This window comes from Flavobacterium xizangense (assembly GCF_054075145.1).
In genome coordinates, this window is the sequence record NZ_JBSIPG010000001.1 from 893,851 (window position 1) to 951,521 (window position 57,671).

The 57,671-nt window shown below is 33.7% G+C and carries 49 protein-coding genes (2 of these 49 only partly in view); 17 read left to right on the top strand and 32 right to left on the bottom strand.

Translation table 11 applies throughout. The features are described from left to right. From ACWA1B_RS03760 to ACWA1B_RS03770, 3 genes are all read right to left on the bottom strand, one after another. On the bottom strand, positions 1 to 427 hold the 5' portion of the coding sequence (locus tag ACWA1B_RS03760; RefSeq protein ID WP_456904521.1) for a tRNA1(Val) (adenine(37)-N6)-methyltransferase. The gene continues 281 nt to the left of window position 1, outside the view; the window shows 427 of its 708 coding nt (coding positions 1-427); its start codon is at positions 425 to 427; its stop codon lies beyond the left edge, outside the window. 85 nt (positions 428 to 512) lie between these two features. Further along, positions 513 to 1,037, bottom strand: a complete 525-nt coding sequence (rimM, locus tag ACWA1B_RS03765) for a ribosome maturation factor RimM (protein WP_456904522.1) — start codon at positions 1,035 to 1,037, stop codon at positions 513 to 515. A 15-nt stretch (positions 1,038 to 1,052) separates the two neighbouring features. Next, positions 1,053 to 1,622, bottom strand: a complete 570-nt coding sequence (locus ACWA1B_RS03770) for a 30S ribosomal protein S16 (RefSeq protein ID WP_035646095.1) — start codon at positions 1,620 to 1,622, stop codon at positions 1,053 to 1,055. Between the two features lie 195 nt (positions 1,623 to 1,817). Between ACWA1B_RS03770 and ACWA1B_RS03775 the strand changes: the two genes are divergently transcribed. Then, positions 1,818 to 2,300: a DUF6252 domain-containing protein gene (locus ACWA1B_RS03775; RefSeq protein ID WP_456904523.1), complete on the top strand. Its 483-nt coding sequence runs from the start codon at positions 1,818 to 1,820 to the stop codon at positions 2,298 to 2,300. Between the two features lie 133 nt (positions 2,301 to 2,433). Continuing rightward, the gene (locus ACWA1B_RS03780) at positions 2,434 to 2,781 is read left to right on the top strand and encodes an RNA recognition motif domain-containing protein (RefSeq protein ID WP_456904524.1); all 348 of its coding nucleotides are present in this window, start codon (positions 2,434 to 2,436) and stop codon (positions 2,779 to 2,781) included. Positions 2,782 to 2,902: 121 nt separating this feature from the next. Here the strand turns inward: ACWA1B_RS03780 and leuB are convergent, their stop codons facing one another. The 6 genes from leuB to ACWA1B_RS03810 form a co-directional block, all read right to left on the bottom strand. Continuing rightward, a complete protein-coding gene (gene leuB, locus ACWA1B_RS03785) occupies positions 2,903 to 3,964 on the bottom strand; it encodes a 3-isopropylmalate dehydrogenase (RefSeq protein ID WP_456904525.1) in 1,062 nt (353 codons plus the stop codon). A gap of 153 nt (positions 3,965 to 4,117) precedes the next feature. Continuing rightward, on the bottom strand, positions 4,118 to 5,638 hold the full coding sequence (locus tag ACWA1B_RS03790) for an alpha-isopropylmalate synthase regulatory domain-containing protein (protein WP_456904526.1): 1,521 nt from the start codon (positions 5,636 to 5,638) through the stop codon (positions 4,118 to 4,120). A gap of 258 nt (positions 5,639 to 5,896) precedes the next feature. Next, the gene (leuD, locus tag ACWA1B_RS03795) at positions 5,897 to 6,493 is read right to left on the bottom strand and encodes a 3-isopropylmalate dehydratase small subunit (protein WP_456904527.1); all 597 of its coding nucleotides are present in this window, start codon (positions 6,491 to 6,493) and stop codon (positions 5,897 to 5,899) included. A 166-nt stretch (positions 6,494 to 6,659) separates the two neighbouring features. Beyond that, complete coding sequence (leuC, locus tag ACWA1B_RS03800; RefSeq protein WP_456904528.1) at positions 6,660 to 8,054, bottom strand: 3-isopropylmalate dehydratase large subunit; 1,395 nt, start codon at positions 8,052 to 8,054, stop codon at positions 6,660 to 6,662. 517 nt (positions 8,055 to 8,571) lie between these two features. Next, on the bottom strand, positions 8,572 to 9,492 hold the full coding sequence (locus ACWA1B_RS03805; RefSeq protein ID WP_456904529.1) for a helix-turn-helix domain-containing protein: 921 nt from the start codon (positions 9,490 to 9,492) through the stop codon (positions 8,572 to 8,574). Between the two features lie 73 nt (positions 9,493 to 9,565). Then, positions 9,566 to 10,369: an SDR family oxidoreductase gene (locus tag ACWA1B_RS03810; RefSeq protein ID WP_456904530.1), complete on the bottom strand. Its 804-nt coding sequence runs from the start codon at positions 10,367 to 10,369 to the stop codon at positions 9,566 to 9,568. Positions 10,370 to 10,702: 333 nt separating this feature from the next. Between ACWA1B_RS03810 and dnaE the strand changes: the two genes are divergently transcribed. Both dnaE and ACWA1B_RS03820 read left to right on the top strand, forming a co-directional pair. Continuing rightward, a complete protein-coding gene (dnaE, locus tag ACWA1B_RS03815) occupies positions 10,703 to 15,241 on the top strand; it encodes a DNA polymerase III subunit alpha (protein WP_456904531.1) in 4,539 nt (1,512 codons plus the stop codon). Between the two features lie 178 nt (positions 15,242 to 15,419). Beyond that, positions 15,420 to 16,352, top strand: a complete 933-nt coding sequence (locus ACWA1B_RS03820; RefSeq protein WP_456904532.1) for an outer membrane beta-barrel protein — start codon at positions 15,420 to 15,422, stop codon at positions 16,350 to 16,352. A 97-nt stretch (positions 16,353 to 16,449) separates the two neighbouring features. On the opposite strand, the gene ACWA1B_RS03825 is transcribed toward ACWA1B_RS03820, so the two are convergent. From ACWA1B_RS03825 to ACWA1B_RS03840, 4 genes are all read right to left on the bottom strand, one after another. Next, the gene (locus tag ACWA1B_RS03825; RefSeq protein ID WP_456904533.1) at positions 16,450 to 17,445 is read right to left on the bottom strand and encodes a Gfo/Idh/MocA family protein; all 996 of its coding nucleotides are present in this window, start codon (positions 17,443 to 17,445) and stop codon (positions 16,450 to 16,452) included. Positions 17,446 to 17,747: 302 nt separating this feature from the next. Continuing rightward, the gene (locus ACWA1B_RS03830) at positions 17,748 to 19,856 is read right to left on the bottom strand and encodes a prolyl oligopeptidase family serine peptidase (RefSeq protein ID WP_456904534.1); all 2,109 of its coding nucleotides are present in this window, start codon (positions 19,854 to 19,856) and stop codon (positions 17,748 to 17,750) included. Positions 19,857 to 20,014: 158 nt separating this feature from the next. Further along, entirely contained in the window at positions 20,015 to 22,222 is a 2,208-nt protein-coding gene (locus ACWA1B_RS03835; RefSeq protein ID WP_456904535.1) for a TonB-dependent receptor, read from the bottom strand. A 158-nt stretch (positions 22,223 to 22,380) separates the two neighbouring features. Next, positions 22,381 to 22,701, bottom strand: coding sequence for a hypothetical protein (locus tag ACWA1B_RS03840; protein WP_456904536.1), 321 nt, complete (start codon positions 22,699 to 22,701; stop codon positions 22,381 to 22,383). A gap of 226 nt (positions 22,702 to 22,927) precedes the next feature. Between ACWA1B_RS03840 and ACWA1B_RS03845 the strand changes: the two genes are divergently transcribed. Then, positions 22,928 to 23,662, top strand: coding sequence for a porin family protein (locus ACWA1B_RS03845; RefSeq protein WP_456904537.1), 735 nt, complete (start codon positions 22,928 to 22,930; stop codon positions 23,660 to 23,662). Here ACWA1B_RS03845 and ACWA1B_RS03850 read toward each other — a convergent pair. Next, on the bottom strand, positions 23,657 to 24,262 hold the full coding sequence (locus ACWA1B_RS03850) for a hypothetical protein (RefSeq protein ID WP_456904538.1): 606 nt from the start codon (positions 24,260 to 24,262) through the stop codon (positions 23,657 to 23,659). The two genes, ACWA1B_RS03845 and ACWA1B_RS03850, sit on opposite strands and share 6 nt — an antisense overlap. Before the next feature lie 244 nt (positions 24,263 to 24,506). Here ACWA1B_RS03850 and ACWA1B_RS03855 point away from each other — a divergent pair, with 244 nt between their 5' ends. The 3 genes from ACWA1B_RS03855 to ACWA1B_RS03865 all read left to right on the top strand — a co-directional run bounded on the left by ACWA1B_RS03855 (position 24,507) and on the right by ACWA1B_RS03865 (position 28,585). Then, positions 24,507 to 26,978, top strand: a complete 2,472-nt coding sequence (locus tag ACWA1B_RS03855) for a bifunctional UDP-N-acetylmuramoyl-tripeptide:D-alanyl-D-alanine ligase/alanine racemase (protein WP_456904539.1) — start codon at positions 24,507 to 24,509, stop codon at positions 26,976 to 26,978. Between the two features lie 67 nt (positions 26,979 to 27,045). Beyond that, a complete protein-coding gene (gene mscL, locus ACWA1B_RS03860) occupies positions 27,046 to 27,420 on the top strand; it encodes a large conductance mechanosensitive channel protein MscL (protein ID WP_035646047.1) in 375 nt (124 codons plus the stop codon). Positions 27,421 to 27,595: 175 nt separating this feature from the next. Further along, on the top strand, positions 27,596 to 28,585 hold the full coding sequence (locus tag ACWA1B_RS03865) for an aspartate-semialdehyde dehydrogenase (protein WP_456904540.1): 990 nt from the start codon (positions 27,596 to 27,598) through the stop codon (positions 28,583 to 28,585). A gap of 56 nt (positions 28,586 to 28,641) precedes the next feature. On the opposite strand, the gene ACWA1B_RS03870 is transcribed toward ACWA1B_RS03865, so the two are convergent. The 3 genes from ACWA1B_RS03870 to ACWA1B_RS03880 all read right to left on the bottom strand — a co-directional run bounded on the left by ACWA1B_RS03870 (position 28,642) and on the right by ACWA1B_RS03880 (position 30,923). After that, positions 28,642 to 29,655 (bottom strand): DUF6493 family protein, encoded by a 1,014-nt coding sequence (locus tag ACWA1B_RS03870; protein WP_456904541.1) that lies wholly within the window; start codon positions 29,653 to 29,655, stop codon positions 28,642 to 28,644. Between the two features lie 106 nt (positions 29,656 to 29,761). After that, complete coding sequence (locus tag ACWA1B_RS03875) at positions 29,762 to 30,301, bottom strand: hypothetical protein (RefSeq protein WP_456904542.1); 540 nt, start codon at positions 30,299 to 30,301, stop codon at positions 29,762 to 29,764. A gap of 79 nt (positions 30,302 to 30,380) precedes the next feature. Next, entirely contained in the window at positions 30,381 to 30,923 is a 543-nt protein-coding gene (locus ACWA1B_RS03880) for a hypothetical protein (RefSeq protein ID WP_456904543.1), read from the bottom strand. A 309-nt stretch (positions 30,924 to 31,232) separates the two neighbouring features. On the opposite strand from ACWA1B_RS03880, the gene ACWA1B_RS03885 reads away from it, so the two are divergent. Further along, a complete protein-coding gene (locus ACWA1B_RS03885; RefSeq protein ID WP_456904544.1) occupies positions 31,233 to 31,916 on the top strand; it encodes a DUF6058 family natural product biosynthesis protein in 684 nt (227 codons plus the stop codon). A gap of 117 nt (positions 31,917 to 32,033) precedes the next feature. Here ACWA1B_RS03885 and ACWA1B_RS03890 read toward each other — a convergent pair whose 3' ends face one another. The 7 genes from ACWA1B_RS03890 to ACWA1B_RS03920 all read right to left on the bottom strand — a co-directional run bounded on the left by ACWA1B_RS03890 (position 32,034) and on the right by ACWA1B_RS03920 (position 39,485). After that, positions 32,034 to 32,351 carry a 2Fe-2S iron-sulfur cluster-binding family protein gene (locus ACWA1B_RS03890; protein ID WP_035646041.1) on the bottom strand — a complete coding sequence of 106 codons (318 nt, stop codon included), beginning with the start codon at positions 32,349 to 32,351 and terminating at the stop codon, positions 32,034 to 32,036. A 56-nt stretch (positions 32,352 to 32,407) separates the two neighbouring features. Then, positions 32,408 to 32,890, bottom strand: coding sequence for a hypothetical protein (locus ACWA1B_RS03895; protein ID WP_456904545.1), 483 nt, complete (start codon positions 32,888 to 32,890; stop codon positions 32,408 to 32,410). 212 nt (positions 32,891 to 33,102) lie between these two features. Beyond that, positions 33,103 to 33,342 carry a NifU family protein gene (locus tag ACWA1B_RS03900; RefSeq protein WP_035646036.1) on the bottom strand — a complete coding sequence of 80 codons (240 nt, stop codon included), beginning with the start codon at positions 33,340 to 33,342 and terminating at the stop codon, positions 33,103 to 33,105. Positions 33,343 to 33,420: 78 nt separating this feature from the next. Further along, a complete protein-coding gene (locus ACWA1B_RS03905) occupies positions 33,421 to 34,551 on the bottom strand; it encodes an Mrp/NBP35 family ATP-binding protein (RefSeq protein WP_456904546.1) in 1,131 nt (376 codons plus the stop codon). A gap of 300 nt (positions 34,552 to 34,851) precedes the next feature. Next, positions 34,852 to 37,284: an ABC transporter permease gene (locus tag ACWA1B_RS03910; RefSeq protein ID WP_456904547.1), complete on the bottom strand. Its 2,433-nt coding sequence runs from the start codon at positions 37,282 to 37,284 to the stop codon at positions 34,852 to 34,854. A gap of 125 nt (positions 37,285 to 37,409) precedes the next feature. Continuing rightward, positions 37,410 to 38,117 (bottom strand): ABC transporter ATP-binding protein, encoded by a 708-nt coding sequence (locus ACWA1B_RS03915; protein ID WP_026727034.1) that lies wholly within the window; start codon positions 38,115 to 38,117, stop codon positions 37,410 to 37,412. Between the two features lie 123 nt (positions 38,118 to 38,240). Then, positions 38,241 to 39,485: an efflux RND transporter periplasmic adaptor subunit gene (locus ACWA1B_RS03920; RefSeq protein ID WP_456904548.1), complete on the bottom strand. Its 1,245-nt coding sequence runs from the start codon at positions 39,483 to 39,485 to the stop codon at positions 38,241 to 38,243. 158 nt (positions 39,486 to 39,643) lie between these two features. On the opposite strand from ACWA1B_RS03920, the gene ACWA1B_RS03925 reads away from it, so the two are divergent. Both ACWA1B_RS03925 and ACWA1B_RS03930 read left to right on the top strand, forming a co-directional pair. Beyond that, a complete protein-coding gene (locus ACWA1B_RS03925) occupies positions 39,644 to 40,987 on the top strand; it encodes a sigma-54-dependent transcriptional regulator (protein WP_456904549.1) in 1,344 nt (447 codons plus the stop codon). 229 nt (positions 40,988 to 41,216) lie between these two features. Continuing rightward, positions 41,217 to 42,542, top strand: a complete 1,326-nt coding sequence (locus ACWA1B_RS03930) for a sensor histidine kinase (RefSeq protein ID WP_456904550.1) — start codon at positions 41,217 to 41,219, stop codon at positions 42,540 to 42,542. A gap of 146 nt (positions 42,543 to 42,688) precedes the next feature. Here ACWA1B_RS03930 and ACWA1B_RS03935 read toward each other — a convergent pair whose 3' ends face one another. From ACWA1B_RS03935 to ACWA1B_RS03955, 5 genes are all read right to left on the bottom strand, one after another. Next, positions 42,689 to 43,015, bottom strand: coding sequence for an MGMT family protein (locus ACWA1B_RS03935; protein ID WP_456904551.1), 327 nt, complete (start codon positions 43,013 to 43,015; stop codon positions 42,689 to 42,691). 118 nt (positions 43,016 to 43,133) lie between these two features. Next, positions 43,134 to 43,772, bottom strand: coding sequence for a LysE family transporter (locus tag ACWA1B_RS03940; protein WP_456904552.1), 639 nt, complete (start codon positions 43,770 to 43,772; stop codon positions 43,134 to 43,136). A gap of 42 nt (positions 43,773 to 43,814) precedes the next feature. Then, positions 43,815 to 44,492 carry a tRNA (guanosine(46)-N7)-methyltransferase TrmB gene (trmB, locus tag ACWA1B_RS03945; protein WP_456904858.1) on the bottom strand — a complete coding sequence of 226 codons (678 nt, stop codon included), beginning with the start codon at positions 44,490 to 44,492 and terminating at the stop codon, positions 43,815 to 43,817. A gap of 141 nt (positions 44,493 to 44,633) precedes the next feature. Further along, entirely contained in the window at positions 44,634 to 46,016 is a 1,383-nt protein-coding gene (locus tag ACWA1B_RS03950; protein ID WP_456904553.1) for an ammonium transporter, read from the bottom strand. Between the two features lie 262 nt (positions 46,017 to 46,278). Beyond that, entirely contained in the window at positions 46,279 to 46,767 is a 489-nt protein-coding gene (locus ACWA1B_RS03955) for a nuclear transport factor 2 family protein (RefSeq protein ID WP_456904554.1), read from the bottom strand. Between the two features lie 175 nt (positions 46,768 to 46,942). Between ACWA1B_RS03955 and ACWA1B_RS03960 the strand changes: the two genes are divergently transcribed. Further along, positions 46,943 to 47,605, top strand: a complete 663-nt coding sequence (locus ACWA1B_RS03960) for a hypothetical protein (RefSeq protein ID WP_456904555.1) — start codon at positions 46,943 to 46,945, stop codon at positions 47,603 to 47,605. Between the two features lie 150 nt (positions 47,606 to 47,755). On the opposite strand, the gene ACWA1B_RS03965 is transcribed toward ACWA1B_RS03960, so the two are convergent. Continuing rightward, a complete protein-coding gene (locus ACWA1B_RS03965) occupies positions 47,756 to 48,070 on the bottom strand; it encodes an HPF/RaiA family ribosome-associated protein (RefSeq protein WP_035646011.1) in 315 nt (104 codons plus the stop codon). Positions 48,071 to 48,402: 332 nt separating this feature from the next. Beyond that, positions 48,403 to 48,675, bottom strand: coding sequence for a hypothetical protein (locus ACWA1B_RS03970; protein WP_456904556.1), 273 nt, complete (start codon positions 48,673 to 48,675; stop codon positions 48,403 to 48,405). Positions 48,676 to 48,755: 80 nt separating this feature from the next. Between ACWA1B_RS03970 and ACWA1B_RS03975 the strand changes: the two genes are divergently transcribed. Next, positions 48,756 to 48,962 (top strand): helix-turn-helix domain-containing protein, encoded by a 207-nt coding sequence (locus ACWA1B_RS03975; RefSeq protein WP_456904557.1) that lies wholly within the window; start codon positions 48,756 to 48,758, stop codon positions 48,960 to 48,962. Beyond that, complete coding sequence (locus ACWA1B_RS03980; RefSeq protein ID WP_456904558.1) at positions 48,955 to 50,934, top strand: DUF2075 domain-containing protein; 1,980 nt, start codon at positions 48,955 to 48,957, stop codon at positions 50,932 to 50,934. Before ACWA1B_RS03975 ends, ACWA1B_RS03980 begins: the two co-directional genes overlap by 8 nt. Before the next feature lie 14 nt (positions 50,935 to 50,948). Here the strand turns inward: ACWA1B_RS03980 and ACWA1B_RS03985 are convergent, their stop codons facing one another. Continuing rightward, positions 50,949 to 53,414, bottom strand: coding sequence for an AsmA family protein (locus ACWA1B_RS03985; RefSeq protein WP_456904559.1), 2,466 nt, complete (start codon positions 53,412 to 53,414; stop codon positions 50,949 to 50,951). A gap of 264 nt (positions 53,415 to 53,678) precedes the next feature. Between ACWA1B_RS03985 and trxA the strand changes: the two genes are divergently transcribed. The 3 genes from trxA to ACWA1B_RS04000 all read left to right on the top strand — a co-directional run. Next, positions 53,679 to 53,996, top strand: coding sequence for a thioredoxin (gene trxA / locus ACWA1B_RS03990; RefSeq protein WP_012023423.1), 318 nt, complete (start codon positions 53,679 to 53,681; stop codon positions 53,994 to 53,996). Positions 53,997 to 54,385: 389 nt separating this feature from the next. Next, positions 54,386 to 56,959, top strand: a complete 2,574-nt coding sequence (locus ACWA1B_RS03995; RefSeq protein ID WP_456904560.1) for a M1 family aminopeptidase — start codon at positions 54,386 to 54,388, stop codon at positions 56,957 to 56,959. Continuing rightward, positions 56,956 to 57,671, top strand: partial view of a DUF58 domain-containing protein gene (locus ACWA1B_RS04000; protein ID WP_456904561.1) — the 5' portion only. Its footprint extends 211 nt past the window's final position; only the first 716 of its 927 coding nucleotides appear in the window; its start codon is at positions 56,956 to 56,958; its stop codon lies off the right edge, out of view. Before ACWA1B_RS03995 ends, ACWA1B_RS04000 begins: the two co-directional genes overlap by 4 nt.

The following is a 57,671-nucleotide window of genomic DNA, read 5'->3' on the forward strand; positions in this document are numbered from 1 at the left end:
CTTCAACAATTTCTTCAAAAGGCATTGCATCTTGAAATCTTGCTAAATCACGTTGCTCGTTTTCGGTCTTATAATCTTCGGCATAAAACGGCGGATTGGAAACAATCAGGTCATATTCGTCTTCCGGCTCTTCGATAAATTCATCTAAACCAGCATGAAAACAAAATAAGCGATCACCCCAAGGAGAATTTTCGAAATTTTCAACGGCTTGTTCATATGCCTCTTCGTCAATTTCAAGAGCATCAATTTGTTCAGCATTGCATCTTTGCGCAAGCATCAAAGCAATAATTCCGGTTCCTGCACCAATATCTAAAACACTAAACGGATTATGATGAATTGGAGCCCAAGAACCTAATAAAACGCCATCAGTGCCAACTTTCATTGCACAACGATCTTGCTTAATAGAGAATTGTTTGAACTGAAACATTTGATTTATAATTTATAAAGAAAGATTTTAATATGAAAGTTCATTTTTCGATTAAATAATTTAACCGATTAAACAAATAAACTTTTTATAAATACATTTCCACAAGGCCTTCAGGAAGGTTCATGATAACTTTTTTGTTCTCACGATCGATTTTTACAAGGAAATGGTCAATCATTGGAACTAAAATTTCTACATCACCATTTAGAACTTCGAAAAGTGGTTGTGCAGATGAGTCATTTATAGAAGTTATTTTTCCGAAAACACCTAAGCGTTGGTCTTCGATTTCAAAACCGATAACTTCGTGAAAATAGAATTTGTTGCCAGAAAGTTTTGGCAACATAGTTAAAGGAAGATAAATAGCATTTCCAACTAAGGCATCTGCATCTTCTTCGGTATTTACATCTTCAAAACGAACTCTCAGAAAGTCGTTTTTGTGTAAAGAACTTGTTTCAATAAAAAAAGGAACCAAGTGTTTGTTGTGTTCAACAAACACTGATTCCAGATTTTCGTATAACTCAGGTTCGTCTGTATCTAAATAGATCAGAACTTCACCTTTGAAACTAAATTTTTTAGCGATTTTACCTAAATAAAAACATTCTTCTTTACGCATTATCGCTAAGTAAAATTATGCTTCAGTTGTTTCGTTATTCTCTTCAGCAGCCGGAGCTTCTTCAGTTGCAGCTTCAACTTCAGCAACTTCTTCAGTAGCCTCAGCAGCAGATGCAGCAGCGATAGCATCAGCTTCAGCCTGAGCTGCAGCAGCTAAACGCTTAGCGTTAACTTCTTTTTCTGCTTTTAAAGCTTTTGCTTTAGCATCAGCTTGTGCTTTTGATAAACCATCTTTTTTAGCATCAACTTTTCCTGCTTTAGCTTCTAACCAAGCTGCTAATTTAGCATCTGCTTGCTCTTGAGTTAAAGCTCCTTTACGGATACCTCCATCAAGGTGGTGTTTCAATAAAGCGCCTTTGTAAGAAAGGATAGCTCTTGCAGTATCAGTTGGTTGAGCACCATTGTGCAACCATTTAACTGCGCTGTCAAGGTTTAACTCAACAGTTGCTGGGTTAGTGTTTGGATTGTAAGTACCGATTTTTTCTAAGTATTTACCATCTCTTTTTGAGCGTGCATCTGCAGCTACAACCCAGTAAAAAGGTTTTCCTTTTTTACCGTGTCTTTGTAATCTAATTTTTACTGACATAATCTTATGATTAAATTTTGAGGTACTCGACCTCTGTTAATTAAGGGCGCAAAGATATAATTTTTTTATGAATTAAACATTTTAAAAGGCATTAATTCTTTTTAAGAAGAAATTCAGTCGTTTTTTTGTTGTTTTTAAGTTGAAATTTTAAATATTTATTTCAAATGCAATACTTTTGCATTAAATCCACGAAACATGAAAAAATATTTTTATTTTTTATCACTTCTTTTTGTTGTTACTTCTTGTACTGAAGATATAAAATTTAATAATCCCGCATTTCAAGGCTTAAAAGACAATATTTTTTGGAGAGCTGTCGCTCATAAAGCTTATTTTTCTACAAATGGTAACTTAATCATTGAAGGTTCCTTAGGTTACGAAAAAGTGACATTAGAAGTGCCTTCTAATTTAGAAAAAACGTATCTTTTAGGTATAAATGATGTTTCAAAAGCATCTTATGAAAATACTTTTCCAGAACGTTTAAGTAATTTTTCGACTGGAACAAAAAAGGGAAGTGGTCAAATTGTAATTACGGATTATGATGCTGAAAACAATACCGTTTCTGGTACATTTAAATTCACTGCGATAAACTCGAACACTACTGATATTGATAATCCGAAAGTTAATTTTACAGAGGGTGTTTTTTACAAAGTTCCAATTGGGCCAAGCGTATTGTTTTAAGTTTTCTGTTTAAAGTTCATTTGTTTTTGTTGCTACAGGTTTTTGAAATCTAAATAAAAACATAAATAAACTAATATATAGTAGATTAGAGAAAAATAAGACTACATTTGCTAGATATTATAAATAAGTACATATGAACATTTTTGTTGGAAGCCTTCCATTCAGTATTGAGGAAGCAGATTTAAGAGAGTCTTTCGAGGCTTATGGAGCAGTAGATTCAGTTAAAATTATCAGTGATAAATTTACTGGAAGAAGCAAAGGCTTTGGTTTCGTAGAGATGCCAAACGATGCGGAGGCTCAAAAAGCAATTGATGAATTGAACGGTGCTACTGTTCAAGGTCGTTCAATTGTTGTTAATAAATCTGAACCGAAACCTGAAGGTGAAAGAAGAAGCTTCAATAACAACCGTGGAGGTGATTCTCGCGGAGGTTACGGAAACAGCCGCGGTGGAAACGACCGTGGAAACAGAGGAGGATATTAATATTTTTTTTCTAAAATATAAAAGGGATCAACGGAAGTTGATCCCTTTTTTTTTGTTTCAAGTTTTATTAGTTTCAGGTTTCAAGTTCCAAAAACCTGAAACCTGAAACAAAAATAAACTATTATAAATTCGCTACAAGCCAGTCACCTACTTCGCTTGTTTTGTATGCTTTTGATCCTTTTGTAGCTAAATCTTCTGTAACAATGCCTTCAGCCAAAGATTTGTTTACAACCGCTCTAATTGCGTCAGCTTCATCTTTTAATCCGAAAGCATCTTCGAACATCATGGCTGCAGATAAAATTGTTGCTAATGGATTTGCAATATTTAATCCAGTTGCCTGAGGATAAGATCCGTGGATTGGTTCGTATAATGATGTATGTTCTCCAACAGAAGCAGAAGGCATTAATCCCATTGAACCTGAAATTACAGAAGCTTCATCCGTTAAAATATCTCCAAATAAATTCTCAGTAATTAATACATCATAAGAGTTTGGCCATTGAACTAAACGCATGGCAACAGCATCAACAAATTCATAAGAAACCGTAACTTCTGGATAATCTTTTTCCATTGCCTGAACTGTTTCTCTCCATAAACGTGAAGTTTCCAAAACGTTTGCTTTGTCTACGCAACATAATTTTTTGCTACGTGTCATCGCTAATTCAAAACCTTTTTTGGCTAAACGCTGAACTTCTGCTCTTGTGTAAACACAATTATCAAAAGCAGTTTCTCCGCCATCTTTTCTTCCTTTTTCACCAAAGTAAATTCCGCCTGTTAATTCTCTTAAGAAAACTAAATCAGTTCCTTCGATTCTTTCTCTTTTTAATGGAGAATTATCAATTAAAGAAGGGAAAGTAAATGTTGGACGTACGTTAGCAAATAAACCTAATTTTTTACGCATCAACAATAAACCTTGTTCTGGACGAACGGGTGCGCTTGGGTCGTTATCATATTTTGGGTGTCCGATTGCTCCAAATAAAACCGCATCAGCTTTCATACAAATTTCGTGCGTTTCATCTGGATAAGGAACTCCAACTGCGTCGATTGCGCAAGCTCCGGTCAGAGCAGGAGTCCAAGTTATTTCGTGATTGAATTTTTTTGCAATAGCATCAGATACTTTTACAGCTTCATTTATTACTTCTGGTCCGATTCCGTCTCCGGCTAAAAGGGCTATGTTTAATTTCATTCTATTTTTTTTAAGGTTCTGAGATTCTGAGATTCTAAGGTTCTAAGTTTTTTATTCTTAGTGCCTTATTTTTTATTTTAAAGGTTTGAGTTGCTAAGATTTTAAGTTGAAAGAAAAAATCTTAGAGCCTTAGAATCTTAGCAACTTAGAACCTTAAGTAATTACATTTAGCATTTTTTGTGCTGCGATAATCGCTGCAACGGTTTGATCCGAATCTAAACCGCGGGTTTTGAATTCTTTTCCGTTGTTGACCCATGTAATGATGGTTTCGCACAACGCATCAGAACTACTTCCTGGCGGGATTCTAACTGCGTAATCAATTAATTTTGGAAGTGTAAGCTTTTTGCTTTTGTAAATCTTGGTTAAGGCATTCATAAAAGCATCAAATTGACCATCGCCTTGTGCATTTTCTTCGATGATTTCATCTCCAAATTTTAAGCACAAAGTCGTAGACGGACGCATTCCTTTTGAGTGTACTAGTATATAGGACTCAATTTTTATTTTTTCTTCGTAAGTGTGACTGTCCAAAACATCTGAAATAATGTATGGAAGGTCTTCCTTCGTTACGGTTTCTTTTTTGTCGCCCAATTCGATAATTCTTTGGGTAACCAATTTTAAATCTTCCTGATTTAGCTTTAAACCTAATTCCTGAAGATTTTTTTCAATATTGGCTTTTCCTGAAGTTTTTCCTAAAGCGTATTTTCTTTTTCTTCCAAAACGTTCCGGAAGTAAATCATTAAAATATAAATTGTTTTTGTTATCTCCGTCAGCGTGGATTCCGGCTGTCTGCGTAAAAACATTATCGCCAACAATTGGTTTGTTGGCAGGAATTCTATATCCTGTAAATGTTTCTACTAATTTGCTGACAGTGTATAAAGAAGTTTCTTTGATGTTAATGCTTACTTCTGGTAAATAATCATTTATTACGGCAACAGTACTTTCAAGTGGTGCATTTCCGGCGCGTTCTCCCATTCCGTTTACCGTAACGTGAAGTCCGTTGATGCCAGCTTTTATAGCTTCCATGACATTGGCAACACTTAAATCATAATCGTTATGAGCATGAAAATCAAAATGAATATTTGGATATTTTGCTCTGATTTTTGAAATAAATTCAAAAGCCTGTGAAGGAATCAAAACCCCTAAAGTATCTGGAAGTAAAATCCTTTTTATTGGCTGTGTTGATAAGAAATCCAAAAATTGAAAAACATAATCAGGAGAATTTCGCATTCCGTTGCTCCAGTCTTCTAGGTAAACATTGGTTTCAATATTGTTTTCTTTTGCTAAAGTAATGATTTGTGTAATTTCAGAAAAATGCTGTTCTGGAGTTTTTTTCAATTGATGTGTTAAATGATTCATTGAACCTTTAGTCAATAAATTTTGCACTTTGGCCCCGGCTTTTTTCATCCAGTCAATTGAAACACCGCCATCAACAAAAGAAAGGACTTCAATTCGATCTATATAGCCACGTTCTTCAGCCCATGAAGTAATGCCTTTTACGGCTTGAAATTCTCCTTCGCTTACACGCGCCGAAGCAATTTCGATTCTATCAATATTTAGTTCTTCCAGTAACAATTGCGCAATGGTTAGTTTTTCTGCAGCAGAAAAAGATACTCCTGAGGTTTGTTCACCATCACGAAGTGTCGTATCCATTATTTCAATTTTTCTTTTTTCCATATTGATATTCTATATTTCTAAAGGGTTGGATATTATTGATTATCCTTTATTTTAGTTTGAACACTGATTTTTACTTATTCGCTTTGCGAAGACGTGGATTATCACGGATTTTTAATTTAGTTTTAAAAAAATCTGTTTTTTTAGCGCTTTTGCGAAAGCAAATTTGTTTTATCTGTGTTCTATATTTTCTATTTAATTTAGAAAGACCCGAGAGGTTTTTGAAGCCTTTCGGGTCTAATAGACTGAATGGTATTTCTATTAGTACGGAAGTTTATCGGCGAAAGCCTTAATATCTTCCTTCATGTCTTGTAGATAATCAATATCATCAAAACCATTAATCATATTGTTCTTTTTGTATCCGTTGATAGCAAAAGATTCTTGCTGACCAGTTGACAATAAAGTGATAGTTTGGTTTGGAAGATTGATTTCTAATTCTGTTTTAGGATCAGCTTCGATCGCTTTGAAAATATTTTCTAAAAACTCAGGACTGATTTGTACTGGTAAAACACCAATATTCAAACAGTTTCCCTTGAAAATATCGGCAAAGAAACTAGAAACTACGGCTCTAAAACCATAATCGTAAACTGCCCAAGCAGCGTGTTCTCTTGAAGATCCAGAACCGAAGTTTTTTCCTCCAACCAAAATTTTTCCTGAGTAAGTTGAATCGTTTAAAACGAAATCAGCTTTTGGAGTATCATCTCCATTATATCTCCAGTCTCTAAAAAGGTTATCTCCAAAGCCTTCGCGCTTTGTAGCTTTTAAGAAACGAGCCGGAATAATTTGATCTGTATCAACGTTTTCAATTGGCAGTGGCACTGCACTGCTGGTAAGTATAGTAAATTTATCGTATGCCATTTTAATTTTTGATTTTAGATTAACGATTTCTGATTTTAGATTTATTGTTAGAATGTAAAATTATAATCGTTAATTTTTTTTAATGTAATTGAAATTTTAGAAGATTTTTTTAATGAAGCGTATCGAAATCTGAAATCAAAAATCGTTAATCTTCATTCTTAAATCTTTAAAAAAGCTCTCTTGGATCTGTTAGTTTTCCTGTAACTGCAGCAGCAGCAGCCATAATTGGACTTGCTAATAATGTTCTTGAACCAGGACCTTGACGACCTTCAAAGTTTCTGTTTGAAGTACTTACTGCATATTTTCCAGCAGGAACTTTGTCATCGTTCATTGCTAAACAAGCTGAACAACCCGGCTGACGTAATACGAAACCAGCTTCAGTTAAAATATCTAAGATACCTTCTTCTTTAATCTGAGCTTCAACAACGTGAGAACCTGGAACTAACCAAGCCGTAACATTATCTGCTTTTTTTCTTCCTTTTACAATTTCAGCAAAAGCTCTAAAATCTTCAATACGTCCGTTTGTACAACTTCCTAAGAAAACATAATCGATTTGTTTTCCAATCATTACGTCGTCTTCGTGGAAGCCCATGTAAGCCAAAGATTTTTTGTAAGTTTCCTCACCGCCTTCAACTTCTTTTGCACTTGGGATATGTTTTGTGATACCAATTCCCATTCCTGGGTTTGTACCATAAGTAATCATTGGTTCGATATCTTCAGCTTTGATGTTTAATTCAGCATCAAATACAGCATCAGCATCAGTTTTTAAAGTTTTCCAGTATTCAACAGCTTTTGTCCAAGCTTCACCTTTTGGAGCGTATAATCTTCCTTCAAGGAAATCGAAAGTTGTTTGGTCAGGAGCAATCATTCCTCCACGAGCACCCATTTCGATACTTAAATTACAAACTGTCATACGACCTTCCATAGTCATGTTTTCAAAAACATCACCAGCATATTCAACAAAATAACCTGTTCCTCCAGAAGTAGTTAATTGAGCAATAATATAAAGTGCAACGTCTTTTGGACCAACGCCTTTACTTAATTGACCATTTACGTTAATACGCATTTTCTTTGGTTTAGGCTGCATAATACACTGAGTGGAAAGCACCATTTCAACCTCAGAAGTTCCGATACCAAAAGCAATAGCGCCAAAAGCACCGTGAGTAGACGTATGCGAATCTCCACATACAATAGTAGCACCTGGCAAAGTAATTCCGTTTTCAGGACCAACTACGTGTACAATACCATTTTTTTGGTGACCTAATCCCCAGTGAGAGATTCCGTATTCGTTTGCATTATCTTCAAGAGCCTGAAGCTGATTAGCAGAAAGCGGATCTTGAACTGGTAAATGTTGGTTTATGGTTGGTGTATTGTGGTCAGCAGTTGCAAAAGTACGTTCTGGATATAATACCGAAACACCTCTTGATTTTAATCCTAAAAAAGCAACAGGACTCGTAACTTCATGAATGAAATGGCGGTCAATAAAAAACACATCTGGTCCATCTTCAATTTTACGCACTACATGTGAATCCCATACTTTGTCAAATAATGTCTTACTCATTTTTTATTTTTTTTAATTGTAATTTCTATAACCACAGCAATTTCCTGTTCATTATAATAGCAAAACAAAAGTAAAAAAAGATACAAAAGCGTCAATTTCGATATTTCATTATATACGATACCCAAACCGGATTACAAATTGCCAATAAGCTTTTCCAAGTTAAATTTTGGCAGAAAAATGATGTAGAAAATGACTTTGTTTTTCTTTTTCGGCTTTAATTTTTATTGATTCCTTTTTGTTTTAATAGTTTGCAAATTTATCTCAAAATCACTATAAAATATAAGAATTTTATTGAAAAAATCTAACAAAATACATGAAAATAGTAATAATTGTTAGTTTTTAAATTTTTGCAAAAAGAATGCTTTTTAAGTTTTTTATAGCTTTTAAAGGAGTTTTTTAGACGTTATTTAGATTTAATAAACTATCTAAATACTACGACATCCAAGAAGTGTATTTTTATGAAATTTTATGCTTTTTTAAGACAAAAAGGGCTTTTTTGAAAGGAATATTTTGGAGACTAATTCAGTGAGTTTTTAAACTCTAAAGGAGTAAGATTGGTTTTCTTTTTGAATAATTTACTGAAAGATTGAGGATATTCAAAACCCAATTGATAGGCAATTTCGGCAACCGAGAGATTTGTCGTCATCAGGAAATCTTTTGATTTCTCAATTAGTTTTAAATGAATGTGCTGCTGTGCATTTTGCCCCGTTAAATTACGAAGCATATCGCTTAAATAATGACTGGAAACGTTAACTTGTGAAGCAAGAAAATCTACCGTAGGCAAACCTCTTTTTAGCGCTTCGGCATTATTGAAATAATTATTTAAAGTATCTTCTACTTTAAGTAATAAATCATTACTGATCGTTTTTCTGGTAATGAATTGGCGTTTGTAAAAACGATTGCTGTAATTCAGTAAAACATCGATATAAGAAACGATTACATCCTGACTCATTTCGTCAATAGCCGTATGAAGTTCATTGTCAATGCTATTCAATAATCCTATAACGGTAGTTTTTTCACTGTCAGAAAGATGCAGTGCTTCATTCGTATCATACGAAAAGAAACCATACTTTTTGATGTTTTTGCCTAAAGGATAATTTCTAATAAAATCGGGATGAAATAAAAGTGTGTATCCACTGTATTCGGCACCTTCTTCGTTTTCAGTAAAGATTAATTGATTTGGAGAAGAAAACATCAATCCGCCTTCATTAAAATCATAATAACCTTGTCCATACCCCATTTTACCATTGGTTGAAAACTTGTATGATATTTTATAAAAATCAAGCAAAAAAGCATAATTGGCTAAATCTTCATTTATGACAAATTGTGTATTGTCTACCAAACTAACCATTGGGTGAAGTGGTTTTGGTAGTCTAAGCAGATCATGAAATTGCGATATAGACGAAATTTTTGCAGGATTGTTTTTCTTGTTTTCCATGATATAAAAGTATGAAATTAAAAGATTTCTACCGTTCAGGTTTTTAAAAACTAAACGGTAGAAATCTAGCTCATTATGCTCCTAAAAATTGTTTACCGAATGCCGCACGAAAAACTTCGTCGCCTTGTTCTAATCTTTGTTGATAAAGTGCTTTTGCGTCTTCACCGGCCACATATCTTAGTTTGGTTTTTCCATCTGTTGCAGCTTCATAAACTACATCGGCGATTTGTTCAGGAGTCGATGCCATTTCAAACATTATATCCACATTTTCGAACATTTTGTCTGCCATTGCTTGGTATTCAGGTTTAACTCCTGTGTCAAGAGAACCATGAAGAAATTCTGTTTTGATACCGCCCGGAGAAACCGTTTTAATGTCTATTCCAAATTGATTTAATTCATAAGCCATGCTTTCGCTCCAGCCTTCTAATCCCCATTTTGTAGCGTGATAAACAGATCCTAAAGGAAAAGAAATCAATCCACCGATAGAAGTTGTTGAGATAAATAATCCGTTTCTTTTTTCTCTGAAATACGGAATAAAAGCATTCGTAACACGAATAGTACCCAATAAATTAGTATTTAACTGTTTCGTGATTTGATCATCGTTAAAACTTTCCAAAGGACCAATCAATCCGTAACCAGCATTATTAAAAACGACATCAATATCGGTTAATGCAATCGCTTTTTGAACCGTACTTTGAATTTGGTCATAATTGGTAACATCTAAAGGCAAAAGTGTTATGTTTTTTAATTGAGAAAGTTCAGTTTCTTTTTCCGGAGTTCTCATTGTTGCGATTACGTTCCATCCTTTTGCTTGAAATAATTTTGCTGTCGCTTTTCCTAAACCTGATGATGCACCTGTGATAAAAATTGTTTTCATGATTATTATTTTTTAATTGTTATAATTTGATGAAGCAAAGTTCAGGATACACTGCAGTTTAAAAGTGTTCATTTTGGTCTAATGAGTATCCAAAATGAATAATCGAAGTTTTTTAAGAAAAAAAGAATCAAATTCGGTTGTTTTTGCGTTTAGAAAACGAAGATGTTAATTATGCTTTTGTTGATAACTTCGTTTTTCATTCGCTTAAAAAAAAGCGTAAATTTGAATTTCTTCCATTTTCCATTTCACATTTTACTATGTTTCATATTGTCAATGTGTTGCAATATGTAAGATTGGAATTTGGGATTTTAAAATTTCACTTTTTACAACTCTATGTATTTAATATTCGATACCGAAACAACCGGATTACCAAAACGCTGGGATGCCCCGATAACCGATTCTGATAACTGGCCTCGCTGTATACAGATTGCGTGGCAGCTTCATGACGAAATGGGACAGCTTATTGAGCATCAGGATTATTTGGTAAAACCAGAAGGATTTAATATTCCGTATGATGCCGAGCGCATTCACGGAATTTCAACTGAATTGGCTGAAGCCGATGGAATCACTTTGGCCGAAGTTTTAGAGAAATTCAATATAGCTTTAAGCAAAACGAAATTCATTGTAGGTCAGAATTTAGGTTTCGACGTGAATATTATGGGAGCCGAATTCCATAGAATGGGCGTAGAGTCTCAAATGAGTTCAATGCCGGTTTTGGATACGTGTACCGAAGTTACGGCTTCGTTATTGCAACTTCCGGGAGGTCGTGGAGGAAAATTCAAACTTCCAACTTTGACGGAATTACACAGTTATCTTTTCGACCAGCCATTCGCGGAAGCGCACAACGCAACTGCCGACGTTGAGGCAACTACGCGTTGCTTCTTAGAATTAGTTAGAAGAGAAGTTTTTACCAAAGAGGAATTAGATGTTCCGAAAGAATATTTCAAAGATTTTCAGGAAAAAAATCCGCAGCCATTTAAGCTGATTGGTTTAAAACACATCAACTTAAAAGCGGCTTCTGATAAAATCAGAGAACAACTTAAGGCTTTAGCTGGAGAAGACAAGCAAAATGTTGTTTCAGAAGCTGATAAGGCCGATTTTAAAGCTGCAAAATTTGCACATTTACACAATCATACACAGTTTTCGGTCCTTCAATCGACTATCGGAATTGGGAATATTGTTGCAGCAGCAGCCAAAAACGGAATGCCGGCCGTTGCCATGACCGATACCGGAAACATGATGGGAGCTTTTCACTTTGTGAGTGCCGTTATGAATCACAATAAAGCCGCATCTGGAAAAAATAAAGCTTTGGTAGAAGCTGGAGAAGAACCAACTGAAACCGAGGTAAAACCAATCGTTGGCTGTGAATTTAATATCTGCGAAAATCATTTAGATAAAAGCAAAAAAGACAACGGTTATCAGGTTGTTTTACTGGCTAAAAACAAAGCGGGGTATCACAATTTAGCTAAAATGGCTTCGATCGCTTACACCGAAGGATTTTATTATGTGCCGAGAATTGACAAAAATATAGTCGAAAAATACAAAGGAGATATTATGGTTTTGTCTGGGAATTTATACGGAGAAATTCCGAGTAAAATCCTGAACATTGGTGAAAACCAAGCCGAAGAGGCTTTAGTTTGGTGGAAAGAACAATTTGGCGAAGATTTCTACTTAGAAGTTATGCGCCACAATCAGGAAGATGAAAATCGTGTCAACAAAACCCTGATTGAGTTTTCACAAAAACACAACGTCAAATTAATTGCGACTAACAATACCTATTATTTAAATAAAGAAGATGCCAATGCGCACGATATTTTACTTTGTGTAAAAGACGGTGAAAAGCAGGCAACACCTATTGGACGTGGACGTGGCTACCGTTACGGACTTCCAAATCAGGAATATTATTTTAAGTCGGAAGAAGAGATGAAAAAACTCTTTGCTGATCTTCCAGAAGCCATTATCAACATTCAGGAAATTATTGATAAGGTTGAAGGATATTCCTTGTATCGCGATGTATTGCTTCCAAAATTTGATATTCCGGAAGAATTTGTTGATCCCGAAGATGAAAAAGACAATGGTGTTCGTGGTGAAAATGCTTATTTGCGACACCTTACGATGGAAGGTGCTAAAAGAAGATACGGTGAAATAACTGAATCTATTCAGGAACGTTTAGATTTTGAGTTATTGACGATTTCGAATTCAGGATATCCAGGTTACTTTTTGATTGTACAGGATTTTATTGCCGAGGCCAGAAAAATGGATGTATCGGTTGGTCCAGGTCGTGGGTCTGCAGCAGGTTCTGCCGTTGCATACTGTCTCGGAATTACCAACATTGACCCGATTAAATACGACTTACTTTTTGAGCGTTTCCTGAATCCTGACCGTGTATCGATGCCCGATATTGATATCGACTTTGATGATGAGGGTCGTGGACGTGTAATGGATTATGTAATCAATAAATACGGTCAAAAACAGGTGGCACAAATTATCACGTATGGTAAAATGGCGACCAAATCAGCGATTCGTGATACGGCGCGTGTACTGGATTTACCACTATTTGAAGCCGATAGAATTGCAAAACTGATTCCGGGAATGATGCCGTCAAAATGGAATTTGGCGCGTTTTATTTCTGAAAGTGAAGAAGAAGTCAAAAAAGCCCTTCGTTCTGACGAATTTGATAATGTAAAAGAATTAATCGCAATTGCCAATGAAGATGATTTGGCAGGAGAAACCATTCAGCAGGCAAAAATCTTGGAAGGCTCGATGCGTAATACGGGTATTCACGCTTGTGGGGTTATTATTACGCCGTCGGATATTACCAATTATGTTCCTGTAACTACTGCAAAAGATTCCGATTTATATGTAACACAGTTTGATAACTCGGTTGCAGAAAGTGCTGGATTGTTGAAAATGGACTTCTTGGGTCTGAAGACCCTTACGCTGATAAAAGATACCGTAAAACTGGTAAAATACAGAACCGGAATTGATTTGGATCCCGATACATTTCCGATTGATGATGAAGAAACGTATGCGCTTTTCCAAAGAGGTGAAACCGTTGGGATTTTTCAATACGAGTCACCGGGGATGCAGAAATACATGAAAGACCTTAAGCCAACGGTTTTTGGAGATTTAATTGCCATGAATGCACTTTATCGTCCGGGACCTTTGGAGTATATTCCGTCTTTCGTTAGAAGAAAAAATGGCGACGAGGAAATCAAATATGATTTAGATGCCTGTGCCGAATATCTATCCGAAACCTATGGAATTACAGTTTACCAAGAGCAGGTAATGCTTTTGTCTCAGTCTTTGGCAGGATTTACAAAGGGTGAGGCCGACGTATTGCGTAAAGCGATGGGTAAGAAACAAAAAGACGTACTGGATAAAATGAAGCCGAAGTTTGTTGAACAAGCTGCAGCAAAAGGTCACGATGCAAAAATTCTGGAAAAAATCTGGAAAGACTGGGAAGCTTTTGCGAGTTACGCCTTCAACAAATCGCACTCGACTTGTTATGCATGGATTGCCTATCAAACAGCTTATTTAAAAGCACATTATCCTGCAGAATACATGGCAGCGGTACTTTCAAATAATATGAACGATATCAAACAAGTTTCTTTCTTTATGGAAGAATGTAAACGTATGGGATTACAGGTTCTTGGCCCAGATGTAAACGAGTCGTATTATAAATTTACTGTAAACGATGATTATGCCGTTCGTTTCGGAATGGGAGCTATTAAAGGTGTTGGTTCCGGAGCGGTAGAAACGATTGTAGAAAACAGAAAAGACGGAAGATATAAATCGATTTTTGATTTAGCGAAGCGAATTGATCTTCGTGCAGCTAATAAAAAAGCGATTGAAAATTTAGCACTTGCCGGTGGTTTTGATTCATTTGAAGGGACAACTAGAGCCCAATATTTTCATGACGATGGCGACGGAATTACATTCTACGAAAAAGCGATGCGTTATGGATCGAAGTTTCAGGAAAATGAAAACTCGTCTCAGGTAAGTTTGTTCGGAGAAACCAGTGAAGTGCAAATTGCTGAACCAGTCGTGCCTCCTTGTGAAGACTGGAGTACAATGGAAAAACTGGCTAAAGAAAAAGAAGTTGTCGGAATTTATATCTCCGGACATCCGCTTGACGATTTTAGGTTTGAAATGAAATACTTCTGCAATGCTCGTTTAGAAGCCTTGAAAAACATGAATGAGTATGTAGGTAAAAATCTAAATTTTGCCGGAATTATTAATAACGTGCAGCACCGTGTTGCCAAAAACGGAAAAGGCTGGGCAGTATTTAATTTAGAAGGTTATGACGAAAGTTATGAGTTCAAGATTTTTGGAGAAGAATATTTGAAATTCCGTCATTTCCTGATTCAGAATAATTTTGCCTACCTGAAAATTTTGATAAAAGACGGTTGGGTAAATCATGATACAGGTAAAAAATCAGAACCTAGAATGCAGTTTGTTGAGATTCGTCAGTTACAGGATATATTGGAGGCTTTTGCTAAAAAACTAATTCTGTTGTTAAATATCAAAGATCTTCAACCTGAGTTTATTCATAAATTAAGCCATTTGTTCAATGAAAATAAAGGTGATAATACGGTAAGTTTTGATATTATGGAAATTGAAAATGTTAAACGTTTAATAGAGGTTGAAACAACAAGTGAATTTGAAGACAACGAAGATGCTGTTTTTGAAGATGACAATGATGATAATGAAATAAGTACAGGAGAAGCTAAAATGCAGGAAGTAAAAGAGGTTGAAGAAGTCAAAGTTGTAACCAAATTAAGCATGCCAAGCCGACGATTAAAAATCAAAATTTCTGCTGAGTTATTACAGGAGTTGGAGAAAATGCAAATCAACTTTAAACTGAACTAAAAATTTAACAGTTAAAATTTAATGGAATGTAAAATTTTAATGTTAAAAATATGCACGCATAATACTTTTTTAGTAATATTGCCCGAAATTACAACGATTTCGTTCCAAGTCTAACAATGCAGACCAAAAGAATATGTTAAATTATTCTAAGTTTGTATAAATTAATTAAATCAGAATTATGAAAAAGAACCTATTTTTATTAGGATTATTAGTTTGCTCTATGGCTACAATGGCGCAGACAGAAAAAGCAGACAAACAAGAAAGCTGGTATTTTAAATTAGGTGGGTCATATTTTATCCAGACGGCTGCTGCTGAATTTCCAACTGTATCTGGGGCATTGCCTAACACGGATGTTTATGGTGCAGATGGTACAACTTTAATTTCTAGAGAAACTAATCATGGTTCTTTCGGACAAGGATTCCGTACAGGTTTAACGGCTGGATATCGTTTTACACCACGTTTAGGTGTCGAGTTAGGATTTAATTATTTTAACAGTGCAGATAAAACGATGGTTGAGACAACGCACAGATTAGTAGCTGCAGGACCAACTTTTGTAAATGGTAAAGCAGTAGGAAAACTTGAAGCTTATGATATTGCCCCTGCAGTCGTTTTGTTTTTAGGGCAAACTCATGGTTTCGAACCTTATACTAAAGTTGGAGTTATCGTTCCTGTTCATGGAACATTAGATATCGAAACTACTAGAACGTATACAAATCCAGCAGGAACAACAGAAACTTATTCAAAAGATGTTATTAAACCAAACCCAACTGTTGGTTTTACGGCAGCATTAGGAACATCTTATAAATTAGGTACACATATCTCTCTTTTTGCTGAAGTAGAATACCGTAACTTTACAGTACACGGAAAAACAAAAGAAACAGAAATATATACTGAAAATGGTGTAGATAAATTAAATACTCCTACAAGTTTCCGTCCAGACGCATCATATTCTGCAAGCCATACTAAATATGTAGAACAAATTAATACTACGTCAAATAGTAAAGTAACTAATGCAGCAGGTTTTGACAATACAAAAGCAACTGATGATATTAGCTCTTATGTTGGAATTTCTGGTTTAGGATTTACTTTTGGTCTTAAATACAGCCTATAATTTTTAAAAGCTTTATAGTTTATAAAAAAAGAGGATATTCGAAAGAATATCCTCTTTTTTATGCTCACTTTTGTTATTAAAAGAAACGAAGCAATAACTATTTGGAAGAATTCCTAAACTCTTTCAAAACTTCATCAATAACCCAGGTTGTTCTGGCTCCAGAAATTCCTTTTGAAGGTGAAGCATTTTCTTCTCCTAAAAGTTCAGCAATCACAGTTTCAATAAATGGCTGCTGAATATGAAGCGGATTTTCAATCAAAATACTTTCTTTTTCTCCATTTGTATATTGAATATGAATTGGATCATTTCCAAAAGTCGAAAACGAGATTTTTCCTTTATCTCCGACAATTTCAGTATTGTCATAACGTTCAAAACTAGCAAAATTCCATATTCCTGATCCATGAATTCCGTTTTCGAATAAAAACGACATTGAAACCGAATCTTCTGCTGGATAAGCCAATAATTGTGAAGTCGCATGTCCGCGAACAGATTTTATCGGACCTAAAACAAAATCCAGAAAATCTAAAGTATGACAGGCTAAATCGACGAAAATTCCGCCTCCTGAAATATGAGGTAAAACAGTCCACGGAAGATTGATTTCGTCATCATAACGTTCTTCAAAAGGATGATACAAAACGCAATTTACATGTCGAATGTTTCCTAATTTTCCTTGATCAATTATTTCTTTGATTTTTAAAAATCGAGGCAAAGCTCTTCTATAATACGCAACAAATAAAGGAACATTATGCTCTTTGCACGCAGAAATCATTTCGTTGCATTCTTCGAAAGTCAATGCCATAGGTTTTTCTACGTAAACCGGTTTTCCTGCTTTGGCACATAAAATAGTGTATTCTTTATGAGAAGATGGAGGAGTAGCAATATATACCGCATCAACTTCCGGATCATTGATTAAATCTTCAGCATTCGAATACCATTTAGAAACATTATGACGTTTAGCGTAATCTTCGGCAAGTGCTGCATCTCTGCGCATAACAGCAACTAAAGCCGAATTTGAAGCTTTCTGAAAAGCAGGTCCGCTTTTTACTTCAGTCACATTTCCACAGCCAATGATTCCCCATTTTATAATTTTCATTTTTTGGTTTTTTAGTTATTCAAATTTAAGGAAAAAAGTTAGCCACGAATTCACGAATTTATTTTAATCTGCATGTTTAAAAATTAGGTATCGAGTGCACGAATTCATTTCACGCTGCCGATAGCTATCGGGATAAAAGATTTAAGCATATTAACATAGATTTTTTATTTTAATCTGCTCAATCTGCAAAATCTGCGGGAGAAAAGAAAAAGAAAATTTGTGTGATTTAAAATAAAGAAAAAGCCACGATATTCAGAAAATAATTCGTGAATTCGTGGCTATAAATTTTTAGTTTAAAAGTCTTATTTCGAAGGTAAAGCTTTAAAACCCATATTGTAAAGTGTGAAAGCCTGAATGTCTACATTTTCCTGAATTGTAGCAGCAACAGATTTTCCTGCGCCGTGACCAGCTTTAACATCAATTCTAATCAAAACCGGATTGTCTCCTGTTTGTTTTTCCTGTAATTCAGAAGCAAATTTAAAACTGTGCGCCGGAACAACACGATCATCATGATCTCCAGTTGTTACCATTGTTGCAGGATAATGAGTTCCCTGTTTTACATTATGAACTGGAGAATATCCTTTTAAATATTCGAACATTTCTTTGCTGTCCTGAGAAGTTCCGTAATCAAAAGCCCATCCTGCACCTGCAGTAAAGGCATTGTAACGAAGCATATCCATAACTCCAACTGCTGGTAAAGCCACTTTCATCAAATCAGGACGTTGTGTCATAGTTGCACCAACTAATAAACCTCCGTTAGAACCTCCACGGATTGCTAAATAATCAGATGAGGTATATTTTTGAGCAATTAGATATTCTGCTGCAGCAATGAAATCGTCAAATACATTTTGTTTTTGTTGTTTTGTTCCTGCATCGTGCCATTTTTTTCCATATTCACCGCCACCTCTTAAATTGGCAACTGCGTAAACACCTCCGTTTTCCATCCAAACGGCATTTGCAATACTGAAATTTGGCGTCAGGCTAATGTTGAATCCGCCGTAACCGTAAAGAATGGTTGGATTTTTACCGTCTAATTTTGTTCCTTTTTTATACGTAATAATCATCGGAACTTTTGTGCCGTCTTTTGAAGTGTAGAAAACTTGTTTTGACTCATAATCTTCACTTTTGAAATCAACTTTTGGTTTTTGATAAATTTCAGATTTTCCAGATTTTGGTTCAAATGAGTAAATAGTCGCTGGCGTTGTATAATTGGTAAAACTGTAATACAAGATTTTTTCGTTCTTTTTCCCGCCAAATCCTCCCGCAGTTCCAATTGCAGGGAGTTTGATTTCACGAACTAATTTTCCGTTATAATCATATTGCTGTACAAATGAAACAGCATCTTTAGTATAATTAGCAAAAATATATCCTGCACCAGTTGAAGTAGTCAGTACATTTTCGGTTTCTTTGATAAAATCTTTCCAATTTTCTGGTTTCGGATTACTAGCATCAACAGTTACAACACGTTTGTTTGGAGCGTTCAAATCGGTTTCGATGAACAATTTGCTTCCTTCGTTTTCAATAATACTGTTGTCACTGTTGAAATTGTCAACAATAGTCACAATCGGACTATTTGGTTTAGTCAAATCTTTGATGTACAATTCATTTCCGTAAGTAGAATTCGCAGCCGAGATTACTAAATAATGATTGTCTTCGGTAACATAACCGCCCACATATCTTCTTTTTTGATCGGCACCAAAAATCACTTTGTCTTCTTTTTGAGAAGTTCCTAATTTGTGGAAATACAATTTGTGCTGATCTGTTTTTGCTGAAAGTTCGCTTCCTTTTGGTTTTTCATAACTAGAGTAGTAGAAACCTTCATTTCCGCGCCATGAAATACCGCTGAATTTCACATCAACTAAAGTATCTTCCAAAACTTTTTTAGAAACTGCGTCAATGATAATTACTTTTCTCCAGTCGCTTCCGCCTTCAGAAATTGCATAAGCAGCTTTTGAGCCATCTTCAGAAAAATCTAGTCCGCCAAGTGAAGTTGTTCCATCTTTAGAAAAAGTATTCGGATCTAAGAAAACTTCTTCTTTGCCATTTTGATCTTTTCTGTAAACAACAGATTGGTTTTGGAGTCCGTTGTTTTTTGAATAATATGTGAATTTTCCTTCTTTATAAGGAGCTTCTATTTTTTCATAATTCCAAAGCTTTTCCATGCGAGTTTTTAACTCATTTCTAAACGGAATTTTATCTAAATAACCATAAGTAACTTCATTCTGAGCTTTTACCCAAGCTCCAGTTTCAGCCGATTTATCGTCTTCAAGCCAGCGGTAAGGATCGCTTACTTTTGTGTCAAAATAAACATCAATAGTTTCGCCTTTTTTGGTTTCAGGATATTGAATTTTATTTTGCCCAAATGATATTCCCGCAGTTGTAATTGCCATTAGTAAAAATGTTTTTTTCATATTTAAGTTTGTGGTGTTAACAAAAATAGCATTTTTTGTGAGAGTAGTAAAAAATTAACCGCAAAGCACGCAAGGAGTTTTACGCAAGGCACGCAAAGTTTTTCATATGCTTTGCGAACTTTGCGTTTATCTTTGCGTCTTTGCGGTTAAAATAAAAATTATAAATTGAAATTAACTCCCAAAACGATGTTTCTTCCAATATTTGGAATACCGTCTGTTTTTAATCTTGAAAGGTGCGCAATGTATTTTTTGTCGAATAAATTGTTTCCGTTTAGGTTTACATCAAAAGCTGTTTTCCCAAGTTTAACTGTTCCTCCAAAACCTAAATTCACCAAAGTATAACCTTTTGAAGCCGTTTCAAAACCACTCACATTGTCCTGATTAAAAGTTGAAGAAACATTCAAAGAAGCAAAACCTTCAGTTAACCAATTTTTGATATTGAATTCTGTTCTAAGCGTATTATTCCAGTTGTTTGCAGGAATCAAAGGCAAATAATCATCATTATCTTTTTTCCCGGTTACGGTTTCAAAACTCGTTTCAAAATGAAGCCAGTCTAATGGATGTGGGTGAATATGCAAACCTGCTTCGCCACCAAATAATTTGGCATTGTCCTGAACATAAGCAAAGACATCATTATTATCTAAAATTTCTCCAGTTGGCGAAGTATAAATATAATTGTTTACATGATTGTAAAATCCGTTGATGAAAAACTCAAAATGCGAATTTTTGTATTCCAGATTTAAATCAGTTTGAACGTTTTGTTCTGTTTTTAAATCTGCATTTCCAATCTCATATCGGTTTGTTCCTTCATGAACACCATTTGAAGTCAATTCGGCTAAATTTGGCGCTCTAAATCCTGAAGCGACATTCAAACGAAGCGTCAATGGCTCAGCTAATTTTGTTTTATATCCTAATGAAGCATTAAAACTATCAAATGATCGGTCCAATGCCTGAAAATAACCTTCTTCACCTTCTGTTCCGTGTGCAATTGAAGTAATATTTCTGTTGTCAAAACGTAATCCTGCTTGTAAAACGCTGTTATTCCATTCATAATTTGCAGTTCCAAAAACACCAAAATCGTTAGTTGTAGCATCCGGAATCAAATATTCTTCACCCGAATTTGTATTCGTCTGATGCATTCCCTGAACGCCTAAAATAGTTTCAATTTTTCCAAATTTCGGAAAATGATATTTTGCGTTGTAATTGAAAGTATTCAATTTCATATGAAGAGAAGCTTCGTTGCTGTCTTCAAATTCGCTTCTGTCATTGGCGATGTAACCTAAATCAACATCCAGTTTTGAGTTTTCAAAAAAGACAACATTGTTCAAACTCAATAAATGATTAAAAATACCTTGCCTCGGAAATTCAGTGTCTTTGCTTGATGATTGTTCAGCAATTCCTTCTTCTGGAATTCCGATATCAAGTTTGTTGTAATTGTATCTTAAAACACTTGAAAAAGTTGAATTGCTATAACCAATTCCGGTTTTAAAATCGGTTTCATTATAACGTGAATTCGTTACGCGATCGCCTCCTGAAATTTTATAATCGGAATGTGTGTTGTAGCTTCCGCGTGCTAAAAATTTCCAGTTATCTGTTGACGTTTTTAATCCGATAGAAGAATTGCTTCCTTGTGTATTAGTGAAATATTTCTGACTGAAATTAGCTTTAAAATCGCCAGCATCAGCAAATTTTTCTGGATTGAAATATAAAACGCCGCCTAAAGCATCTGAACCATATAATAAAGAAGCTGGTCCTTTTATAACTTCCACACTTTCGATTCCGGCGTCATTTAAGCCCAAACCATGTTCGTCTCCAAACTGTTGGTTTTCGATGCGAACGCCTTGAGAATAAACCAAAACACGATTTCCACTAAGTCCGCGAATTACCGGTTTTCCGATAGAAGTTCCAGTCGAAATCTGAGAAACTCCTGGAATTATAGCCAAACCTTCAATTAAAGTTGAGGTTCCTTTTTGCTGTAATGTTTTAATGCTTTCGTGCTCAATTTTCATTACGTTTTGCGATTGCAATTTGTTAAATGGAGTAGAAACGACTACTTCATCCATTTCCATAATTGATTGTAAAAGTGTAATGTTTAAAGTGTTTTCTTTTGCAAGTTTTGCAATAGTTTGATTTTGATTGGCATAACCAACAAAATTGAAAGCAAGGCGCAAACTCCCATTAGGAAGATTGTTCATTTCGTATTTTCCGTTTGCGTCTGTTGTTGTTCCTTTATGTAATTCGGGCGCATATACTGAAACGCCAGGCATTGGCTGATTTTGATTGTCGGTAACAATTCCTGAAACCGAATTTTGAGCAGAAAGCACGCTCGAAAAACCCAAGATTAGGGCTAAGAGTATTTTTTTCATTTGGTAATGATGCTATAGTTAATTTATTTTTCTTTCCAATAGAAAAAACAAAGCAAACAGTAAAGCATTCTAATCCTGATTATTTAAATAGGATTAGGAAACTCAATGTAATTTGAATTTTAAATTAAAAGGAATGTGATTTTTTGAATAATCGAAACTTAAGAAACTATAACAGCAGGAGGTCCCCGAAGCAAATATGCCGTTTCTGAAAACGAGCTGATATTTTCTGAAAACGAAAAGAAATAAGGAATTTCTTTATGAAAGATGCGAAATTGAAAAGAAAAAGTTTCGGCAATAGTATAACTTCCAAAAGCAAAATTACAAACATAACATAAGTCGTAATTATGATGCTGATGCGTTATTTCGCCACTTGGATCATTATAATCGTGGTGACATTGCTTCTCTGAAAGTTGTTTTACAATATGCTCAAAACTGTGTATGGACTGAAACAATATTGAGAACAATATTGTCAGCGTCATGGAAACACTTATTATGAGCTGTTTTCTTTTCATACAGGACAAAGGTATAAAAGCGGATTGAAAAAATGAGCGCTTTTTTGGTTTCTGTTGCAGATTTGTTGAAAAAAGTGCAACAAATGCTTTTGTTCTGCCTGAAAAAGAGAATAATTGTTTTCAAATCATATCTTCAGCTGGCATTATATTATATTTGTATGTGAAATAAATTTACAGTAAAAAACGTTTGAACTTGAAAACCTCCTTAAAACCAAAATTCGATATGCGATTATTCTTTACTTGTTTGTTTTTTGTTTCGTTTTTGAATGTTTTTTCACAAACTGAAGTAAAGCCGGAAATCAAACCCGTGATTAAAATCGATTCGTTATATCGTGAAGATCAGTTTTATTTTTCAATAGCATACAATCTTTTAGTAAATACGCCAGAACGATTAAAACAAGATAAATTTTCTGCCGGACTTTCTGCGGGATTTTTGCGTGATATGCCAATAAATAAAAACAGAACAATTGCAATTGCAACCGGATTAGGATTAAGTTATCAGAATTTTTATCAAAATTTTACGGTTTCTGAAGACACAAATGGCGCTCCAATTTATGGTGTAAATGATTACGGTGAATTTGTTTCAAATCGATATAGACAATATTCTGTTGATCTTCCAATAGAATTCAGATGGCGAAATTCAACATATGAAAGCACTAAATTCTGGCGAATTTACGGAGGTGTAAAAATGAGCTATATTTTCTCGAGTAAATCGATTTTAGACGATGGAGAAACCACTTATAAAATATCGAATAATCCCGATGTCAATACATTTCAATACGGAATTTATCTCGCAACAGGTTATAATACATGGAATATTTACGCGTATTACGGCTTAAATCCTTTGTTTAATTCGGTTTCTACGGTTTCTGGCGAAAAGGTAAATATGAAGGCAATGAATGTTGGGATAATTTTTTACATTTTATAGCCATAAAAATAAAAATAGAACCTGTGGTGCAACTCCAATCAATAATCCAATCAAAATTTCTTTAGGAGTATGTGCCTGCATTTCCAGTCGGGAAGAAGCAACAACGCCAGTAAGTAAAATTAAAAGCGCCGACCAATACGGATTTTGCATCTGTAAATGCATATTAAGACCAATTACAAAAATCGCAACGCCGCTAATTGCCGCTACATGAAGACTTGCTTTTATATTAAATAAAGAGCAAACTAAGGCTAAAATTGTGCTAAACAATGCGCCAAGAAAGAAGAAATGTAATTCGGGATAACGAGTAATTATTATGCTTCGTTTTACTAATAAAATATACAAAAAACACTGCAATATTAATGGGATTTTTCGCTGCGAAGTTTCATGAACCATAACAGAAGTTACATGTCCTGTTGATTTTAATAGTAAGTAAAATAGAACCGGAACCAAAATCGTAATAATCAGAATTTGAAATAAAACGAAATATTTTTCCTGATTGGTAAACGCATCTTCTTTACAAAAAAGATAAAATAAGGTGGCATACATCGAGATAAAAATCGGATGCAATATATAAGAGAATAAAGGCAGTATTTTTTTCAAAACATTCTAATTTTATGATGTTGAACAAATATAATGAAATAAAGTTTTAGCCGCTAATTCCACTAATTTCCACGAATATTTCTACTTGTTTGATTTTTAAAATAAAAGCCACAAATTAAAATAATTTTACAGATTTGAATCTTTTTAATCCTCTAATCTGTGGCTAAAAATTAAAATATAATTCGTGGAAATTCGTGTAATTCGTGGCAAACCTTTTTTTAAATTTGACAAAAAGAATTTCAAAATGAGCATAAATTTAAAAAGTCTTATTCCGGTTTTTGATGCTGAATGGATTGGATCAAATACAGATGTTTTTATCGATCATATTTCAATTGACAGCCGTTCACTGCAAAACGGATTTAAAACTTTGTTCATTGCTTTGTCTGGTGTAAACAATGATGCTCATTTATATATCGAAGAACTTATTGAAAAAGGAGTTCAAAATTTTGCTGTTCAATACATTCCTGAAAATGTAAAAGGCAAAGCTAATTTTTTGCTGGTAAAAAACACTTTAAACGCTTTGCAGCAGTTTGCGAGTTACTACAGAAATTTATTTGATTTTCCTGTCATTGGTTTAACCGGAAGCAACGGGAAAACAATCGTAAAAGAATGGCTTAATTTCCTATTAAGTCCCGATTATAATATCATCCGAAGCCCTAAAAGCTACAACTCTCAGGTTGGTGTGCCTTTGTCTGTTATTGCGATAAATGAAAAACACAATCTTGGCATTTTTGAAGCCGGTATTTCAACGGTGAATGAAATGGAAAAGCTTGAAAAAATCATAAAACCTAATATTGGTGTTTTAACAAGCATTGGTTCCGCGCACGATGAAGGTTTTGAGAATTTGGAACAAAAAATAAAGGAGAAGCTTTTACTTTTCAAAAATACCAATGTCATTATTTATCAAAAAAATGAACTTGTTGATAAATGTCTTGCCGATTTTTCTGCTGAAAATCCAATTCCCGACAGAGTATTTTTTTCATGGAGTTTTAATGATAATTCTGCCGACGTTTTTATTCTGAAAAAAGAAATTAAAAATGAAGCAACAATTATTCAATATCAATATGAAAATAGAGTTTCCGATTTAGAAATTCCGTTTAATGATTCGGCTTCAATAGAAAATGCGATTTCATGTTTATTGGTTTTGCTTTATTTTAAATATGATTCCAAAACCATTCAAAATCGCGTGCAAATGTTGTATCCGGTTCAAATGCGTCTTGAAGTCAAAAACGGAATCAACAATTGCAGTATAATTGACGATAGTTACAGCTCCGATTTCCAGTCGCTTAAAATTGCTTTGGATTTCTTGGAAAGTCAGCAAAAAAAGAATGCAACAAAAACAGTAATTCTTTCGGATATTTTTCAAAGCGGATTTTCAAATGAAGAATTATATTCGAAAGTTTCACAATTGGTTTCAGCTAATAAAATCAATCGCGTAATAGGCATCGGGCCAACAATTTCTTCTTTTAAGGACAAATTTTCAAATTGTGTTGCCTTTCAGGATACAGCATCATTTATTGAAGCATTTGAAAGTTTGAATTTCAATAATGAGACTATTTTGATTAAAGGGGCAAGATCTTTTCAGTTTGAAGAAATTGTTTCACTTCTCGAAGAAAAAACGCATGAAACGGTTTTGGAAATCAACTTGGATTCCATCAGTCATAACTTGAATTATTACAAATCTAAACTCGCCGATGATGTAAAAATCATGGTGATGGTAAAAGCTTTTGGTTATGGAAATGGAGGTTTGGAAATTGCAAAATTACTGGAACATCATAAAGTAGATTATTTAGGCGTGGCTTTCGCCGATGAAGGAATTTCGCTGAAAAATGGCGGAATCAAATTGCCAATTATGGTTCTGAATCCTGAATCTACAAGCTTTCCGTCAATTATTCAATATAAATTAGAACCTGAGATTTACAGTTTAAAAGGATTAAATGCCTTTTTGAAAATAGCCAAAGAAAAGAATTTAAAAGATTTTCCGATTCATATTAAAATGGATACTGGAATGCATCGTTTAGGTTTTGAAGAAAATACAATCGACGAATTGATTCAGACTTTGAAAAACAATTCAACCGTTCGGGTTCAAAGTATTTTGTCGCATTTGGCAACAAGTGATGATCCAAAACATTTTGGTTTTGTTGAAAAGCAAATTGGTTTATTTGAGAAATTATCTTCCAAATTAATGTCGGAATTAAATATAAATCCGATTCGTCATATTCTGAATACTTCGGGAATCAGTAATTTTCCGAATGCACAATATAATATGGTGCGTTTAGGAATTGGTTTGTACGGAGTTTCCAACGATTCATCGGAACAAAAATATTTGGAAAATGTTGGAACATTAAAATCGATTATTTCTCAAATCCGAACAATTCCAAGTGGCGACAGCGTAGGTTACGGACGCCGTTTTATGGCCGATGCAACAACTAAAATCGCCACAATTCCAATAGGTTATGCCGACGGAATTTCAAGATTATGGGGAAATGAAATAGGTTTTGTAACGATCAAAAATCAAAAAGCCAAAATCGTAGGAAGTGTTTGTATGGATATGCTCATGGTTGATGTGAGTCATATCGATTGTAAAGAAGGTGATTCAGTGATTATTTTTGGCGAAAGCCCAACGGTTATTGAAATGGCGGAAGCTTTAAAAACTATTCCGTATGAGATTATGACCAGTATTTCGCAACGCGTAAAACGAGTATTTTTCAGATAGATTGAATAAAATTTGAAGAAAATTGCTTATTTTCGGTATCAGTATTAATTTATTAAAAGGAACAATTATGGGATTTTTTTCTGAATTTAAGGCATTTGCAATAAAAGGCAACGTGGTTGATCTTGCTGTTGCAGTAATTATTGGAGCGGCATTTGGTAAAATTGTAAGTTCATTTATTGAAGATGTAATTACGCCACTAGTATTAAAACCGGCTTTAGAAGCTGCGCATTTAGAAAAAATTCAAGATCTTACCGCTTTTGGTGGTGTAAAATACGGTCTCTTTCTGTCGGCAGTAATTAACTTTGTTATTGTTGCTTTTGTTTTATTCTTAGTGATTAAAGGAGTAAACAAACTTAAAAAAGAAGAAGCTCCAGCTCCGCCAGCCGGACCAACACAAGAGGAATTACTTACTCAAATTAGAGATTTATTGAAAAATAAGTAAAAATATAATACCGCTACACTAAGTCTAACTTAACCGTCTTTTAAAGAGACGGTTTTTTTACAAAATGTTTATTTTATAACATTTTGTTATTTTTTGTGAATCGCCTTGCCGAGACTTTTATTATACTTATTTTTGCAGTACAAATTTGATTATAGAATTATTTAAAAATATAAAAATGAGAATTGCAGTTGTAGGTGCTACCGGAATGGTTGGCGAAGTAATGCTTAAAGTTTTAGCAGAAAGAAATTTTCCTGTTACAGAATTAATTCCTGTTGCATCAGAAAGATCAGTTGGAAAAGAAATTGACTATAAAGGAACAAAATATAAAGTTGTTGGTTTACAGACTGCTGTAGATATGAAAGCTGATATTGCAGTTTTTTCTGCTGGAGGAGATACTTCATTAGAATGGGCGCCAAAATTTGCTGCTGCCGGAACAACTGTTATCGACAACTCATCAGCATGGAGAATGGATCCGACTAAGAAATTAGTAGTTCCTGAAATCAATGCTTCAGTTTTAACTAAAGAAGATAAAATTATTGCAAACCCAAACTGCTCTACTATTCAAATGGTATTGGCATTGGCACCTTTGCATAAAAAATACAACGTTAAAAGAATTATTGTTTCTACTTACCAATCAATCACAGGAACTGGCGTAAAAGCGGTAAAACAATTAGAAAATGAATACGCTGGAATTCAAGGTGATATGGCTTACAAATATCCAATTCACAGAAATGCGATTCCACATTGCGATAGTTTCGAAGATAACGGATACACTAAAGAAGAAATGAAATTAGTTCGTGAAACTCAAAAAATTCTTGGTGACAATACTATCAGAGTTACAGCAACTGCAGTTCGTGTGCCAGTTGTTGGCGGACACAGTGAGGCTGTAAACGTTGAGTTTACAAATGATTTTGATGTAAACGAAGTTCGTGAAATTCTACACCATACTGATGGAGTAGTGGTGCAAGATAATTTAGATACTTTTACTTACCCAATGCCATTATATGCTGAAGGTAAAAATGATGTTTTTGTTGGAAGAATTCGTCGTGACGAAAGCCAGCCCAACACATTAAACATGTGGATTGTTGCCGACAACTTAAGAAAAGGAGCTGCAACAAACACGATCCAAATCGCTGAATATTTAATTAAAGCAGGTTTGGTATAAATTGAGAGATTAAATAAAATTGTTATAAAGAGAAAACCGTAATTGCAGTAATGTAATTACGGTTTTTTTGATTGTAATTTATTTTCTATTGTTTTTGCTTTATTTGCTACTGACTTTATTGTTGAGGATAATAAAACAGGTAAAAGGCATTTTAACTTGTCGGTATCGAAAGATTTATGATCAATAATTTCAATCAATTTATTTAATCCATTATTTATTGCGCTACTATTTTGAGAATTAAGCGTAACAAATAATTCGTTTTGCAAGTTTAAAAGTTCTAGATTGGTAGGTTGCATTTCATTAAATAATCTTACAAACCAATCCGTCAATGTTTTATTTAAATTACGGTTTGTAGCCAATAATGATTCTTTTAAAACTCTTCCTCTATTAAGCTTACCTTCCAAAGTAAATTGCTTAAAAACTTCTAGCCAATTTGCTTTATTATTGTCAGCGTTTTTTACCCAGATAAAAGGACTTCTATTATTAATATCGCTAGGACTTTTAAATAAGCACCAAATATGTTCTTCTAAAGTAATAGTATTTTTCAATAAATTTTCAGGCGTAAAATAATGAGAAATTTTTCCATAGCCAGAATAGGGTGTTTGTGCATCTACTTCGTAAATAAGTTGAGAAACTGCTCTTGCGATTAGGTCGGATGAAGGAACTAAAAAACCTCTTTTTGTCCATTCTATTATCTGCTCATAGGTTACGCAAAGACTATAATTGACGGGATTTTTGACAGCTGTTCGGTTTATAAAATCGGAAAACCATTCAGGGCAGTATTTTTCTAAAAGATCAATGTGAAAAAATTGAAATAATTCTATATCATAATAATTTTTTAATTTATCTGCTGTTTCTTTATCATAACAAATAAACTTGCACATCATTAGCATCATATTTTGCACAACGCTTAAATTGCCGGAATTTTCAATTTTGAACTTATACTGATAACTTTTAATTTTTTGTGTTACAACTGCACGCTGTTCTTTATCTAATTTTTTTAATAATAGATCAAGATCATTTATTTTTTCATTCTTTATAAGAACTAAAAGTTCTTTATGAATATCCATTTTGGTTAATTTTTTTATTTTTTTAACTGCTTATTTTACGAAAAATAACAAATATAAAAATCATAATTGCAGTGATGTAATTACGGTTTTTTTATTTTGATTAAAATTATTTGTTTTCAATCAAATCAAGTTCTTGAGCGCAACTTTTTTCAATTTTAAGTATATTTTTCGCTTCTGTAGCGTTATTTATATCGCTAGGCTTTAAATTTTGTGTTTTCATTTTAGTAATGATACAATCAGATAGAGCATCAATATCTTTTGTTTTCAAACCTATCTTGAGGTAGATTTTTGTTAAGTTTAATTTGATAAATACTTCGGATTTAAAATTCCAAGTATCTAATTCATAAGATTTAATATCATTATCTCTATGCCATTGCCGCAAACATTCTTTGCCAATTTCAATAGTTTCTAAGACATTTTTAGAATTTTCAGGATTAAGACCTCTTGCTTTATATTTTTCTACAATGCAGTCCGTTACGTAATCAGCGTCCTTTTCTGTTGAATATTTCCAGTTTTTCAGCACAACTTCTTTAACTTGTTCTTTAAAGTTTGCTTCAATTTCTGGTGTCCATTCATTTTTTTTACCACACGAAAAGAATGTCAAAACGATTATGGCTATGCAGAGATAATTTATAATTTTTCTCATTTTAATTTATTTTAAGCTTAGCAAAAAACCGTAATTAAATAATATAATTACGGTCTTTATATTTTATAAATAATAGAAATTATTTCTTTTTCATTAATTCTTCTCCGCATGACTTCCCAATTTTCTGAACCAAATCTCCATTTTTTGGATTTTGTAAATCTGCAGGACTAACATTTTGTGCTTTCATTTTAGTAATGGCACAATCGACAAGAAAAGTCGCGTCTTTATCGCTTACACCGCTTTTGGTAAAGGTGTTTTTTAAAATCGTTTTGTATGTTTCTTCGCTTTTTGAGTTCCAATTATTATCTGCGTTTTGATTTTGATTTTTTGAAACCCATTCTATAGTACATTCTTCTAATGTTTCAAACAGTACTGATTTATTTTCTGGTTTTTCAACATCATAAGGTTTGATATTTTTACTTTTAAATTTCTCAACAGCGCAATCAATAACATAATCTACTTGATCTTTTGATATTGTTCCGTTTCCGCTTTTTAGCATGCCTTCTTTAGCATTTTTTTTATATTCTTCTTCTGTAGAAGAGTTCCATGTGTTTTTGTCTGCGCACGAAAATAATGTCAAGGCAATAAATGCAATGCTGATGTAATTTAGAAATCTGTTCATTTTGTTTATTTTTTACTGATTAATGAAGGAATAGATTTTATGATTATAGTCCTCTAAAATTTTTGCAAAAGTATTTTGAATGAATAGTCTAAATAGCCACTAAAAGATATTAGAATGTTACTATTGGACATTTGTAGAATTGACTTAATATGATAGTTTTAAGTCTCGTTGAGGGTATTTGAGTTTTTTAGTAGAATTTTTTTTGCATTCTAGAAATTAAAGAAATGTACGGTGTGAGGAATCAATTTTATTTTAAAGCAGGATTAGAACTAGAAATAATATCTTAACTTCATAAGAAAAAAATACAAAATGAATAAAAATCTAAAGTACATTGAAGAGAATTACATAGAATTCGAAGAAATAATAAAAACATTAAATATCTCTTCAGAAAAATTGAATAATTTAATTGAAAGTCAACTTGTTCCACAACCGTCTTACGTTATAAAATCAGAAATTACAATTAGTTCTCCGTTAAACGATAGTCATAAAATTATATTTGAAAAGAAGTATTTTCATCCAAGTGTTTTAGAATTTATAAAAATGAATGCGGATAATTCGAATCCTGAAAAATTTAAATTGGAGTTCAAAGAAAACTTGTTATCAAACTTAAAAAATCATGCCTACAAAGTCTTTGCATACGGAAATGTTTTTGATGCAAATGAGAATCTAGATGATAAAAAGATTGAAAATGCATTAGAAGAAGAATGGAATTATTTCTGCAAAGGCGTCTACGGAATCTGTACTTTAAACAATAATGAAAATGACATTATAAATAAAGAAATCGCAATAAAAAGGATTTTGAATTTTATAGAAAAGAAATCAACTTCTTTGACAAACGATGAAAAAATAGAATTACAAGAACTTAATACAGAATTCAATAAATCGACGAGTTTATTTGCGCCTTATCAAAGAGAATTGAGCAGCAGAGGCAAATATTTGGATAAGTTGCTAAAGGAATTCTCTTTAGGACAATTGATTAAAAAATATGATTAATAATTATTCCATATTTCAAACCAGACAGGTTTTAAAAACCTGTCTGGTTTAACTATCACGATATATATTAGATGTAAAAAAAGCGAGAACTTTTAAATTCTCGCTTTTCTTTTATTTTTAATATTCAGGAGCCAGTTCTAATTCCAGTCCTTCTAAATCTGTAGTAATTGGTATCTGACAGCCTAAACGACTATTAGATTTAACGTAAAATGCTTCTGAAAGCATGGCTTCTTCTTCGTCTCCCATTTCAGGTAATGCAATATCATTTAGAACATAACACTGGCAAGAAGCGCACATGGCCATTCCACCACATGTTCCTTCAACAGGAAGTTCGTATGCTTTGCATAACTCCATTATATTCATTGCCATATCAGTAGGAGCCTGTAATTCATGAATAACTCCTTCTCGATCTTTAATCTTTATTAATACATCCATTTTTATTATGGGAATTTTAATGTAGGATTTTATAACGTGAAAAAATCCTGATTTATTTAACTTGTTGGTTTTATGCTAAATGCGTATTCTTTTTGTGCATTATCTTTAAGATGCATTTTTACCCCCAGCATAGTACCACCTTTTTCAAGCAGTGTTACTACTGCAATGACAGAATAATAATCTCTGTCACTTTGAAAGATCAATGTTCCTTCGTATGTAGAATTTACAACCCCTTGTTTGTCAGTTGTTACAGAGACTTTTCTTGGATGTGCAAATTCAGCTGTGCTGTAAGTTGATTTATTAGCAAATTTCGCTTTCCCTTCAGCAAAATCATATAGAAAATCGTAATTTCCAATTCTTAAACTACCTTCTTCGCTAGTAGCACTAGTGTTAAAAACGATTTGTCCTGAAAATTTAAAATCCGACCATTCTTCTGCCTCATTTACCCACGCCTTGTCAACAATCAAGGTCTGCGCCTGCTGAGCATAATTTACCGATACAAAAAACAACAATAAAAATAAAGTGTAATAGTGTTTCATAAATTTATGATTTAGGGTTATTTTACAAATTTAAGTTAAATAAGTAAAATACCTGAACTAAAACTCTTAAAACTTAATATCGTTTTTTGTTAAATTCGCAAAATTGTATTTAATTTTGAATGTTTTTGTTTGAAAATTCAACAAAAACATTCAAAAGAGCTATTATTCTTGTTAATGATTTAAAATCTAAAATTGTATAGATTTGGATTTTGCTACATAATATTCACCACAGTTTCAATTTGTGGAGCATATTTTTTAATTGTAGTTTCAACTCCTGCTTTCAAAGTCATTTGATTTACGCTGCAGCTTATGCACGCACCTTCAAGACGAACTTTTACATGCTTATCTTCGTCAATAGATACCAATGTAATATCTCCACCGTCAGATTTTAAAAATGGCCTTATTTCGTCTAAAGCCAATAAAACATTATTTGTTAACTCTTCTGTTGTCATAATATTAATGTGTCAATTAGAAAATGTGTTAATTAGAAAATTAAAAAAATTATCTAATTATCTCATTATCTCAATTATCTAATTCTTTTTCACTGCTGAACATCCTGCCATAGTTGTAATTTTAATGGCTTCTGTCGCTGGTAAGCTTTCGTTTCTGTTTACTGTTTCTTGTACAACATTTCGAGTGATTTCTTCAAAAACAGTTTCGATTACTGAAGCTGTCTGCAAAGCTGCCGGACGACCGTAATCCCCTGCTTCACGAATAGACTGTACAAGTGGAACCTCACCTAAAAATGGTACATCTAAGTCAGCAGCAAGATTTTTTGCTCCTTCTTGTCCAAAGATATAATATTTATTATTTGGTAATTCTTCTGGAGTAAAATAGGCCATGTTTTCAACAATTCCTAAAACCGGAACATTGATATTGTCCTGCATGAACATTGCAACTCCTTTTTTAGCATCAGCAAGTGCAACAGCTTGTGGTGTACTTACCACAACAGCACCTGTGATTGGAAGTGACTGCATAATTGAAAGGTGAATATCTCCTGTTCCTGGAGGCAAATCCAGCAGCATGAAATCAAGTTCTCCCCAATCAGCATCAAAAAGCATTTGGTTTAAAGCTTTTGCTGCCATTGGTCCTCTCCAAATTACAGCCTGGCTTGGTGCAGTAAAAAATCCAATAGAAAGTATTTTGATTTCATAACTTTCAACTGGTTTCATTTTTGATTTTCCGTCAACTGTAACCGAAATTGGTTTTTCGTTTTCAACGTCAAACATAATTGGCATCGAAGGTCCGTAGATATCAGCATCTAAAATTCCAACCTTGAATCCCATTTTTGCAAGTGTTACAGCAAGATTTGCAGTAACAGTTGATTTTCCTACTCCTCCTTTTCCAGAAGCAACGGCAATAATATTTTTGATTCCCGGAATAGCACGACCTTTGATTTCGACTTTTTCAGGAACTTCAACTTTAATGTTTACTTTGATTTTTGCATCGGCAGAGATCAATTCGTGAATTGTTTTTTTAACATCGTCTTCTGCTCTTTTTTTGATGTGCATTGCAGGTGTATGAAGTACTAAATCGACTACAACTTCATCGCCAAATGTAATCACGTTGGCAACAGCACCGCTTTCAACCATATTTTTTCCTTCTCCAGCTATAGTGATGGTTTCTAAAGCTTTAAGAATTTCTTTTCTATCTAATTTCATTTTTAATGTAGGTGTTTTCTAATGATGAAACTTATTTAAGTACTTTGTTTATTTAAACTTGTTTCAGACTGCAAAGATAACAGATTAAGTTCGGATTCTTACTTTTTTTGAATCGTATTTATTGATATTGAAATTATTCAAAATGATGGAGTTGTGTTTTTTTGAAAGAGATTGGGAAAAGAAGAAAATAATAAGAGACAATTTTTAGATTGAAGAGGCTAAGAATTTGATTTGAAAATAGAAAAAAGAAACCCACCAAGATTTGATTTGGTGGGTTCTTAAAAAAAAATGGTCTACAAGTTATTCGTATTTTAGATATTTCAAAACATCGATTTTAGTTACTTGATATGCTTTTGTTAAAACAATCAGCAAAGTTAAAAACAGTAATGAAACTAATGCGATTGAAAATGGCAAAGTCGAAATATTGATTCTGAATGCGTAATCTTCAAGCCATTTTTGTAATAAAATATAAGCAGGACCGATTCCGATTCCAAATCCAAGTAAACAGAATAAAACATATTGTTTAGATAATTCTTTCAACAAAATATCTGTTTCTGCGCCCAATGTTTTTCTGATTGCAATTTCTTTCAGTCTTCTCTCCATCGAAAATGATGCCAAAGCGAACAATCCGAACACAGCAATTATGATAACGACTAAATTTAGAATGAAAAACAGGTTTTTTTGTTTAATCTGTTCCTGATATGTTCTTGCAAATCCTTTGTTAACAAATTCATATTCAAAAGGATAATCAGGATTTACATTTTTAGCCCAGTATGATTTCAATTTTTCTAACGTTTCTGTTAAATTATTTGGCGATACTTTTACAAAAATATTATTGAAGTTGTTCCATCCCAAGGTTTTGATGTTTATAAAAACCATTGGCGGTACTTTGTTTTGTAGGCCAGTAATATGAAAATCTTTGACAACACCTACAATTTTAAACTTCAAATTGCCCGTATCGTCTTTAGACCAACCAGAGGTTATTATTGTGTTGATTGGTTTTTTTAAATTTAACGTTTTAGCCAGTGTTTCGTTAATCAGCATACTGCTTACAGTATCGGAAGCAAATTTTGGAGATAAATCACGTCCTTCAACAATTTTGATTTTCATCATTTCCAGAAACCCAAAATCTATTTCTGCATTTCGTGGCTGAACAAAAATTCCGTTATGCGTAAATCCAGAACTTGAATTTGTGCTTCCGCCAAAACTTCCTGCAAATGTAGTAACGTCTAAAACTCCTGGTATTTTTTTGATTTCTGGTTTGTCAACGCCATATTGCTGCGTTCTTTTTTGTCTGTCTGGTTTGTTGTACGGAATCGAAATTACTTGATCGCCGCTAAAACCAAGATCTTTGTTCATCATATAATTTACCTGCGAATTGACAATTAAAGCACCAATGATAAAAAACGCTGCGATTCCGAATTGAAAAATAAGCATTGAATTTCGAATCCAGATACCGCTTTTACTTCTAGAAAAATTCCCTTTAAGTACTTTTAAAGTCTCAAAATTTGAAATATAAATGGCTGGGAAAATACCTGCAAGAATGATTACTAATCCAAAAATCATAATAAGTTGCAGGTAAAATTCGCTCCCATTCATGGTTAAAGTCTTCTTCAAAAATGTATTATAATACGGCAACGAAAGCTCTACGATGGCAAGCGCAAACACTATGGCAAGTACAACAATTATTGCAGTTTCAAATATAAATTGAGTAATGATTTGGTTTTTGGTAGCGCCCACAATTTTGCGTACGCCAACTTCTTTAGCACGTTTGATTGCCGATGCAGTCGCTAAATTGATGTAGTTTACCAATGATAAAACCAAGATCAAAATAGATAAACCGGCCATAATGTAAAGCAGTTTTAAATTCCCTACACCTTCAGGAAAGTTTTGTCCTGCTGAACTTTTTGTTCCATGCAAACGAGACATTTGTATTTGGTCTAAAATAACTGTGATTTCGCCATTTTCTTTTACATATTGTTCTGGAGTTTGGCCATTTTCTTTGGCATCTTTTAAAGTTCGGTTTACATAATTAACGTTTTGCATTTTCTTCAAAACAGCAACCGGATCAGCACCTTTTTTGATCTTTACTAATAAACCGTAATTGAAATTTCCCCAACTGTTAATATCATTTTCACGTTTTACACCGCTAAAAACATAATTTGGCTCTATAGATGAAGGTGAAATAATTCGATAAACCGCTTTTACAGTATATGTTCCGGTATTGTATGTGATCGCTTTTCCAATAGGATCTTCGTCTTTAAAAATCAATTTTGCTTGTTCTTCAGAGAGTGCAACGCTGTTTTTTTCTTTTAAAATATTGGTTTTAGCGCCTTTTAGGATTTCGAAAGGGAAAAAATCAAAGAAATTTTCGTCGCTCACGGTAATTTTTTTCGCCATCAATTTTTGACCTTGATATTTGATGATATCCTCGTCATACCAAGTATTAAAGAAGCAGATTTTTTCAATCTCAGAAATTGTTGCTTTGCAGGTTTCACCAAACGGAATCGAGTTTGAGCCCCAAGTATCGCCCGTTGCGCCAATTTTGTTCAAGACCATATAAGCGTTTTCTTTGTTTGGATTCCATTGATCATAAGCATGTTCATTGTTCCAATACAAAATCGCAAAGATTACGCTGGCAACCCCAATGCTTAATCCTAAAACATTCAAAAACGAAAACATTTTGTTTTGCTTTAAATGATAAATAAATATTTTAAACCAGTTAGAAATCATGGTAGTGTTTTTTGTAGTTATTTAGGTTTTGTAACCCGATTAATTTTTTAAATCAAAGCCCATATTTTGCAGACGAATTCTACCAGAATTACAATTGCTGCTACGATAAATTTTACCATCTTTCTTTATTTAGCGTCCATAAAAACATCTACATTTCTCTGGTTTAATTTTTCAGAGAATATCACACCATCTTTCATATGAATAGTTCTTTGCGAGAACGAAGCATCATAATCAGAGTGGGTTACCATCAAAATTGTTGCGCCTTTTGCGTGCAAATCGGTTAAAAGTTCCATTACTTCATTACCGTTTTTACTGTCTAAGTTTCCTGTTGGCTCATCGGCAAGAATGATTTTTGGATCGTTGACCAAAGCTCTTGCAACGGCAACTCTTTGTTGCTGACCTCCAGAAAGCTGTTGCGGAAAATGTTTCAAACGATGTGAAATATTCAATTTCTCAGCAATAGCTTCAATTTTTTGTTTTCTTTCCGATGCTTTTACGTTGTTGTAGAGCAAAGGCAATTCGATATTGTCGTAAACAGAAAGTTCGTCGATCAAGTTGAAATTCTGAAAAATGAACCCGATATTTTCTTTGCGAACCTGTGCTCTTCCTTTTTCTTTAAGACCAATCATTTCTTGATCTAATAATTTATAACTTCCATCAGTAGCGCTGTCTAAAAGCCCGATGATGTTTAATAAAGTCGATTTTCCACAACCTGAAGGCCCCATGATAGTTAAAAAATCACCTTTTTTAATTTCTAAAGAAATACCGCTCAATGCTGATGTTTCTACTTCTTCTGTTCTAAAAACTTTGGTTAAATTTTGAATTGTTATCATTTTTTGTAAAGGTGTTAAATGTTGTTAATTGCGATTTTTGATTGATGATTGAAACTTTTATAATTATTAATTGTAAATGGTTAATTGTGAATTAAACTACTGTAAACTGAGACTGAAAACTGATTACTGCGACTGGATAGAAAGCTCCTCAATATCTTTATAATCTGTATATGATGAAGTGATTACAGATTCGCCTTCTTTTAATCCTTCTAGAACTTCATAGTAGGAAGGATTTTCTCTGCCTAATTTTATGTTTCTTCTTTCGGCTTTATTTCCTTTTACTACAAAAATCCATTTTCCTGCAGTTTCCTGATTAAAGCTTCCTTTCGGTAGCACTAATATTTTATTTCTTTCTGATAAAATCAGTTTTACGCCAAAACTAAGTCCGTCTTGCAAAGTGATATTTTCTTTAGATGTAAAAGCCAATTCTACTGTAAAATGTCCGCCTTTTACTTCCGGAATTACTTTAGTAACAATAACTTCAAGGTTTTTTCCTTTAAATTCTACTTGACCTTTCAAGCCTTCGCGAACTTTTTCCAAATAAAATTCATCAACATCGGCAGCCAATTTGTAACCGCGTTTTGAATCAATTTTCCCGATGCTTTGACCTGCCTGAAAATTTTGTCCTAAGACAGCTTCAAACGATGTTAATCGGCCAGATTCTGGAGCGGTGATTAAGAAGTTTTTCTTGTTGTTTCTCAAAATATCCAAACTTTTTTCCATAGTCTGAATCGAGCGGTTAATTTGTGAAATCTGAACTTGATTCGATTGTTTTTCTTTTTGAATACTCTGCTGAATCGTTCTTTTTCGTTCTTCTTGAAAACGAAGACTTTCTTTAAAAGTATTCCAGTCGTTTTTCGAAATCACGTCTTTGTCATACAATTTTGAATTCATGTCATATAATCTTTTGGCGTCGTTATAATCGTGTTCGATCAAAACCAAATCTTTATTTAAATTCAATTCCTGATTTCTGATATTCAGTTTTCCGCTGTTCAAATTATTGATTTGTTCAATAATTGCAGTTTCCTGAGTCAAGTAATTCAATTCGGTGTTTGGATTGTACAAACGTGCCAGCGATTGTCCTTTTGTAACCATTGCGCCGTTTTCAACAAAAATCTCTTTTACAGATCCTCCTTCTGTAACGTTTACAAGCATTACGTTGAGCGGCTCAACTTTGGCCTGAAAAACCACAAAATCTTCAAAAAAAGCTTTTTCAACTTTTTGGATCGAAAGCTCTTCGGCTTTTACATTTAAACTTCTTTTTGTGTTAAACGAGAAAAACACGATTGCGGCCAAAACTAAAAAAACTCCAATTGCTATTGTGAGATATCTAAATTTTCTATTTTTACGAGGAATTACCTTATCCATTTTTTAAATAATTTACTGATTACCAATAGGTAAATACTGTGCCACAAAATTTATTATTTGTAAAGCATTGATTTTAAAGAAGGTTCTGAAAACAGTCCAAAAAATGAGTGTTCGATAATGAACAGTTGACCGTTCAAAATCGAACAAAAAAAGAAAGCATGAGAAAAAAACAAGCCCAAATATTAGTTGTTGACGATCAGGAAGAAATTCTTTTTTCGGCAAAAATGATTCTCAAAAAACATTTTGAAACGATTTTTACCGAAAATAGTCCCAAAAAAATCATTACGACTTTAAGCGAAAATGAAATAAATGTGGTTTTGTTGGACATGAATTACCGAATTGGATTTGAAGATGGGCGCGAAGGAATTCATTGGCTGAAAGAAATAAAAACGCTTTCGCCAAATACAATCGTGATTTTAATGACTGCTTTTGGGAAAATTGATACTGCCGTTGAAGGAATCAAAATGGGTGCTTTTGATTATGTTTTAAAACCCTGGAACAACGAAAAATTACTCGAAACAATTGATAAGGCTGTCGCCGAAAGTCGAAAAAACAATAAAAAAACGATCATTGAAAAAGTCGAAAAAAGATATTTCACAGGAACTTCTCAAAAAATAAAACAAGCGTATTCAATTGCCGAAAAAGTAGCAAGAACTGATGCAAATGTCCTGATTTTAGGCGAAAACGGAACCGGAAAATATGTTTTTGCAGAATTTATTCATCAGAATTCAGATCGAAAAAATGAACCTTTTGTGCATGTTGACTTGGGTTCTCTGAGTGATAATTTATTCGAAAGTGAACTTTTTGGATATGCAAAAGGCGCTTTCACTGATGCAAAAACAGATACAGCAGGACGTTTTGAAAATGCTCAAAACGGAACTATTTTTCTGGACGAAATTGGGAATATTCCGCTTCATTTACAATCTAAGTTATTGCACGTTTTGCAGACAAAAACCGTGACGCGTTTGGGCGAAAGCAAAGCAAGACCTTTGAATGTCCGAATAATTTCGGCAACCAATAATGATATTAAAGCCGAGGTAAAAAATAAAATTTTCAGAGAAGATTTGCTGTACCGAATCAATACAATGGAAATCAATTTGCCGCCTTTGCGTGAGCGAAAAGAAGATATTGTTCCGATGGCAAATTTTGTTCTCGACCAGATTGCTGAAAAGTACAATCAGGATAATTGGAGTTTTGCAGATAATGTTGCGCCTTATTTAGAAAAATATCCTTGGAAAGGAAATGTTCGTGAAATGCAAAATAAGATTGAACGCGCACTAATTTTGGCCGACAACAATACAATTTCGGTTCACGATCTTGATATTTTGGATTTTGAAGAAATTCAGGAAAACGACGAAAATCCGTTGTCTGAACTGGAGAAAACCGCAATCGAAAAAGCACTTTTTAAACATCACGGAAATATCTCAAAAACTGCCGAAGAACTTGGTTTGTCTAGAGCCGCTTTGTATAGAAGAATTGAAAAATACGATTTGAAGAATTAAAGAGAAAGAAGCAAGAGCCAAGAAGCAAGATTTTTTTGCCACAGATTACAAGGATTTTTGCTTTGTCTTAATTTTTAGTTTCTCGCAGATTTTGCAGATCTAGCAAATAAAAAAAGGAAGTTTAACTTAATCCGCCAAATCTGCAGAATCTGCGAGAGAATTATATCAAAAAATCATCTTAAATCATTTTATCCCGATAGCTATCGGGAGTGGCAATAAAAAATTAAATATGAAAAACTGGAAATTTTATAACGCTTTGTTCGCAAGAGTTTTATTTGTAATGATACTCTTTTTTTTCTGCGTTTTTCTGATTTATAAAATGTTTTATTATAATGCGATTTTGGTTGGTGTTTTTGTTTTTATAATGCTGGCCGAAATGTATTTTTATGTCAAAAATCAATTGCAGTTTTATGATCGAACGTTGCTTTCGATTTTGCAAAATGACTTCACAACCAATTTTCCCGAAGAAAATAGAAAAGACAATTTTGAAAGTCTCTATCTTTTGTATGAAACTTTAAAAGTGCAACAACAAGAACAGATTTCGAAAGAATTGATTTATCGTTCACTTTTGAACAATATTGAAAGCGCCGCTTTGATTTTGGAAAAAGAAAATGATGATTGGAATATTTTTTTGATGAACGATTGTTTTTCAGATTTGTTTAAAGTGCCAAAAGTGAGTCATTGGAAATACCTTAAAAATTATCTTCCGTCGCTTTGTTTCGAAATTGAAAAAACAGATTTCAGCGAATTAAAATCGGCTATTTCAATAAAAATTGAAGAACAGGATTTGCAGACTTTTATGCTTCAGACTTCGCGAACGCAAAGTTATAATCGAGAATATTTCATCATTTTATTGGACAGTATTCAGCGCGTTATTGAGAAAAAGGAAAAAGAAGCCTGGATCAATCTAATGAAGATTATTTCGCATGAATTGATGAATTCTTTGACGCCAATTCGTGCGCTTTCGCAGAATTTACTCCACATTGTCGATCAGGAAAAATTGGAAGAAGATGATTTTGAAGACATCAAAAGCAGTATTTCGACTATAATAAATCGAAGCGATCATTTACAGGTTTTTGTTGAAAATTACCGCAAATTGGCCATGTTGCCAACACCAACAAAGCAAATGACTTCAATAAATGCGCTTTTCGAAGATTGCCTCCGTATCATGAGTCCGATTTTAAAAGCTGAAAATATTGAATTAATTAATGAAAGTCATAGTTCGCGCTCGATAATGATTGATAAAAATCAAATGGAACAAGTGATTATTAATTTGATTACCAATAGTATTCATGCATTAAAAGAAAAATCTGAAAAGAAAATGTATGTTTCGAGTTATACGGAAAACAATCGTTTTTTCATTTCAATTTCAGATAACGGAAAAGGAATTGCTCCAGAAATCCAGGATAAAGTTTTTCTTCCGTTTTTCACCACCAGAAAAGACGGTGCCGGAATTGGCTTAACGCTTTCTAAAAATATTATCGAAGCGCATGGCGGCTATTTAAGCTATCAAACTGATGAAGATAGAACAAGTTTTGTGATTTGTTTGATTTAATTTGCGTCGATCAATGCACGCGTTTTTGTCATTCCGAGGAACGAGGAATCTCCGCAAGTAGCTCGACAAAGATTGGATTCTCATTGCGGAGATTCCTCGTTCCTCGGAATGACAAGATTGTGGTTGCTTTATTATAGAAAGAAAAATTAAAATTCCACGTCAGGTTGCCAAAAGTGTCTTTCGAAATCTATAATTTGGTTGTCAACAACTTCAATGCCTTCGTTTTCTAAAAGTTGCTGCATTAAATTCGTTCCGTCAAAATGATGTTTTCCTGTCAAAAGGCCTTTTCGGTTTACGACTCTGTGCGCGGGAACATCATCCATATTATGACATGCATTCATTGCCCAGCCGACCATTCGGGCAGAACGAGCGGTTCCTAAAGCTTTTGCAATTGCGCCATAAGAAGTTACTTTTCCGTACGGAATTTGTCTTGCAACGGCATAAACTCTTTCGAAAAAATTTTCTTCAGCCATGATTTATTTTTTTGTTTCACGCAGATTTTACAGATTTAAGCAGATAAATTAAATAAAAAATCCATTTAAATCGACTACAATCTGCCGAATCTGCGTGAAATATTAGAATAAATATTTTTTATCTAAAATAGTAGTTCAAAATATTAAAAAGCGTTGCAACAGCTACTAGACCGGTAATTGTCCCGATGATAGTATTCATATTGCGCATGAAGTAGTCCGTTTTCTTTTCTATTCTTCCAAAGAAAGCAATATAACTGTATAAAATTCCAAAAGCGCCAAGGACAGAACCTAATACAAAGGTGACAATTATGGTGTTTTCGAATACAAAAAGATTGTATGAAGCCAAAGTTACGCTTACTACAACATAGTACGGAATTGGAAAGAAATTCAGTCCGGAAAGCAGCATTCCGAGAAAGAAACGGCTTTTTTTGCTGCTCTTTTTAATTTTCGTTTTTTTCTTAGCTATTGGCTCTTTGGCAATAAATAAAAAGTAAATGGTTAAGATCGCAAAAATGACAAAACCAACTTCCCGCAATAAGGTTACAACATCTGGCCGATTGTCTATGACACGAGCAAATAATACTGCAACATATGCCTGAAAAAAAATGACGAAAACAGCACCGATTACAAACCAAACGGCATTCTTTTTTCCTTCTTTCATTTTTATTTTGGCAGCGGTCATATTGAGTAATCCCGGCGGAATTGTCCCAATAGCAGCGGCAATAAAACCTGAAAGTAATGGAGTAAGATAGGTCATTCAGTTATTAAATCGGTTAGATAAAAGGTTTTAAAATTAAGGTTAGTCTTTAATTTTAAAACGAATATACGTAATTGCCTTGTTAATTTCTAAATATTGTTTTTCGTAAAATGTCTGGATAGAAGTTACAACTTCTGGGCTTCCTTCGTTTTTGTAAACGTTATGGTTGGCATACAAAACTTCGTGGCCTTCTCCGTGAAGCAACCCAAGTGTGTAGCCGTGCATGAATTCGCTGTCGGTTTTTAAATTTACGACACCGTCTTTTTTCAGGATTTTTTTGTATAATTTCAAGAACTCAGAATTGGTCATTCTGTGTTTTGTTCTTTTGTATTTGATCTGCGGATCTGGGAAAGTAATCCAGATTTCATCCACTTCATTTTCAGCAAAAATATGATTGATTAATTCTATTTGAGTTCGAACAAAAGCCACATTATGAAGACCATTTTCAACAGCCGTTTTAGCGCCTCTCCAGAAACGAGCACCTTTAATATCAATTCCGATAAAATTTTTGTTAGGATATTTTTCAGCTAATCCAACAGAGTATTCTCCTTTTCCACATCCTAATTCTAAAACTAATGGATTATCATTTTTAAAGAAATCAGAATTCCATTTTCCTTTCAAAGGCATTAAATCGCCTACAACTTCTTCTCTGGTTGGTTGAAAAACGTTTTGAAATGTTTCGTTTTCTCTGAATCTTTTAAGTTTATTTTTACTTCCCACTTTTACAAAAATTTTCCGCAAAATTAAGGAATATAAACGAATGAAATGGCGTAAGTAAGTTTAAAAGTTTTTTGCCACAGATTTTACGGATTTTGAAGATTTTTTTAATCTGTTTAATCCGTTAAATCTGTGGCCTATTTTTTAACCGTAATGTGGTTCTGTAATTGCTTTTGTTTTTGGATCAAGTGTTTCATCATGTTGTGATAAATCCAGACCAATATGTTCTGATTCTTCAGAAACTCGCAGCGGAATAATAAAGTTGGTTACCTTGAACAAGAAATAAGCTCCGAAGAAAGTAAAAATTGAAACCAAAACCAATGCCATCATATGGTGTCCGAAAACATTCCATCCGCCGTGAAGCAAACTTGCTTCTTCGCCATGAGCAAAAATAGCCGTTAAAATCATTCCCATAATTCCACCAACACCGTGGCAGGCAAAAACGTCAAGCGTATCGTCGAATTTTTTTGAGTATTTACAATTTACTGCCGTGTTAGAAACCAAAGCCGTTATGAATCCGAAGAACATACTTTCCGGAACAGAAACATATCCTGCGGCAGGCGTAATCGCAACCAAACCTACAACAGCACCAATACAGGCGCCGAGAGCAGAGACTTTTCTTCCGTTCACTCGGTCAAAGAAAATCCAGGTTAACATGGCTGCGGCAGATGAAGTTGTTGTAGTTGCAAAAGCCATAGCAGCAGTTCCGTTGGCAGCAAGAGCAGATCCAGCGTTAAAACCAAACCATCCAAACCAAAGCATTCCGGTTCCTAATAATACGAAAGGAATATTAGTTGGAATATGCTGGCTATTTTTTCTTTTTCCTAAAACAATAACTCCGGCTAAAGCTGCAAAACCAGAACTCATATGTACTACGGTTCCTCCGGCAAAATCTTTAACCCCAAAATAACTTCCTAAAATTCCAGTGGGATACCAAACGGCATGACATAAAGGAGCGTATATAAAAAGGGTAAATAAACTGATGAAAATCAAATACGATATAAATCGAACACGTTCTGCAAATGAACCTGTAATAATTGCCGGAGCAATAATGGCAAATTTCATTTGGAACAAAGCAAAAAGCATAAACGGAATCGTACTCGCTAATTTTTTATGAGGCAAAACGCCCACATAATCCATAAATGCAAAAGTGGTAGGATTTCCGAAGAAACTATAAAAATGATCGCCAGAACCAAAACCTACCGGCTCTCCGAAAGCAAGACTAAAAGCTACGACAACCCATAAAAGTGTCACAACTCCAAGACAAATAAAACTTTGAAGCATAGTCGAGATTACGTTTTTCTTGCCTACCATTCCGCCATAAAAGAACGACAGCCCAGGCGTCATGATTAAAACCAGACAAGAAGAAGTCAGCATCCAGGCAACATCGGCAGGAACAATATGATCAGTAGTGCCAAATTCAGATAACACATAACTATTTTCGGTCATTGTAGGCCAAAACGCACCCGTAATGCAAACAATGCTTATCATGATAAAGGAAATAATCCAGCGTTTTTCTATTTTCATTTTTAAAATACTTTGTTTAACCCTATTTTTTTTGGGGTCAAAGTTAAAAAAAAATAAAGATTGTTGTTTTTAGGGCTGTTAAAATAGAGGTTACGGTTTTATTTTGGCTAATTTTTTAAAATTCGTTCTGTTTTTTTAAGAGTATTCCATTTTTTGCTTTCTAAAAGAGGCTGTTTTTGCCAAATATGTTATAATTAAATTGACATCGATTGCTGTAAACCGCTCTAAAAGTTAGGATTATAATAATAAAGCTGAAAAAAGTTTATTTTTTTTGAAGCTTAGCAATCAAGGCATCTTCGATTGGCGCTTTTATTTTAGTAACCGAATCAACTTCTTCATTTGGAATTGTCATTGATAATACATAATGCTGGATTTTCCATTCTTTTCCAATTTTGACCAAAACACCAGAACCACGGCAAATTTTCATTTGAGTATTCAGCAATTCATCAAACCAGGCAATTGTTCCTGTTTTATCAAAAAATATATGACGTTCCAGAGCAGTGAAATTCCACGTTTTTCCTTTGTCGAAATGTGGTTTTGCCCAAACTTTAAAATCCTTTTTGGTCCAGTTTTCGGTAGGATCAGTTCCAATGAAAATCGCATCATCGGCCATTAAAGCAAAATAGGGTTCAAATTTAACGTCGGCGGCAGCTTTGTGCCAAGTATCTAAAGTTTGGTTGATTTTGTCTTTGTCAGTTTGAGCATTCGCAAAAGAAACAACGAATAATAGGAGTAGAATAGTTTTTTTCATGAGATAGATTATTTAAGTTTAAAGGTAAGAATCATTTTGGACAAGTAAAATTTGCGTGAAAAAAACTTTGAAATCGTTGTCTTTATGAGGGAAAATGTCTGTAAAACTTAAATTGTCTTACATTACTTATATGGTTTAAAATTTTTATATTTGAGAGCTTTAAAATACCACAATTATGAATCCGAAAATCATTATAAGTTCGTTGGCTTTTTCGTCTTTGCTTTTTATTTCTTGTAAAAAGGAATTAGAGCCACAGCAAAATACAGCAACATCAGAATTGGTTCGACTAGGACTTGCAAAAGATACTACAAAACCTGCTACGGCTGCGCCAGTTGTACAAACGCAAACCGCAAATCCAAATACAGTTTTAGGAGAAACGAAAGGATTAAATCCTGCTCACGGTCAGCCCGGACATCGTTGTGATATTGCCGTTGGAGCGCCACTGAATTCGGCTCCACCGCAGCAAGGTCAGGTTGTCGCGCAAGCGCCGCAAATGGTACAGGTAAATCCGAATCAGAAAAATGTGGTAACGACAACAACAACTCCTGTAAAAGTAGCAAAAGGCATGAATCCGCCACACGGACAATCAGGTCACAGATGTGATATTCCTGTTGGAGCTCCTTTGAATTCTCCAGTTGCAAAACCTGCTGCAACAAATACAGCACAAAGCGGAACCGCTTCAAAATCGTTTACTGTAACGCCGCCAGCAAATAATCCAACTCCGGCTTTGTTAAGCACAGAAACAACACCAACAGTAGCAGAAGGAATGAATCCGCCACACGGACAGGCAGGACACAGATGCGATATCGCCGTTGGAGCGCCTTTACCGAAATCGTAAAGAAAGTGACAAAGTAACAAAGATACAAAGTGACAAAGGTTCATAGGTTTTAAGCTTTGTCACTTTGTATCTTTGTCGCTTTGTGCCTTTTCCGAATAAATAAAAAAAGACGCTTCAATTCGAAGCGTCTTTTTTTATTTATTCGGAAACCTAATATTCTTTTATTTTTTCGAAGGTTGTAGTTAGTGATTTTTTGATTTTGCTTAAAGCACCGCTAAAAGCTTTTTCTAATGTGTCGGCGTGTTCTGTTACAGTGATTGGCTGTAATTTTTGAGGACGAACTTCGATTACGCATTTTTTGTCCTGCAAACTAAATTTCTCTCCATTTTCATCCCCAAAGTGAACTTCAATGCGGGTAATTTTGTCTTCAAAACGTGCTAAACCTTTTTCTAATTCTGCTGAAAAGTAGCTTTCTAATCTTGCGTGTCCATCAATGTTTTTGTCGGTGTTGATTTGAATCTTCATAATGGTTTAAATTTTATGATTGTCTCTCAAAGCTATCTTTTTTGACGGAAAAAGACAAGAGAGTTAAGGAAAGATTATGAAAAGTTTAGAAGATGATTAAGTAGTATTGTTATTGACTAAATATTATCATTCAATTTTTTTAATTTTTAATTTAATTACATGATCACATCCTTCACATTTAAGAAAACTATTGTTATCGACAAACATATCAATCTCAATTTCATAATCACAAATTGGACAATTGTAAATTATATCGATAAGTTTAAAAGGAGGATTTAATACAGTTGGAATTTCTAGAATTGAATATTCGATCATAATTTTATCAATATTTTCTAATTAGTGAATTTGATATAATCATATATGAAATCGTTTATTTGTTCATCTTCTGGATCAAATTTTAAAACAATTCTTGAGCATAAAACATCAACCCAATTTTTAATTTCTTCTACTGAATTAAGATTATGCAAAAAATCTAAAAGTTTGTTTTCAATATTGAAATCGTCAATAAATATTGAAATATCTTCTTTAAAACTGTCAGCATAATTTTTAACGGGCTGAGATAAATAGTTTTCTAAAAAATGTATTTTATCGTTTAAACTTAACATAAGAATTTTATTTCAAATATAAGAAAAAACCCGACTATACTCCGTTGTTTTAAAGTCTACATTTTGCAACTTTTGTTAGTATGGATATTAAGCAAAAATTCGGACTCAAAATTAAAGAGCTTAGAAAACTTAAAGGTTTATCTCAAGAAAAACTTGCAAACTTGGCTGAGATTGATCGGACGTATTTACCAACGATTGAAAAAGGGGAAAGAAATGTTTCCATTGAGGTTGTTGAAAGATTAGCGAGAGCACTAGAAGTACATATAAAAGATTTGTTCGATGAATAGGTCTTATTACTCGAATTCGATTAATGATTTTATTGCTGAAAATCATGATAGTATTTACGGAAAGATATCAGGGAATTATGATTTAAACAAATTGACTATACAGCAATCTAATGCTTGGCAAAGTCAAATTAAAATTTTAAAACAGACAATCTTAGATTTTAATGGAAAAGTCTATTTTGAATTTACAATTCCGCGAATGGGTAAAAGAGTTGACAATATTTTAATTATTGACAATTGTATCTTTGTTTTAGAATTTAAGATTGGCTCAAATGTATATGATAAATATGCAAAAGATCAGGCTTTCGATTATGGATTAGATTTGAATAATTTTCATGAGGGTAGTCATAATAAAATCATTATTCCCATTCTAATTGCTGACAAAGCAATTAATGTAAAAAATATCTACAAACAGAGTCTCGATAATTTATACGAAACAATTGTAGCGAATGAAAATAATTTATCAGAAGTAATATTTGAAACTTTAGAAGAATTTAGAAGTTTTGAAATTATAAATGTTGAAAATTGGGAAAATTCAATATATAAACCGACACCAACAATTATTGAAGCTGCTACAGCTTTGTATAAAAAACATAATGTTTCTGAAATATCAAGAAGTGATTCAGGAGCGGAAAATTTGTCTGTAACATCTGAATGTATTTCTGAAATTATAGATTATTCGAAAAATAAAAGTAGAAAATCAATATGTTTTATAACTGGAGTTCCTGGCGCAGGAAAAACATTAGCAGGATTAAATATTGCCAACTTACGTTCTAATTATGAGGAAGAGGAACATGCTGTTTTTTTGTCAGGTAATGGCCCTTTAGTAGATGTTTTGCGAGAAGCTTTAGCAAGAGATAAGGTTAAAACCTCTAAAGAAGAAAATTTAATTATTAAAAAATCTTCGGCAACTTCTCATGTAAAATCTTTTATCCAAAATATTCATCATTTTAGAGATGCTTCGATAAAAGATGAAAAAGCTCCAATCGAAAAAGTTACCATTTTTGATGAGGCTCAAAGAGCGTGGACTAAAGAGCAAGCTTCAAACTTTATGAAAAGAAATAAAGGGATTTCAGATTTTGATAAATCGGAACCAGAATTTTTAATTGAAGTAATGGACAGACATAAAGATTGGTGTACAATTGTTTGTTTGATTGGAGGAGGACAAGAAATTAACACGGGAGAAGCTGGTTTGGAAGAATGGATTAGACCATTTTCAAATAAGTTTCAAGATTGGGATATTTATTATTCTTCTAAAATTGTTGAAGATGAGAATTATATCAAAGATAAAGAAGCTTTGGTAGTTTTAAATGATAAAAAAGCGATAAAAAAGGATAAGTTGCATTTGTCCGTTTCGTTAAGATCATTTAGAAGTGCAAAATTATCTAGCTTTATTCAAGAAATAATAAATAATGATATTGAAAATGCTAAAGAAATCTATAAGTTGTTTATTAAAAAAGATTACCCAATTAAAATAACTCGTGATTTAGATAAGGCAAGAAATTGGCTAAGAATTTCAGCAAATGGTTCAGAAAGATTTGGAGTTATAGCATCTTCTGGCGGAATTCGTTTAAAACCTTTCGGATTAAATGTGAAAGCAAAGATCGATGCGCCAATATGGTTTCTTAATGATGAAAATGATATTCGCTCATCTTATTTTTTAGAAGAAGTTGCTACAGAGTTTGATATTCAGGGATTAGAATTAGATTGGACATGTGTAGCTTGGGATGGAGATTTATTTTATAATGATAATCAATGGAATTATAGAAAATTTAAAGGAACTAAATGGCAAAATATTAATAGTGTTGAAATCATAAACTATCTGATTAATTCTTATAGAGTTTTATTAACTAGGGCGAGACAAGGTATGGTGATTTATATTCCTAATGGAAATAATGAAGATATCACACGACCAGAATTTATGTATGATGGAACTTTTGAATTTTTTAAATTATTAGGAATTGAAGAAATTTGATTTCTAATAAATTACTACCTTTCCTTCTCCTTTTTCCCCTTTTTAATCTTCATCTTCCCATTATCATCATATGCCACTAAACGTAAAATAATACCTTTTTCTCGAACAGCATCACGTTCCGCTTTAGTGGCGAGTTGAGCATCGTTCTTAGAATTTCGGAGTGGGATTGTCAGGGCTAAATTCGTGCCTCGTCCAAAGGAATAAACACCTTTTGCATCAAGATTTAAAACACTCGAACTGATCGTTAGTTTGTTGACATCGACCAGTTCACCACGCAATTTAAAATCGCCGGACAAATCGCTGAATGTAATATTCTTGACATCGCGAAACGGAAAAGCATATTTTCCCACTTTCATAATAGGCTCAAAGTTGACCAAAGCGCCCTGAGTAACATTGAACACTAAACTTCCGTGTGTAGAGTTAGTTATGAGTTCGCCATTGCTGTTCATTAAACCGGTAACATTGGCGGAACTGGTGAGTTTTCCGTGAATATTATTTGGCGTAAAAGATTTGATTCCGAAGTTGTTGAACGATTTTAAAAAGCTCGCAATATCAACCCGATTTACCTGCGCGTTAGAACCAAAAGCGAAATTTTTTCCGCTTGGCGAAACTTCCGCATTAAAAGCAATGCTGCCTCCTGATGTTTCCAGCGAACCATTTTTTATAACCAATTTAGAATTCAGCATTTGGATTCTTGCTGTGGTATTTGTGGCTGTGAGTTTATTGTAGGTTATTTTATCAGCTTTGATGTCAATTACGACCGAACATTTTTCGATTACAGTTCGCAAGTGATTCGAAATAGTTGGTTTTTTATTGGTTTTTGCAACGGTTTGCTTTTTGGAAGAAGCCAAAACACCTAGAAATTGTTTGATATCGATATTCGGGCAATAAATTTTCCAATTTACCACCATTTGTTCCGGTGCATCGTAATAAAGATTGAGGAAATTATCAATTTTACCTTCAATATAAATCGTGTTTTTCTTGTGTTTGTAGGCGATTTTTTTAATCAGCAAAGCTTGTTGTGTAAACTCAAGCTGTATATTTACTTTTTCGGCATGAACATTCTTCGGAATAAAATCAAATGAAGTATTGGTTACGTTTACATTTCCAATAAATTTTGGCTTAGTGATATACAAATCCACAATATCAAACTGAAATTGCAAGTTGGCTGTAGCGTGTCCTTCAGTAAATTGAATCCATTTGTCATTGCTGATTTCGTTGAGTTTGCTGACATCAAAATCAGAACTTACAGTTCCTGTCGCAAGCGGTTTTTCGAGATTATTGATCGACAATTGCGGAATCTTCAACGGAATATTTTGATAAGTTGCTGAAAATCGGGTCAAAATTACAGCCGAATTGGCATCGGTGAAACCTTCTTTCGGTTTGAAATTATTGGTAAAAATTCCTTTAAAATTACAATCATTCAACTGTCCGTCGGGAATGCTCAATTCGTTGTCTTTAATAATGGCCTGAACGACAATTTTCGGATCACCTTCGGCATTCAAATCGCCTTTTATGTCACAATTTACGTCAATTGGCTTTTTTAGATTAAAGCGATTGAGTTTTGAACTGATGTTTCCCGACAATAAATTAGAAGCATTTTGCCATAAAATAGTTGTTCCAATATTAATTCCGAACAAAGAATTGTTTTTTTCCAAATTGAAGAAAGCCACAATATCAAAAGAATCAGTTCCAATTTTCAATCCGTCTGTTTTAACGTCGATTTTTTCTTTTTCAGCATTAAAAGAGACAGCCAATGTTCCTTTGAGGCGTTTTTGTTTGGCAAAACTTCCGTGAACGGTATTAAAAGCAAGACTGTTGATTTGAGTATCCAGAAAAAGATCGGTTTGCCAATTGTCGCCGTCATAATTTACTTTTGATTTTAAGCTGGCAACATCAAAATCAAATAATTTGTGTCCAACGTGATTGTCTATCGTAAACCGAACATTGTTGAGGTCAATCTGTCCGATTGTGGTTTCGGGTTTCTCTTTGTTTTCGGGTGTTTTTTCCTTTTTTGGTTTAAAAATATTGGAATTTGAATAACCATCTGGCGCTTTGTAAATGTAAATTTGAGCGTCGTTAATGAGGACTTTATGAATGTTGATTTCTTTTTGAAGCAAACTCACAACGTTTAAGCGCACTTCGATTTCCTGCGCTTTCAGCAGAGTATGTTTGTGCATATCCCATTTATTGTCTTTTAGCTCGACATCTTTTAAAGCCAAAGTAAAATTGGGAAAACCAGTCAAAAATTTATACTGAAAATCGCCAATATGAAACTTTCCATTTATGTTTTCGTTGATTTTGGTGTTGATTTTAGCAATGATTTCGGTTTTGTTTCTGTTGAAATAAATCGACAAACCTCCGCACGCAATCAGCAAAAGCGCTATTACTCCTAAAATAAAAAATCCAAAACGCTTGGCATATTTTTTAAAACCAGCCGATTGCAAAAAGACTTTTATGCGATGTAAAGTTTCTTTCATCTGGAAAATTTTAATGGTTGATTAAAGATACTACAAAAAACAATCATATTTAAATTTCTGATTTTCAAATTACTGCAATGTTGAATCTACGATATCAAACTTAAATTTATGATATAATTATTTACAATACTTTTATAATCAAAACTAATTTATGAATGGTGTTTGATTAGTTTTTAATTTTTAACTTTGTACCTCAGTTTAGGAAATAACAAAAAACGGGTCTCTAGGGACTAAAGCTGAAATAACATTTAAAGACAAATTATTATGGCATTAGCAATAACAGATGCTACTTTTGACGAAGTAGTTTTAAAGTCAGATAAACCAGTAATGGTAGATTTTTGGGCAGCATGGTGCGGTCCTTGTAGAATGGTTGGTCCAATCATTGACCAATTAAGCGACGAGTACGCTGGTAAAGTAGTTGTTGGTAAAGTAGATGTAGATGCTAACCAAGAATTCGCTGCAAAATATGGTGTGCGTAACATACCAACCGTTTTGGTGTTTCATAACGGTGAAGTAGTAGGAAAACAAGTTGGAGTAGCTCCAAAACAAACCTACGCAGATAGTTTAGACGCTTTGTTGTAATCGTAAGATTATGATTTATATAAAGAAGGTTTGGCGAAAGTCAAGCCTTTTTTATTTTAGTTTTTTGCCACGAATTTTGCGAATTTTCACAGATTTAAAATCCTTTTAATCTGTGGCAAAATTTAAATAATTACTGCAAAATTTTCTCAAAAAAATATTCAATATAGCCCGTGGTTTCAACCACGGGAAACGCATTGTGTTAATACAATATGTCCCTGCGGTTGAAACCGCATGCTATATTTTTCAAGCAATCAATCTCTTTGTCAAAGGCACAACGGATTTTCGTTAAATCTGTGGCAAAAAAATAAGCTTGAATTTTAATTAGTGGAAATTCGTGCAATTCGTGGCAAACTATTTTTTATTTTTAACAAATCTTATATTCCTTGAAAATGAAAATTCTTCACCGCTTTTTTGCCTTTTTTATAATCACGACGATTGGTTTTTCTCAATCGAAACCAAAAGAAAGTTTTAGTATAGAAAATGGCGTTTCAGAGCAATTGGCTCAATTTCGTAAAAAACAAATTTCAGATGTTCAATACGAATTGTCTTTTGAAATTCCGAATAAGAAAAACGAAGAGATCAATTCAGCTTTAACGGTAAATCTGAATTTGTCAGACGTGCGCCAACCTCTTGTTTTTGATTTTAAAGAGAAATCTCAAAATATAAAATCAGTTTCGGCAAATGGGAAAAATATTGCAATCATTCATGAAAACGGGCATATTGTAATTCCTGCTGAAAATTTAATTTCAGGAAAAAATGCCATTTCGATTTCCTTTATTGCCGGAAATTTGTCTTTAAATCGAAATGATGATTTTCTATACACTTTATTAGTTCCGGATCGCGCAAGCACTTTATTTCCGTGTTTTGATCAGCCAGATATCAAAGCAACTTATAAACTTAGTCTTTCTGTTCCAAAAGATTGGACGGTTTTGGCTGGCGCCGATGTAAAAGAGAAAGTCGAAAAAGGCGATTTTACTTCGTACACTTTTGGAGAATCGGATAAAATGAGCACGTATTTGTTTTCGTTTGTAGCAGGAAAATTCAAAGGCGTTACGGAAAAACCAGGTTTAGAAATGACAATGCTGTATCGAGAAAATAATGAAGAGAAAATAAAAATAAGCACTGATACAATTTTCAATTTACACCAGCAATCTTTAGACTTTTTAGAAAAATATACCAATTATAAATTCCCTTTTCAGAAGTTGGATTTCGCTTCAATTCCGGTTTTTCAATATGGCGGAATGGAGCATGTTGGCGCAATTCAGTACAGAGAATCGACTTTGTTTTTAGACAACAGCACAACTGACAGCGAAAAATTAAACCGCGCAAAATTAATCGCACACGAAACTTCACATATGTGGTTTGGCGATTTGGTAACGATGAAATGGTTTGATGATGTCTGGATGAAAGAGGTTTTTGCCAACTTCATGGCAGACAAAATCATGAACCCGATTTTTCCGAAAATCAATCATAATCTGCAGTTTTTCAGTACGCATTATGCCAGCGCTTACGCGGAAGATCGATCTTTAGGGACACATCCAATAAGACAGCATTTGGCAAATTTAAAGGATGCCGGTTCGCTTTACGGCGCGATGATTTACAACAAAGCGCCGATTATGATGCGTCAGTTAGAAGCTTCAATGGGAAAAGAAGCTTTCCAAAAAGGAATTCAAAAATACATTCAGAAATACGCCAACGACAATGCCGATTGGAATAATCTGGTAGAAATTCTGGACGCCGAAACGCCTTTGGATATGAAGAAATGGAGCGAGGTTTGGGTAAACAAATCCGGAAGAGCTATTTTCTCAGATAAAATTGAATATGATGCTAAAAACAAAATCAAGAAGTTTGAAATTTTCCAAAAGGCAGAAGATAAATCCAATAATATTTGGCCTCAGATTTTTCAGATTGGTTTAGTTTATTCCAAAGAAGTAAAAGTTTTATCGGTCAATATTAAAGATAAAAACCTGATTGTAAAAGAAGCTATCGGACTCGAAAAACCGCTTACTATTATTTACAATTATAATGGTTTTGGATACGGCGTTTTTCCGCTTGACGGGAATAATTTAAATTATATTGCTGTGTTAAAAGATGAGGTTGCTAGAGCTTCGATCTACAGCAATCTTTATGAAAATGCACTGATTGGAAATATTTCGCCAGAGAAGGCATTTGATTGTTTTTTTAAAGGAATCCAAACGGAAGAAAATGAATTGGTTTTACGAATTGTTTCTAATAATTTGAATACTATTTATTGGAGATTTTTTACTGAAAAACAACAAAATAAAGTTCAGAGACAGCTTGAAGATATTTTGAATGAACGTTTGCAAACCAATTTATCAGCGAATATCAAAAAGACATTATTCGGATTGTTTAGTTCGATTGCGTATTCAGATTCGGCGAAAGCCAAATTATATCAGATTTGGAATAAGGAAGTTGTAATTCAGAATTTGAAATTGAACGAAGATGATTTTACCAATATGGCAATGAATCTGGCGATTTTCAAACATGAAAAAACCGATGAAATTTTAGAGAAAACAAGAACGACAATAACAAATCCGGATAAAAAGAAGCGATTTGAATTTTTGCTTCCATCATTATCAAAAGATGAATCCGTTCGAAATGCCTTTATAGAATCGTTAAAAGACGATGCCAATCGTGAAAAAGAAGCATGGGTTTCTGTGGGATTGGCGAATGTAAATCATCCGCTTCGTCAGGAAAGTGCACAAAAATATATTAGATTTTCACTAGATTTGGTAGACGAAATTCAGCGCACAGGAGATATTTTCTTTCCGAAAGACTGGTTGGATAATACAGTTGGAAGATATTCGTCGAAATATGCTTTTGATGAAGTACAGCGATTCTTAAAAGAAAACCCTAATTTTAGTCCGATCTTGAAGCGTAAATTATTTATGGCGACAGATTTGCTTTATAAAGCGCAAAATATTAAAAAAGAAACCGAATGAAAATTGAATCGGAAATAGAGAAAGTCTCCAGTTTTCAGCATCTTGAAATGCTGGCAAATCAGGTTGTGGAAGGTTTTATATCCGGAATGCACAAGAGTCCGTTTCATGGATTTTCGGCCGAATTTGCCGAGCATAAAGTCTATAATGCAGGCGAAAGCACCAAACATATCGATTGGAAATTGTTTGCCAAAACCGATCGTTTGTACACGAAACGTTTTGAGGAAGAAACCAATTTACGTTGTCATTTGATTGTAGATAATTCGTCGTCGATGCATTATCCTGAACTCAAATCGAATCAGCCTTTTTATGAAAAGAAGATTGGTTTTGCCGTTTTAGCTTCGGCAGTTTTAATGAATATTTTAAAGAAACAGCGCGATGCTGTTGGTTTGAGCGTTTTCTCAGATAAATACGAATATTATGCTCCGGAAAAAGGAAGTGACCGTCACCACCGAATGCTTTTGAATAAATTGGAAGAATTATTAGTTCAGCCAAAAGTCAAAAAAACGACCGACACGATTACCTATCTGCACCAAATAGCAGAGAAAATGCATCGCCGTTCTATGATTATTTTGTTTACCGATATGTTTCAAACGGAAGATGAAGAAAAATTATTCAACGCTTTACAGCATTTAAAACACAACAAGCATAAAGTAGTTTTGTTTCATGTGGTTGATAGTCAAACCGAAATGAAGTTTGATTTTGATAATGCACC

Bases quoted from the DNA above. Each gene is read 5' to 3' on its own strand.
- ACWA1B_RS03925 (WP_456904549.1), top strand. From the start codon at position 39,644: ATGAGAAAAAAACAAGCCCAAATATTAGTTGTTGACGATCAGGAAGAA.
- ACWA1B_RS03905 (WP_456904546.1), bottom strand. From the start codon at position 34,551: ATGAAATTAGATAGAAAAGAAATTCTTAAAGCTTTAGAAACCATCACT.
- ACWA1B_RS03790 (WP_456904526.1), bottom strand. From the start codon at position 5,638: ATGGAAAAAAGAAAAATTGAAATAATGGATACGACACTTCGTGATGGT.
- ACWA1B_RS03820 (WP_456904532.1), top strand. From the start codon at position 15,420: ATGAAAAAGAACCTATTTTTATTAGGATTATTAGTTTGCTCTATGGCT.
- ACWA1B_RS03830 (WP_456904534.1), bottom strand. From the start codon at position 19,856: ATGAAAAAAACATTTTTACTAATGGCAATTACAACTGCGGGAATATCA.
- ACWA1B_RS03970 (WP_456904556.1), bottom strand. From the start codon at position 48,675: ATGTTAAGTTTAAACGATAAAATACATTTTTTAGAAAACTATTTATCT.
- trxA (WP_012023423.1), top strand. From the start codon at position 53,679: ATGGCATTAGCAATAACAGATGCTACTTTTGACGAAGTAGTTTTAAAG.
- ACWA1B_RS03840 (WP_456904536.1), bottom strand. From the start codon at position 22,701: ATGACGCTGACAATATTGTTCTCAATATTGTTTCAGTCCATACACAGT.
- ACWA1B_RS03855 (WP_456904539.1), top strand. From the start codon at position 24,507: ATGAGCATAAATTTAAAAAGTCTTATTCCGGTTTTTGATGCTGAATGG.
- ACWA1B_RS03865 (WP_456904540.1), top strand. From the start codon at position 27,596: ATGAGAATTGCAGTTGTAGGTGCTACCGGAATGGTTGGCGAAGTAATG.
- ACWA1B_RS03775 (WP_456904523.1), top strand. From the start codon at position 1,818: ATGAAAAAATATTTTTATTTTTTATCACTTCTTTTTGTTGTTACTTCT.
- ACWA1B_RS03895 (WP_456904545.1), bottom strand. From the start codon at position 32,890: ATGAAACACTATTACACTTTATTTTTATTGTTGTTTTTTGTATCGGTA.
- ACWA1B_RS03770 (WP_035646095.1), bottom strand. From the start codon at position 1,622: ATGTCAGTAAAAATTAGATTACAAAGACACGGTAAAAAAGGAAAACCT.
- ACWA1B_RS03980 (WP_456904558.1), top strand. From the start codon at position 48,955: ATGAATAGGTCTTATTACTCGAATTCGATTAATGATTTTATTGCTGAA.
- ACWA1B_RS03885 (WP_456904544.1), top strand. From the start codon at position 31,233: ATGAATAAAAATCTAAAGTACATTGAAGAGAATTACATAGAATTCGAA.
- ACWA1B_RS03910 (WP_456904547.1), bottom strand. From the start codon at position 37,284: ATGATTTCTAACTGGTTTAAAATATTTATTTATCATTTAAAGCAAAAC.
- ACWA1B_RS03810 (WP_456904530.1), bottom strand. From the start codon at position 10,369: ATGAAAACAATTTTTATCACAGGTGCATCATCAGGTTTAGGAAAAGCG.
- ACWA1B_RS03900 (WP_035646036.1), bottom strand. From the start codon at position 33,342: ATGACAACAGAAGAGTTAACAAATAATGTTTTATTGGCTTTAGACGAA.
- ACWA1B_RS03950 (WP_456904553.1), bottom strand. From the start codon at position 46,016: ATGAAAATAGAAAAACGCTGGATTATTTCCTTTATCATGATAAGCATT.
- ACWA1B_RS03985 (WP_456904559.1), bottom strand. From the start codon at position 53,414: ATGAAAGAAACTTTACATCGCATAAAAGTCTTTTTGCAATCGGCTGGT.
- leuC (WP_456904528.1), bottom strand. From the start codon at position 8,054: ATGAGTAAGACATTATTTGACAAAGTATGGGATTCACATGTAGTGCGT.
- ACWA1B_RS03955 (WP_456904554.1), bottom strand. From the start codon at position 46,767: ATGAAAAAAACTATTCTACTCCTATTATTCGTTGTTTCTTTTGCGAAT.
- ACWA1B_RS03940 (WP_456904552.1), bottom strand. From the start codon at position 43,772: ATGACCTATCTTACTCCATTACTTTCAGGTTTTATTGCCGCTGCTATT.
- mscL (WP_035646047.1), top strand. From the start codon at position 27,046: ATGGGATTTTTTTCTGAATTTAAGGCATTTGCAATAAAAGGCAACGTG.
- ACWA1B_RS03975 (WP_456904557.1), top strand. From the start codon at position 48,756: ATGGATATTAAGCAAAAATTCGGACTCAAAATTAAAGAGCTTAGAAAA.
- ACWA1B_RS03780 (WP_456904524.1), top strand. From the start codon at position 2,434: ATGAACATTTTTGTTGGAAGCCTTCCATTCAGTATTGAGGAAGCAGAT.
- ACWA1B_RS03880 (WP_456904543.1), bottom strand. From the start codon at position 30,923: ATGAACAGATTTCTAAATTACATCAGCATTGCATTTATTGCCTTGACA.
- ACWA1B_RS03915 (WP_026727034.1), bottom strand. From the start codon at position 38,117: ATGATAACAATTCAAAATTTAACCAAAGTTTTTAGAACAGAAGAAGTA.
- ACWA1B_RS03935 (WP_456904551.1), bottom strand. From the start codon at position 43,015: ATGGCTGAAGAAAATTTTTTCGAAAGAGTTTATGCCGTTGCAAGACAA.
- ACWA1B_RS03875 (WP_456904542.1), bottom strand. From the start codon at position 30,301: ATGAGAAAAATTATAAATTATCTCTGCATAGCCATAATCGTTTTGACA.
- ACWA1B_RS03930 (WP_456904550.1), top strand. From the start codon at position 41,217: ATGAAAAACTGGAAATTTTATAACGCTTTGTTCGCAAGAGTTTTATTT.
- dnaE (WP_456904531.1), top strand. From the start codon at position 10,703: ATGTATTTAATATTCGATACCGAAACAACCGGATTACCAAAACGCTGG.
- leuB (WP_456904525.1), bottom strand. From the start codon at position 3,964: ATGAAATTAAACATAGCCCTTTTAGCCGGAGACGGAATCGGACCAGAA.
- ACWA1B_RS03995 (WP_456904560.1), top strand. From the start codon at position 54,386: ATGAAAATTCTTCACCGCTTTTTTGCCTTTTTTATAATCACGACGATT.
- ACWA1B_RS03870 (WP_456904541.1), bottom strand. From the start codon at position 29,655: ATGGATATTCATAAAGAACTTTTAGTTCTTATAAAGAATGAAAAAATA.
- ACWA1B_RS03890 (WP_035646041.1), bottom strand. From the start codon at position 32,351: ATGGATGTATTAATAAAGATTAAAGATCGAGAAGGAGTTATTCATGAA.
- ACWA1B_RS03825 (WP_456904533.1), bottom strand. From the start codon at position 17,445: ATGAAAATTATAAAATGGGGAATCATTGGCTGTGGAAATGTGACTGAA.
- rimM (WP_456904522.1), bottom strand. From the start codon at position 1,037: ATGCGTAAAGAAGAATGTTTTTATTTAGGTAAAATCGCTAAAAAATTT.
- ACWA1B_RS03805 (WP_456904529.1), bottom strand. From the start codon at position 9,492: ATGGAAAACAAGAAAAACAATCCTGCAAAAATTTCGTCTATATCGCAA.
- ACWA1B_RS03835 (WP_456904535.1), bottom strand. From the start codon at position 22,222: ATGAAAAAAATACTCTTAGCCCTAATCTTGGGTTTTTCGAGCGTGCTT.
- leuD (WP_456904527.1), bottom strand. From the start codon at position 6,493: ATGGCATACGATAAATTTACTATACTTACCAGCAGTGCAGTGCCACTG.
- ACWA1B_RS03965 (WP_035646011.1), bottom strand. From the start codon at position 48,070: ATGAAGATTCAAATCAACACCGACAAAAACATTGATGGACACGCAAGA.
- ACWA1B_RS03960 (WP_456904555.1), top strand. From the start codon at position 46,943: ATGAATCCGAAAATCATTATAAGTTCGTTGGCTTTTTCGTCTTTGCTT.
- ACWA1B_RS03920 (WP_456904548.1), bottom strand. From the start codon at position 39,485: ATGGATAAGGTAATTCCTCGTAAAAATAGAAAATTTAGATATCTCACA.